We start from the raw sequence: 56,248 nt of genomic DNA, 5'->3' as shown, positions 1-56,248 counted from the left end.
CCCGCACCCCGATGCCGTACCGCGTGCCCGTCGCGTCCGTCTCCACCCAGCCCAGCTCGACAAGCGTGCGCAGCAACATGTAGAGACTGGACTTGGGATAGCCGACGGCCTCCTGGACCGCCGCGAGGGAGTGCATGCCGGGGCGTCCGGCGAAGTATTCGAGCAGTTCAACCGTCCGTACCGCGGACTTGACCTGTGCTCCGCCGCCCGTCTCGCCTGCCGACATCGCCCTTGACCCCTTCGTTCGACGGGAAATAGTCTCCAACAGCATATTCACCATCAGAGACAGCGTTCAGTATATCGAACGGTCCTGGTGGCTGACCCAGATACACGTGGAGGGACCCGCGGTGGCAGCAGCACCAGTCTGGAGTGTCGACCCCCGAACCGGGAAGCAGCGCGAACAGGTTGCGGTCGAGGCCACAGCCCAGGAGGTCGACGCCGCCGTCCGCGCCGCGCACGACGCGCGCGCGTCCCTCACCGACCGCACCGTCCGCGCGGCCTTCCTGCGCACCGCGGCCGACAGGCTCCAGGCCGCCAAGGACCAGCTCGTCGAGGCCGCCGACGCGGAGACCGCGCTCGGCCCGGTCCGGCTGACCGGCGAGCTCGCCCGCACCAGCTTCCAGCTGCGGGCCTTCGCCGACATCGTCGACGAGGGCGAGTTCCTCGGCGTGGTGATCAACCACCCCGACGACACCGCGACCCCGCCGATCCCGGACCTGCGCCGCTACAAGGTGCCCCTCGGCGTCGTCGCCGTCTACTCGGCCTCGAACTTCCCCTTCGCCTTCTCGGTCGCCGGCGGCGACACCGCGAGCGCGCTCGCGGCCGGCAACCCGGTCGTCGTCAAGGCCCACCCCGACCACCCGGCGCTGTCCGAGCTGGTCGCGGCGGTGCTGCGGCGCGCCGCCGACGAGCACGGCATCCCCGCGGGCGTGGTCGGCCTGGTGCACGGCTTCGACGCCGGCATCGAGCTGATCAAGCACCCGCTGGTCGCCGCGGCCGGCTTCACCGGTTCGGTACGGGGCGGGCGTGCCCTCTTCGACGCGGCCGCCGCACGGCCCACCCCGATCCCCTTCCACGGCGAGCTGGGCTCCCTGAACCCCGTGGTGATCACCGAGGAGGCGGCGGCCGAGCGGGCCGAGGCCATCGGCGCCGGGCTCGCGGGCTCCATGACCCTCGGGGTCGGCCAGTTCTGCGTGAAGCCGGGCCTGGTCCTGGTGCCGTCCGGCGCGGCCGGCGACGGCCTGGTGAAGTCCCTGACCGACGCGGTCAGCGACACCGACGCGGGTGTCCTCCTCGACCACCGCATGCGGGACAACTTCGTCGCCGGGGTCGCCGAGCGCGTCGGGCTGGAGGGCGTGGACTCCCCGGTCACCCCGGGCGCGGGCGGCGAGCACACGGTCAGCCCCGGCTTCCTCACGGTCGTGGCGGACAAGCTCGTCTCCGAGGGGGCGTACGACCTCCTCCTGGAGGAGTGCTTCGGTCCGGTGACCGTGGTGGTCCGCTACGAGGACGACACCCAGGCGCGCGCGGTGCTGTCGCGGCTGCCGGGCAACCTCACCGCGACCGTCCACCTGTCCGCCGGGGAGGCGGCGGGCGAGGGCCGCGGCGCGGAGATCCTGGCGGAGCTGACCCCGCTCGCCGGCCGGGTCCTGGTCAACGGCTGGCCGACGGGTGTGGCCGTGGCCGCGGCCCAGCACCACGGCGGCCCGTACCCGGCGACGACCTCCACGTCGACCTCCGTGGGCGGCACGGCGATCGAGCGCTGGCTGCGCCCCGTCGCCTACCAGAACGCCCCCGAGGCCCTGCTCCCCCCGGAGCTGAGGGACGACAACCCGCTGGGTCTGCCCCGCCGCATCGACAACCGTCTCGAACGCTAGGCACCCGAGAGCCGCACCCGGGGACCGCACGCGGAGAGGGAGCTGGAAAACTCTGAGGATGGACGTCGAACTTCCTCAGCTCCCCTTCCCTCTCCGCACCTACGGCCCCGACGGGCACTGGATCTACGAGGACGGCATTCTCTCCGGCTGGGCCGGGCCCCGGCAGGACCGGTTCGTGCCGCCCACCGGGGAGGCGCTCGACCCCGCCTCCGACGCGCCGAGGCTGCTCGGCGCGCCCGAGGGTGACTTCCAGCTGATAGCGCGCGTGACCGTCGGCTTCAACGCGTCCTTCGACGCGGGCGTGCTGTACGTCCACGTCGGCGAGCGGGCCTGGGCCAAGCTCTGCCTGGAGAACTCCCCGGACGTGCCGACGGTCTGCACGGTCGTCACCCGGGGTCACTCCGACGACTGCAACTCCTTCACCGTGGACGGCAGTTCGGTGTGGCTGCGGATCAGCCGCACCGGCCGGGCCTTCGCCTTCCACGCCTCCCGCGACGGCGAGCGCTGGACCTTCGTCCGCCTCTTCACCCTGGGCGACGAGAAGGAGACCGACGCGGCCCTCGTCGGCTTCATGACCCAGTCCCCGATGGGCGCCGGCTGTGTCGTGACCTACGACCACATCGAGTTCCGCCCGGCCTGGCCCGACGACCTGCGCGACGGGAGCTGAAGACCGGGTTAGGTGGAAATACCGAACCTCATACGGAGAACCGCGAAGGGCCGCCGGATACGGCGCCGACGTGCCGAGCGGGTTCGTAACGTACCGGCATGACACGTGAATCAGCCGTATCCGAAGCGGACGCGGGGAACTGGCGGGGGCAGCTGACCCAGGCCTTCGAGATCCTGCTCGGCCGTCCGCTGCCGGGCGATGAACCCGGCGCCGTCCATGCCGTCTACTTCGGCGGCAATCTGATCCACGAGACCGGCTTCGACCGGGACGCAGCCTGGGTGAGCCCCGCCGCTCTGAGCGGTGCCGAGCCGGTGCTGTGGGACATGGGCGAGCGGCCGCTGGAGTTCGACGCGAGCGGGTCGATCTTCGAGATCGTGACCTCGCACTCCGGTGTCTCCCCGGAATTCGCCGCCGATCTCGGAACGGCGTGCTTCGCGCGAGGGCTCCTCCGGGGCGGGGACCTCGCCCCGCTGCTGGTGCGGCACGGCATCGATCTCGCCGGGCCCGAATGGAGCGACGCCTGGTATCTCGCCTACCCCCGGATTCCCTCCGACGGCACGCTCTTCGACGCCATGCGGGTCGCGCTCGGTATCGGTGACGGGCCGGAGAGCCTGGTCGAGGCGGACGTGGAGGTCTCCGAGGAATGGGAAGAGGCGCTCTCCGCGCTGCCTTCTCCCGAACTCCGCGCGCATCTCGCTCTCTACTGCACCGACGGGGACGACGGGCTGATGTACCTGGGGGAGGACCGCTCGGGCGGCGGCCTCCTGGAGGAGGAGGGCTGCTCGCTGGTGGCCAACTGGGAGGAAGGCCAGTCCCAGGTGGAGTTCGCGGTCGTACGGCTCAGCGACCTCGTCGCCGGACCGGGAATGGAACCCGCTGCTTGAACGTTCACTCATCGAGCGGAGGGAACACTCCGTAGCCGTCCGACCTGGAGAGAGCCGTAGACATGCGCGTCGAGATCTGGAGCGACATCGCCTGCCCCTGGTGCTACGTGGGCAAGGCCCGCTTCGAGAAGGCGCTGGAGGCCTTCCCGCACCGGGACGGGGTCGAGGTGGTCCACCGGTCGTTCGAGCTGGACCCCGGCCGGGCCAAGGACGACGTCCAGCCCGTACTCGCCATGCTCAGCAAGAAGTACGGCATGAGCGAGGCCCAGGCCCAGGCCGGCGAGGAGAACCTCGGTGCCCAGGCCGCCGCCGAGGGCCTCGACTACCGCACCCGGGACCGCGACCACGGCAACACCTTCGACCTGCACCGCCTGCTGCACCTCGCCAAGGAGCACGGCCGCCAGGACGAGCTGGTCCAGCTCTTCTACCGGGCCAACTTCGCCGAGGAGCAGTCCCTGTTCACCGAGGGCGACGAGCGCCTCGTGGCACTCGCCGTGGAGGCCGGACTCGACGCCGACGAGGTCCGGCGGGTCCTCGCCGACCCCACCGCCTACGCCGACGACGTCCGCGCCGACGAGCGCGAGGCCGCCGAACTCGGCGCGAACGGCGTGCCGTTCTTCGTCCTGGACCGCAAGTACGGCGTCTCCGGCGCCCAGCCCGCCGAGGTCTTCACCCAGGCCCTCACCCATGCCTGGGGCAACCGCTCCCCGCTGAAGCTGATCGACCAGGGCGAGGCCGAGGCGTGCGGCCCCGACGGGTGCGCGGTGCCGCAGCAGCAGTGACGAACGCGCAGGTCGGCGCGGACGTATAAGCGTTCCTTGGCGAAACCACGTAGAAATTCGCAATGGACCGAGAGGTCTTCCGGCCGCACAGTGGAGCCATGGAGACCTTCGAGAGCGTCGTCCGTGCCGAGTTCGCGCCGAAGAACACCTTCCTCAACACCGCGAGCAGCGGCCTGCTGCCCGCCCGGGCCGTGACCGCCCTCCAGGAGGCCGTCCGGGTCCGCGCCGAGGGCGGGCCGCTGGCCCCTCTCTTCGAGGACGTGGAGACGTCCCGCGCCGCCTTCGCCAGGCTCGCCGGTGTGCCGGTCGGCCGGGTCGCGGCCGGTACCTCCGTCTCCACGTACTCGGGCCTGGTGGCCGCCTCGCTGTCCGCCGGGGCCCAAGTCCTCACCGCTGAGGGGGACTTCGCCTCCGTCGTGACCCCGTTCCACACCCGCGGCGACCTCAAGGTGCGGACCGTGCCGCTGGACCGGCTCGCCGACTCCGTCCGCCCGGACACCGCCCTCGTCGTGGTCAGCGCCGCCCAGTCCGCCGACGGCCGGATCGCCGACCTGCCCGCGCTGCGGGAGGCCGCGCGGGCCCACGGCGCCCGTACCTACGTCGACTTCTCGCAGGCCGCGGGCTGGCTCCCGGTGGACGCGGGGTCGTACGACTACACCGTCTCCACCACCTTCAAGTGGCTGCTCGGCCCGCACGGCACCGCCTTCCTCGTGGTGCCGGAGGACTTCGGCGACCTGACACCGGTGCTCGCCGGCTGGGTCGCCGGGGAGGTGCCGTGGGACAGCTGCTACGGCCCGGTCGCCGAACTGGCCCACTCCGCCCGGAGGTTCGACATCAGCCCGGCGCTGATCGCCTACACCGGGACACGTCATTGCCTCGAACTCCTGGAGGAGCTCGGTGTGGACGCGGTGCGCGCCCATGACCTCGCCCTCGCCGACCGCTTCCGCACCGGACTCGCCGCCCTCGGCCGGGAACCCCTGCCGGCCCCCGGCTCCCCGATCGTCTCCGTGCCCGGACTCGGCCACCGCCAGCCCGGGTTGAGCGCCGCCGGGATCGAGGTCTCCGACCGGGCGGGCAACCTCCGGGTCTCCTTCCACCTCTACAACACCGCCGCCGATGTCGACCGGCTGCTGGACGCCCTGACGCCCTGAACCGAACGCCTGTCTTCCAGAACCACTGGCGCCGGGCCGCCCGGGACGCTAGGAAGGGGCACCAAGGGGTGGTGGTGCCGTGGAGTCCACGGACGGGACGACGTCCGTACAGCAACCCGCAGACGCGGAGCTGCACCGGCGGCTGGTCTACGGGGACGAGTCCGCGCTGGCCGAGGCGTACGGGGCGTACGGCGGGATGGTGCGGGCCGTCGCCGTGCGCGTGACCCGCAGCGGGGCGGCCGCCGAGGACGTGGCGCAGGAGGTCTTCGCACAGCTGTGGAGCAGGCCGTACGCCTTCGACGCGGGCCGGGGCAGCCTGCGCACCTGGCTGTCGGTGCTCGCGCACCGGCGGGCCGTCGACTGGGTGCGCAGCGAGGCCCGGCACCGCAAGGACGCCCGCACCGACGACTCCGCGCTGCACGCCATCCCGGACGCCTCACCCGGCCCCGCCGAGGCGGTCGTCGACCGGGAGCGCCGGATCCTGCTGCACTCCGCCCTCGCCGAACTCCCGCAGCCGCAGCGGGAGGTGGTGCACCTCGCCTACTTCGCCGGCCGCACCTACCGGCAGGCCGCCGTCGAGCTCGGCATCCCCGAGGGCACCGCCAAGACCCGACTGCGCACCGCCTTACGGGCGTTGGCCGAGAGTTTGGCCGACCCGCCTGATCCGGCGCTGGAAAGAGGCGCATGATGGCGACAGGGGCATGATGGCGGCGGACACATGATGGCTCCACGAGCGTGACGCCGTCCGTGGCGGGACGACGACAGGGGAACACAGGGAAAGGGGGCATCCGGTGACTGAGCACGACGGCGTACGAGAACTGCTGGCCGCCTGGGCCTTCGGCGCCCTGGAACCGGCCGAGGAACGGCGGGTCCCACCGCACCTGGCCGAGTGCCCGAGCTGCGCGGCGGAGGCGGAGCGGCTGCGCGAGACCGTACGACTGCTGGACGGCCCGCCCCTGGAGGAGCCGCCCCGGGTCCCGTCGGCCACGGCCCTGCGCAACGGCGCCCCCGTGTCCCCCCTGGACTCCCTGCTCGCCCGGGCCCGCCGCGCCCGTCCCGCCCCGCCCCGGGTGGCCCGGCACGCCGCCCCCTACGCGGCCGCCGTCGCCGGGCTCCGGGCGCTGCTCGCCGAGGCGGAGGGCCGCTGGACCACACCGGTCGTGCACGACTGGGACGTGCACGCCACCGTCGCCCATCTGCTGGCCGCCGACGAGCACCTGGCCCTGCGGCTCGGCGTCGCCGCCCGGGTGCCGGGGGCGCGGATCGACGAGGAGACGGGCTGGGCGGCGGCCTGGGAGCGGCGCACCGCCGAGGTGATCGCCCACGAGTACGGCCGTACGCCCCGGGAGACCGTCGCCGACTGGTCGGCGCAGGCGGCCGCGCTGCTCGCCACCCCGCACGCCCGGGACCCCGAACTCGCCGCCGGGACCACCCTGTCGATGGGCATCAGGCTGCCCGTCGCCGAGCACTTCCTGGCCCGGGCCTTCGAGGCGTGGATCCACGCCGACGACCTCGGCCGCGCCCTGGGCCTGGCCGTCCCGCCGCCGCCCGGGGAGCATCTGTGGCAGCTGGTGCGGCTCGCGGTGCGGATTCTCGGCGTGACCCTCGGGGCCGACGCGCCGCCCGTGCTGTTCGCGGTCACCGGCGGCGACGAATGGGTGCTGGGTTCGCAGAGCGATCCGGTGGCCGCCGAACTCACCCTGGATCCCGTGGACTTCTGCCTGCTGGTCGGCGGACGGCACACGCCGGAGACCGTGCCCCGCAACGCCACGGGCGACGCGGCCGCCGTACGGAACGTACTGGAGCGGGCCGCGTCGCTGTCGTGGCTGTGAAGGAGGGCTACCGCACCGGGGTGAAGTCCCGTGCCCCGATGAACTCCGGACGCCGTACCGGCGCCGCGAACGGCTCCACCGCCTCGTTCTCCACGCTGTTGAACACGATGAAGACGTTGCTGCGCGGGAACGGCGTGATGTTGTCGCCGGAGCCGTGCATGCAGTTGCAGTCGAACCAGGTCGCCGAACCGGCCTTGCCGGTGAACAGCCTGATGCCGTGCTGCGAGGCCAGTTCCGTCAGCGCCTCGTCCGACGGGGTGCCCGCGTCCTGCATCTGGAGCGACTTCTTGTAGTTGTCCTTCGGGGTGGCCCCCGCGCACCCGAGGAAGGTGCGGTGCGACCCCGGCATGATCATGAGGCCGCCGTTGGTGTCGAAGTTCTCGGTCAGCGCGATCGAGACGGACACCGTGCGCATGTTCGGCAGACCGTCCTCGGCGTGCCAGGTCTCGAAGTCGGAGTGCCAGTAGAAGCCGCTGGCCCCGAAACCGGGCTTGACGTTGATCCGCGACTGGTGGACGTAGACGTCCGAGCCGAGGATCTGCCGGGCCCGCCCGACGACCCGCTCGTCGCGCACCAGCCTCGCGAACACCTCGCTGAGCTTGTGCACCTCGAAGACCGAGCGGATCTCCTTGGACTGCGGCTCGATGATCGAGCGGTCGTCCGCGCGGATCTCCGGAGCGCTGATCAGCCGCTCCAACTCGCGCTGATAGACGCCGACTTCGTCGGGGCCGATGATCTGGTCGACGGCCAGGAAGCCGTCGCGCTCGAACGACTCCAGCTCGCCCGTGGCGATCGGTCCCGGCGCGCCGGGCGCCGACCAGACGACCGGGTCCTTGCGGGGCGTCGACACCTCGGTGGCGCCGCGGCTGGGGTAGAGATCGGTGACGGTGGTGGTCATGCGGTCACACCTCCTCGGGTTCGGTGAGCAGCGGATACACGCCGTTCTCGTCGTGGTCCTCCCGGCCGGTCACGGGCGGGTTGAACACACAGATGCAGCGGAAGTCCTCCTTGATCCGCATCGTGTGCCGCTCGTGCCCGTCGAGGAGGTACATGGTGCCGGGCGTGATCGTGTACTTCTGCCCGGTCTCGTCGTCGGTGAGCTCGGCCTCGCCCTCGACGCACACGACGGCCTCGATGTGGTTCGCGTACCACATCGACGTCTCCGTGCCCGCGTACAGGATCGTCTCGTGCACGGAGAAGCCGACCCTCTCCTTGGCGAGCACGATGCGTTTGCTCTCCCACGTCCCGGACGCGGCCTTCACATGCCGGTCGGTGCCTTCGATCTCCTTGAACGAACGGACGATCACGGTGTTGCGATGCCTCCTAGGTGGTGTTTCAGACGGTTTCCCGGACGGCGCGGGCGAGGATGCTCAGTCCCTCGTCCAGCTCCTCCGGGGTGATCGTGAGCGCCGGAAGCAGCTTCACGACCTCGCTCTCGGGGCCCGACGTCTCGATGAGCAGCCCGAGTTCGAAGGCGCGGTGCGCCACCTTGCCGGCGCGCTCCTTGTCGTGGAACTCCATGCCCCACACCAGCCCGCGCCCGCGGTACTCCTTGATGTCGGCCAGGTTCTCCTCGGTGATGGAGATCAGGGCCTGCTCGACCTGCTCGCCGCGCTTGCGGGTCTGCTTCTCCATCGCGGAACCGTCCGCCCAGTACTGCTCCAGGGTGGCGGTGGCCGTGACGAAGGCCGGGTTGTTGCCGCGGAAGGTGCCGTTGTGCTCGCCCGGCTCCCAGATGTCCAGCTCGGGCTTGAACAGGCACAGGGACATCGGAAGGCCGTAGCCGCTGATGGACTTGGACACCGTGACGATGTCGGGGGTGATGCCCGCCTCCTCGAACGAGAAGAAGGCCCCCGTCCGCCCGCAGCCCATCTGGATGTCGTCGACGATGAGCAGCATGTCCTGCCGCTCGCACAGGTCGGAGAGCGCCTTGAGCCACTCGCGGCGGGCCACGTTGATGCCGCCCTCGCCCTGCACGGTCTCCACGATCACCGCGGCCGGCTTGTTGAGGCCCGAGCCCTGGTCCTCCAGGAGCCGCTCGAACCACAGGAAGTCCTCGACGGTGCCGTCGAAGTAGTTGTCGAACGGCATCGGGGTGCCGTGCACCAGCGGGACACCGGCGCCGGCCCGCTTGAACGCGTTGCCGGTGACGGCCAGCGAGCCCAGGGACATGCCGTGGAAGGCGTTGGTGAACGACACGATCGCCTCGCGCCCCTTCACCTTCCGCGCCAGCTTCAGCGCGGACTCCACGGCGTTGGTGCCCGTCGGACCCGGGAACATGACCTTGTACGGCAGATCGCGCGGGCGCAGCACCAGGTCCTGGAAGGTCTGGAGGAAGGCGCGCTTGGCGGTGGTCGACATGTCGAGCCCGTGCGTGACGCCGTCCCGCTCCAGGTAGTCGATCAGCGCCCGTTTCAGCACGGGGTTGTTGTGGCCGTAGTTCAGTGAACCGGCGCCGGCGAAGAAGTCCAGGTACGCGTGGCCGTCCTCGTCGTACATGCGGCTGCCCTGCGCGCGGTCGAAGACGGTGGGCCAGCCGCGGCAGTAGCTGCGCACCTCGGACTCCAAGGTCTCGAAGACGCTGAGGTCGGGCTGGGTGATGGTCACGACGAATCGCTCCTCGGATGCGTGGGGGGTCAGGCGGAGGGGGTGGGGGAGAGGGGACCGATGCGGTACAGGACTTCGGGGTCGTGCGGCCCGTCGGGGAACAGGCCGGTGTCGAACAGCACCTCGCGCCGTACGGCGGCGCCACGGCGCTCGGCGAACGCGGTGAACAGCCGCTCGGAGGCGGTGTTGCCCGGCGAGATCGTGGTCTCGACGGTGGTCAGTCCGCGCTCGGCGGTGAACCGGGCGGTCAGTCCGTCGAGGAGGGCGGCGGCGAGACCGCGGCCGCGGTACGCCGAGTCCACGGCGACCTGCCAGACGAGCAGGGTGTCCGGGCGGTCCGGGCGGACGTACCCGGTGAGGAACCCGACCGGCTCCCCGCTCTCGTCGCGTGCGACGGCCGAGGTGGCGGCGAAGTCACGGCACCACAGCAGATAGCTGTACGACGAGTTCAGGTCGAGAACCTCGGAGTCGCGCGCTATCCGCCACAGCGCGGCTCCGTCCGCCACCGTCGGTCGGTCGATTTGCAGGTCTGCTTGTACGGCAGTCATGCGAATTGAATTTACCGAGGGAAATTCAAAATTGCATTGCCGGTTGGGGTTCCGTGCGGGTGCTCCGTGTGTTATCACGCGGGCGCGGGCGAACGCGCGAGTGCTGACTGATCCATCCGTATTTGCCCCAGATATATGGGGCGAATCGATCAAGATGTGTAACGCGTCACAGCCGTGTGACCTCCACGAGAACCACCCGAATTACGTCGGTTCACGTTCGCGGAATCTTTGCGTTTAGGTCGAAGGAAAGCGGGCAGAAGAATACGGGAAGCTGTTCTTCGATAAATCCCGGAATTAACTCGGTAATTACGCCCCGGTAAACCCTCGGTCGGCCCTTATCGCCAGGCGTCCTCGACGGCCCGCAGCGCGCCCGCCACGTCCACCGGCAGACCCTTCTCGCCCAGCGCCGCTCCCAGGGCCGCCAGGCTCGCCCGTACGGCGTCCCGTGTCGCGTCCACCCCGTAGTGGTTGACGCGGATCATCTCCGAGGCCAGCGCGCCGCCGCCCGCGGCCAGCGGCAGCGCGGGGTCGGAGGCCAGGGACCGGGACACCAGTTCCGAGGCCAGGACCCCGGCCGGGGTGCGGAGAGTCGTGGCGACGGGGGCCGCCTCGCGGTCGGCGTGCACATAGGGCTCCAGGCCCCCGCCCAGCGCCCGCGCCCCCGCCCGGGTCGCCGCCGCGGCCGCCCGGTGCCGGGCCATCACCGCGTCGAGCCCGTCCGCCTCGATCCGCTCGACACACGCCTCCAGCGCCAGCATCTCCAGCTGCGCGGGCGCGTGCAGCAGGGTCTTGCGGCCGCCGTCGATCCAGCGGTCCTTCCAGTCGAGGAGCGAGAGGTACGACCGTCGCGGGGCCGCGGGGTTCGCCGCCATCCGGGCCCACGCCCGCTCGCTCACCGACACCGCCGACACGCCCGCCGGCCCGCCCATCGCCTTCTGCGCCCCGATCACGCACAGGTCCACACCCCACGCGTCCGGCAGCACCGGCTCGGCGCCCACGGAGGCGACCGCGTCGAGGTAGAAGAGGGCACCGTGCCGTCGTACGACCTCCCCGATCTCCGCGACCGGGTTGGTGTTGCCCGTCGCCGCCTCCGCGTGGACCAGCGAGACGAAGTCGATCGACGGGTGCTCCGCGAAGGCCGCCGCGATCTGCTCGGCCGTCACCGCCGTGTGGAAGGGCACCGCCAGGTCGATCACCGTCGCACCGCAGTCCCGCAGCCAGTTCCCGAAGGTCTGCCCGTACGGACCGGTGATGACGTTCAGCGCGGTCGTCCCCGGACCGGCGGTCCCCCGGATCGCCCCCTCCAGGGGCAGCAGCGCCTCACCCTGCATGATCACGACGTCCTGCCCGGTGTCCAGCAGACGGGCGACCCGGTCCTCGATCTCGGCGAAGCGGGCGGCGCTCAGCGGGGCCAGGTCCAGGAGCGGGTGTGTCACGGCGGTGCCTTTTTCTCGGATGGGGTAGAGGTGTCGAGAGTAACCGGCGCCCCACATCGACCGGCGACCACATCGCCCCCCACCGGAGGTCCCCGTGCACACCGTCCCCGGCCGCAGAGCCCACACCTCGGCCCGTGTCCTGGCCGCCATCACCGCGACGGCCGGACTGCTGCTCGTCGCCGCCTGCACCTCCAGCGACGACGGCGGCAGCGGTTCGAAGACCGCCGCGGGCGGGGTCGAACTGGTCAAGGGCGGCCGGCTCACCACCTGCACCCACCTGCCGTACCCGCCCTTCCAGTCGGAGATCGACGGCAAGGTCCAGGGCTTCGACGTCTCGCTGATCGACCTCGTCGCCAAGGACCTCGGCGTGAAGCAGGAGATCCTCGACACCCCCTTCGAGAACTTCAAGACCGGCGCCTTCCTCAACTCCGGCGAGTGCGACCTGGCCGCGGCCGGCATGACCATCACCGAGGAGCGCAAGAAGAACGTCGACTTCTCGGACCCGTACTTCGACGCCACCCAGGCCCTCCTGGTCGGCAAGGGCAGCGGCATCACCTCGCTCGCCGACGCCAAGGCCAAGAAGGTCAAGCTCGGCGCCCAGGCGCAGACCACCGGCGAGGACTACGCCAAGAGCCAGGGCTTCGACCCGGTCTCCTTCGAGTCCTCCGACGCCGTCCTCAACGGCCTGCGCTCCGGCCAGGTCAAGGCCGTCATCATCGACTACCCGGTCGTCCAGGGCTGGCTCAAGACCAAGGCCAACGCGGACGCCTTCCAGGTCGCCGGGCAGATCAACACCGGTGAGCAGTACGGCTTCACGGTGAAGAAGGGCAACACCAAGCTGCTCGCCGCCGTCAACAAGGCGATCTCGGACGCCCGGTCCGACGGCACGTACAAGAAGCTCTACGAGAAGTGGATCGGCCCGTACGACGAGTCGGCCGCGTCCGCATCGCCGTCCGCGTCATGACCACGACGGACGCACAACTCCAGCCCCGCAAGAAGGGACTGACCCGGCGTCAGAAGCGCGGTCTGTCCCGCGGCGCCCAGTACGTCGTCTTCGTCGCCGCCGTGATCGCCTTCGCGGTCTCGGCGGACTGGGGGCGGCTGAAGAACCAGTTCGCGCAGGCGGACATCGCCAAGCAGATGTTCCCGGACGTCATCACCCTGGCACTGAAGAACACCGTGCTCTACACGCTGTCCGGCTTCGTCGTCGGCCTCGTGCTCGGCATGGTCATCGCCCTGATGCGGCTGTCGTCGGTGGGCCCGTACCGCTGGTTCGCCGGCGTCTACATCGAGATCTTCCGCGGCCTGCCCGCCCTGCTGATCTTCATCTTCATCGGGGTCGCCGTGCCGTTGGCGTTCCCGGGCACCGAGATCATCGGCGGCACGTACGGCAAGGTCGCCCTCGCGCTGGGTCTGGTGGCCGCCGCCTACATGGCGGAGACGATCCGCGCGGGCATCCAAGCGGTGCCCAAGGGGCAGATGGAGGCGGCCCGTTCACTCGGGTTCTCGCCGGCCCGCGCGATGGTCTCGATCATCGTCCCGCAGGCGTTCCGGATCATCCTCCCGCCGCTCACCAACGAGTTGGTGCTCCTCTTCAAGGACTCCTCGCTGGTGCTGTTCCTCGGCGTCACCCTGGAGGAGCGCGAACTGTCCAAGTACGGCCGGGACCTGGCCAGTACGACCGCCAACTCCACGCCCATCCTCGTCGCCGGCCTGTGCTACCTGCTGGTGACGATCCCGCTCGGGTTCGTGGTCCGCCGTATGGAGGCGAAGGCCCAGGAGGCCGTGAAATGACCACTGAAGCGAGCCGGCCGGAGATCGAAGTACGCGGCCTGCACAAGTCGTTCGGCGACAACGAAGTGCTCAAGGGCATCGACCTGGAGATCGGCCAGGGCGAGGTCGTCTGCGTGATCGGCCCGTCGGGCTCGGGCAAGTCGACGCTGCTGCGGTGCGTGAACCTGCTCGAAGAGCCCACCGGGGGGCAGGTGTTCGTCGGCGGCACCGAACTCACCGACCCCGACGTCGACATCGACGCCGTGCGCCGCCGTATCGGCATGGTCTTCCAGCAGTTCAACCTCTTCCCGCACCTCACCGTGACGGAGAACCTCACGCTGCCCCAGCGCCGGGTCCTCAGGCGCGGCAAGGCGGAGGCGGCGAAGGTGGCCGCCGAGAACCTGGAGCGGGTGGGGCTCGCCGAGAAGGCGGACGCCTACCCCGCCTCCCTCTCCGGCGGGCAGCAGCAACGGGTCGCCATCGCCCGGTCGTTGTCCATGGGCCCCGAGGTGATGCTCTTCGACGAGCCGACCTCGGCGCTCGACCCGGAGCTGGTGGGGGACGTCCTCGCGGTCATGCGGATGCTGGCCAGGGAGGGCATGACGATGATGGTCGTCACCCATGAGATGACGTTCGCCCGCGAGGTCGCCGACCGGGTGGTCTTCATGGACGGCGGGGTGATCGTCGAGGACGGCACCCCGGCCCAGGTGATCGGGAACCCCGGCCATGAGCGCACCCGCCACTTCCTCTCCCGCCTCCTCGACCCGGCGATGGCCGACGTGGAGAACGCGGAGGACGACAACAGGAGCTGAAATCTTGCAGGACGACAACAGGAGCTGAAAGGGACGAACGTTCCCCTGTTGCGCACAGCCTGACAACCGCCATCATTCGGGCATGGCGACTCATGACGAAACGGGCGGCTTCGCGGCGGGCGGCACCCTGCCCCCGCTGCCGGAGAACTGGGAGCGCGGTCTCGCCGTGGCGGCGCACCCGGACGACATCGAGTACGGCACGGCCTCCGCGGTGGCCCGCTGGACGGCTCAGGGCAAGCGGATCACCTACCTGCTGGCCACCCGCGGCGAGGCCGGCATCGACGGGCTCCACCCCGACGAGGCAGCCCCGCTGCGGGAGGCCGAGGAGCGGGCCGGAGCGCGTGAAGTCGGCGTGGACACCGTCGAGTTCCTCGACCACCGGGACGGCACGATCGAGTACGGCCCCGCCCTGCGCCGCGACATCGTGCGCGCGATCCGACGGCACCGGCCCGAAGCCGTGCTGACCGGGGTGTACACCGTGCGGATGGTCGCCGGGATGGTCAACCAGGCCGACCACCGCGTGGTGGGCCTCGCCGCCCTCGACGCGGCCCGCGACGCCGGCAACCGGTGGATCTTCCCCGAACTCGCCGACGAGGGCCTCGAACCCTGGGGCGGCGTCCGCTTCGTGGCGGTCGCCGGCACCGACCGCCCCACCCACGGCGTCGACGTCACCGGCGAACCCCTGGAGCGCGGCATCGCCTCGCTGGCCGCCCACGCCGAGTACACCAAGGGCCTCGGCGCCGGTGCCTTCGAACCCCGCCCCTTCCTGACCTGGACGGCCGGGCAGGGCGGACCCGCCCTCGGCGTGGAGTCGGCGGTCCTCTTCGACGTCCACCAGCTCGCCTTCGAGGGCCCACCGCCCTGGGAACAGTGACGCCCGGCTGGCTAGGGTGCGGTCCATGAACGATCACGCGGTGCTGCATGTGACGGGCCGGATCCTGGCCGGTCCCGAGGATGTCCGGGACGAGCTGTGGGTGGTCGGCGGACGGATCACCTACGACCGTCCCGCCGCCGCCCGTGACATCCGCACGGTGTCGGGCTGGGCGCTGCCCGGCCTGGTCGACGCGCACTGCCATGTGGGCCTGGGCGCGCACGGACCGGTGGACCGGGACGTGGCGGAGAAGCAGGCGCTGGCCGACCGGGAGGCAGGCACCCTGCTGATCCGTGACGCTGGCTCGCCCTCCGACACCCGCTGGGTCGACGACCGCGAGGACCTGCCGAGGATCATCAGGGCGGGCCGCCACATCGCCCGCACCCGCCGCTACATCCGCGACTACGCCTGGGAGATCGAGCCCGAGGACCTCGTCGCGTACGTCGCCCAGGAGGCGCGGCGCGGCGACGGCTGGGTCAAGCTGGTGGGGGACTGGATCGACCGCGAGGTGGGCGATCTCGCCCCCAGCTGGCCGCGGGCCGCGGTCGAGGCGGCCATCGCGGAGGCCCACCGCCTCGGCGCCCGGGTCACCGCGCACTGCTTCGCCGAGAACTCCCTGAAGGACCTGGTCGAGGCGGGCATCGACTGCGTCGAACACGCCACCGGCCTCACGGACGACCTGATCCCGCTGTTCGCCGAGCGGGGCGTCGCGATCGTCCCGACCCTGGTCAACATCGCGACCTTCCCGAAGCTGGCCGAGGGCGGCGAGTCCAAGTTCCCCCGCTGGTCCGCACACATGCGCCGACTCCACGAGCGCCGCTACGACACCGTCCGGGGCGCCTACGACGCCGGCATCCCGGTCTACGTCGGCACGGACGCGGGCGGCACCCTCCCGCACGGCCTGGTGGCGGCGGAGGTCGCGGAGCTGGTGACGGCCGGCATCCCCCCGCTGGACGCCCTGTCGGCGACGGCCTGGGGCGCCCGCGCCTGGCTCGGCCGACCGGGCCTGGAGGAGGGCGCTCAGGCGGACCTGGTGGTGTACGAGCAGGACCCGCGCGACGACGTACGCGTGCTGGCGGCGCCGGTCCGGATCGTGCTCGACGGCAGGGTCGTGCAGTAGGCGCAGCGGACTTCACGGCAGGGTTGTGCGACAGGCGCACTCAACTCGACGACAGGGTTGTGCGGCAGGCGCACTCAACTCGACGACAGGGTTGTGCGGCTGGCGCATCGAAAGCGTGCGCGGATGCGCCCCGATCGTGTGAACTCCGGTCGGATCACTGTCGAACGACCGCCGGTGCGACATCCTTTCGAGGTCCCAAGCGAGTCTCTCTGGGGGTCCCACCACCTTGAACACCAACTTCCGCATGCCCGCACGCCGTTTCGCCACCGTGGCGGCGGCCACCGCCCTGGCCGCCGGTCCCGCGGCGCTCGCCGGCGCGGGCACCGCGCACGCCACCGGCGACCAGGGGCACGCGAGCGCCGTCGTCCTGCGCACCGGGCTCGACGTCTCCCTGCTCAACAAGACCGTGAACGTCCCGCTCGCGGTCGCCCTCAACGAGGTCCAGGCGCCGCAGAGCGCCCAACAGACCGCGCTGACCGCCAAGTTGGACGGCGTGGACGGTGGCCAGCCGTTCACCGTGCTCGCCGCCGAGGTGGCCGATGCGAAGGCCACGGTCACCGACGGGAAGGCCGAGGCCTCCACCAACCTCGCGCACGCCAAGCTCCACGTCCCCGGCCTCCCGCTGCTGTCCCTGGTCGAGATCGAGGGCGTCACCTCCAAGGCGACCTGCGAGGCCGGAAAGACCCCGACCGCCTCCTCGAACCTGGTCGGCGCCGTGACCGTGCTCGGCAAGAAGGTCACGGTCACCGCAGGCGGCCCGACGGACGTCAAGGTGCCCGGCGTCGGCGAGGTCCGCCTCGACCTGTCGAAGAGCGCGACCACCTCCCGCACCGCGGCCGCCACCGCGCTCGAACTGAAGGTCTCCGTCAACCCGTTGAAGCTCAACGTCGCCGAGGTCGAGGGCACCCTGACCCTCGCCAAGGCCACCTGCGAGGCCCCGGCGGCCCCGGCGAAGCTCAGCGAGAAGCCCGCCGGTGACGTCGAGCCGCAGGGCGGCCCGGTCAAGGAGGCGGGTCTCGCCGAGACCGGCGGCAGCTCCCTGACGCCGTACCTCGCGGGCGGCGCGGTCGCGCTGCTCGTGGCCGGAGGGGGAGCGGTGCTCGTGGCCCGGCGCCGGGGCTGACCAGCGCGGACACCGGGCGCCGCCGCGACGCGTGACGAGCCGTGACCGTCCGCGCCGGCGCCCGGTTCACCCGAAGGGCGTGGGGTCGGGTACGGGAGGTCCCCACGCCCTTCGCACCGCTGACCGGTCTGGTGGCCGTGGTGTTCACGGCCATCGGCTTCCTGCTGTCATCATCGCGAGCGTCCTGCCGGCCCGCCGGCCCGCCACTGAGTGAGAGCGTTTCCAGCCCCTCAACCACCCAGCTTTGTCAGAAGTGTTGACCCGGCTCTGAAAGCGTTTTAGCTTCCTCTTCGCTCCGACCCACCGGGAAGAGGGAGAGTCTTGGCCGTCGTTCGACGAAAACGCTTCCAGAACCGGGCGCTCCTGCTGCTGATGCTGCCCGGCCTCGCCTACTTCCTGCTCTTCCACTACGGCGCGCTGGTCGGCAACGTCATCGCGTTCAAGGAGTACGTCCCCTTCGACGGCATCTGGGGCAGCCCGTGGGTCGGACTCGGCAACTTCCGGCGGATGTTCGAGGACACGGCGTTCTGGGACGCGGTGATCAACACGCTCTGGATCTCCGTCCTCCAGATCGTCTTCTACTTCCCCGTCCCGCTCGGCCTCGCCCTGCTGCTGCACAGCCTCACCCGGAGCAGCGTGCGGCGGTTCGTGCAGTCGGTCGCGTATCTCCCGCACTTCATCTCCTGGGTGATCGTCGTCGCCCTCTTCCAGCAACTGCTCGGCGACACCGGACTGCTCAACTCCGGCCTCGACGGCATGGGGTTGCACACCGTCGACATCATCGGCAACCCCGACGCGTTCAAGCCGCTCGTCGTCGCGCAGGTGATCTGGAAGGACGCCGGCTGGGGCACGATCATCTTCCTCGCCGCCCTCGCCCAGGTCGACGAGCAGCAGTACGAGGCCGCCGCGATCGACGGCGCGGGCCCCTGGCGGCGGTTCTGGCATGTCACCCTGCCCGCCATCCGCCCGGTGATCGTGCTGCTGCTGATCATGCGGCTCGGCGACATCCTCTCCGTCGGCTTCGAGCAGATGCTGCTCCAGCGGGACGCGGTCGGACCCGAGGCCTCCGAGATCATCGACACCTTCGTCTACTACCAGGGCATCGTCGGCGGCGACTACGGATTCGCCGCCGCGGCGGGCCTTTTCAAGGGCGTCGTCGGCGCGCTCCTCGTCTACGCCGCCAACAAGGTCGCCCACCGCCTCGGCGAACAGGGGGTCTACAAGTGAGCGCGTCGGCAAGACCGGCCTGGATGGAGAAGCCCAGGCCCCTCACCCGGGCCGCGAAGGCGGTGGCCCTCGTCGCCGTCGTCCTGCTGGTCTGCGTGCCGTTCCTCGTCATCGTGTCGACCTCGCTCGCCTCCACCAGGGAGGTCGTCGACAACGGCGGCTGGGTGCTGTGGCCGACCGACCCCAGCCTGAAGGCCTACCGCGACATCCTGGACGGCGGCATCGTCACCCACGCCCTCGGCGTCAGCGCCGGAGTCACCGTCGTGGGAACCCTGCTCAGCCTCCTGTGCACGGTCACCCTCGCCTACGCCCTCGCCCGCCCCGGCGTGTTCGGCGGGCGCCCGGTGCTGCTCCTGGTCCTGTTCACCTTCCTCTTCCCGCCCGGCATGATCCCCAGCTTCCTGCTCGTCAAGGAGCTGGGCCTGCTGGACAGTTACGCCTCACTGGTCCTGCCCGTCCTGGTGAACGTCTTCAACCTGGTCGTCCTGCGCGGCTTCTTCCAGGGCATCCCCGAGGAGCTGTACGAGGCCGCGCGCCTCGACGGAGCCGGTGACTGGCGGGTGCTCGTCTCCGTCGTACTGCCGCTGTCCAAGGCCGCGTTGGCGGTGGTGGGCCTCTTCTACGCGGTGGCCTACTGGAACTCCTGGTTCTACGCCTCCCTCTACCTGGAGAGCGACCACTGGCCCCTCCAACAGGTGCTGCGCACCTACGTGGTGGCCGGTTCGGGACTCACCGACTCCACCACCGGCGAGGCCACGATCACCGCGCCGCAGACCGTACAGATGGCGGTCCTGGTGATCGCCACCGTGCCGATCCTGCTCGTCTACCCCTTCCTCCAGAAGTACTTCACCAAGGGCGTGCTCACCGGCGCCATCAAGAGCTGACCAAGCCGACACGAGGTGATACACCCATGCCCAGCCTGTCCCGACGCACCCTGCTGCTGTCCGCCGCGGCGGTCTCCGTCCCCGGCGCGCTGACCGCCTGCTCCACCGGCTCCGGCGACAGCGACGTCTCCAACGCGGGGAAGAAACTGGCCCCTTGGCCCGCCTACCGGGCCGCGAGCGGACCGAAGCCCGACCTCGCCGCCACCCAGGCGGGCGTCCAGGCCGGATACACCGCCTACCCGGCCGACCTGGTGAAGTCCGTCTCCCGCACACCCGGCGACGGTACGACCGTCAAGGTCATGTCGGTGTCCTTCGGCACCCCGCCCAAGCCGGCCTCGGCGAACCGGTTCTGGGCGGCCGTCGAGAAGGCGCTCGGGGTGAGGATCGAGTACACGATCATCTCGCAGGCCGACTACCAGAAGAAGATGGCCACCGTCATGGCGGGCGACCCCGACACCCTGCCCGACATCATCAACATGTTCTCCGGCTTCACCCTGCCCCGCGAGGCCGAGTTCGTGCAGCGCCGGGCCGAGGACCTCACGCCGTACCTCTCCGGCACGGCCGTCACCGACTACCCCAACCTCGCGGGCATCCCCACCCACGCCTGGCAGGACATGGGCCGCATCGGCGGCCGTATCTTCGGCATCCCGCTGGAGCGCCCGCTGCCCGGCTCCACGCTCTGGCTCAACCAGGGCATGTTCACCGACGCGGGCATGAAGGAGGGCTGGACCTCCGCCGACTTCGCCGCCGCGGCCCGGCAGGCCACCGGCGGCCGCACCTACGCGCTCGGCGCCGCCAACGGCTCCCTGTTCTGCAACGCCGTGCACGCCGCCGCCCACAACGCGCCCAACGAGTGGGCCGTCACCGACGACGGCACCTTCCGGCACTGCGCCGCCGACGAACGCTACAAGGCGGCCATCGCCTACCAGGCCCAGCTCCGCAAGAACGGCTCCTACTACCCGGACTCCACGTCCGTCTCCCAGATCGACCTGACCACCCTCTTCTACAACGGCACCGTCGGCTCCATGCAGGACGGCTTCGGCGCCTACCTCCCCAAGTACCTGGAGTCACCGGACGGGCTGACCCCGGCCGCCGCCCTCCCGTACAGCGTCGACGGCACCCCCGGCGGAGTCGCCGCCGCCCGCCGCTCCTTCGGCTACACCGTGCTCAAGAAGGCGAAGAAGGAACGCGTCCAACTGCTGCTGCGCGTCCTCGACTACCTCGCCGCCCCCTTCGGCAGCCAGGAGTGGGAACTCGTCCACTACGGCGTCGAGGGCACCCACTTCACCCGCGGCAAGGACGGCTCGCCCGAACCCACCAGGCTGGGCGAGGTCGAGAACAACACCAACCTGCCGCTGAAGTACCTCGCCGAAGGCCCCCAGGTGCTGTTCGTGCCGGGTATGCCCGACGCCGTACGGGCCCTGCACGCCTGGCAGCGGAAGGTCGTGCCGCACGCCGTCCGCAACGCCTCCAACGGCCTCCAGTCCCGCACCAAGAACGCCCAGGGAACCACGCTCAAGGCGATGCTCGACGACGCCGTCACCGGGATCGTCGCCGGGCGGCTGCCGCTGTCGGACTGGGACGCGGTGGTCAAGAAGTGGCGGGCGCAGGGCGGCGACAGAATGGCCGGGGAGTTCGCGAAGGACTACGCGGCCAACACATGAGGCGCCGCCGGTGGAACAGGAGACGCGGGGGATGGGGAACGGGATGACGGGCAAGGGACGGGTCACGATCCGCGAGGTCGCTGAGCGGGCCGGGGTGTCGATGGCGACGGCCTCACGGGCGCTCAGCGGCAACCATCCGGTGCCGGCCGCCACCCGGGCCCGGGTCCTGCGGGCCGCCCGCGACCTCGACTACGTCGCCAACGCGCACGCCCGCGCGCTCGTCGGCGGCGGCCGCAAGATGGCCGCCGTCGTGGTCCGCCAGGTCACCAGCCCCTTCTACGCCCAGGTCGCCGAGGGGGTCGAGGCCGAGGCCGCCGACCGCGGCTGGCTGTGCGTGGTCGGGGCGACCGGCGGCGACCCGCAGCGCGAGATGGAGTTCGTGCAGCTGATGCGGGAGGAGGGGGCGCGGCTGGTGATCCTCGGCGGGGGTGTCGTCGAGGACGACGCGTACCGCTCCCGCGTGGCCCACTACGCGCAGGCCCTCGACGCCACCGGGGCGCGGCTCGTGCTGTGCGGGCGCCCCGCCCCGGACCCCGAGATCCCGGCGCTGGTCGTCGAGTTCGACAACGAGGCGGGGGCCCGGGCGATCACCGGGCACCTGCTGTCGGCGGGGCACCGGCGGATCGTCTTCCTCGGGGGGCTGCCCGGGAACACGGCGCTGGACGCCCGGGTGGCCGGGTACCGGGGCGCGCTCGCCGAGCACGGCCTGCCGGCCGCCGCCGCGCGGGTCGTCGACTGCGGTCTCGGCCGCGCGGCGGGCCTGCGGGCCATGACCGAACTCCTCAAGGAGACCCGGGAGTTCACGGCCGTCGTCGCCGGCGACGACATGGTCGCGGCGGGCGCCCTGCGCGCCGTCGCCGACGCCGGGCTCAGCGTGCCCGGCGACCTCTCGGTCGTCGGCTACAACGACATCCCGCTCGCCGAGGACTTCAACCCCCCGCTCACGACCGTCCGCACCCCCGCCGAGGAACTCGGCCGCGCCGCCGTCCGCATCGCCCTGCGCGACCCCGAGCACGCCGCCGCAACCCACCATCTGCTGGGCACGCACATCGTCGTACGCCGAAGCGTCGCCCCGCCACCGACTGACGGAGGACTCACCCCCGTATGACCGCGCCGCACGTGTCGCTCCCCGACGACCCGACGCACCTCCCCGTACTCCCGCCCGCCGACCCCGCCCTGTCCCCCCTCACCGGCTGGACCCGCGCCCACTGGGAGTCCCTCGCCGACCGGCTCCTCGACGGGCTGCTGCCCTACGCCACCCCGGACTTCGCCCAGTACCGGCTGCCCGGGACGCCCAGCCACTCCGGGGCGTGGTCCGACGGGCTGGAGGGGTTCGCGCGGTCCTTTCTGCTGGCCGCCTTCCGGATCGCGGGGTCGGGGGGCCGGGTCGGCCCGGCGCTGATCGAGCGGTACGCCGCCGGGCTCGCTGCCGGGACCGATCCGCACCACCCCGAGCACTGGCCGCCCATCACCGACCGCGCCCAGCCGATGGTGGAGGCGGCCTCCGTCGCCATCGCGCTGCACGAGTCCCGGCCGTGGCTGTGGGATCGACTGGATGAGAGGACGCGTGGCCGAGTGGTCGAGTGGCTCGGCCACTTCGTCGGGGCGACCGCCAACGACTCCAACTGGCGGCTGTTCCAGGTGATCACGGAGGAGTTCCTCGCCTCCGTCGGCGCCCCGCACAGCCGCGCGGAGATCGACGCCGGACTCGCCCGGCTCGACGACTGGTACCGGGGCGGCGGCTGGTACACCGACGGCGACGGGAGGAAGTTCGACTACTACAACGCCTGGGCGCTGCACCTCTACCCGGCGCTGTGGGCCCGGATCGCCGGACCACGCGCCGACCCGGACACCGTGACGAGGCACCGCGCCCGGCTGAGGGAGTTCCTGGGCGTCCACCAGCTCTTCTTCGGCTCCGACGGCGCCCCCGTCCACCAGGGCCGCTCCCTCACCTACCGGTTCGCGGCAGCCGCCCCGCTCTGGGCCGGCGCCCTCGCCGACGCCACCCCGCTGCCGCCCGGCCGCACCCGACGCCTCGCCTCCGGCACTCTCAAGCACTTCGCCGAGCACGGCGCCCCCGACGAGCGCGGACTGCTCACCCCCGGCTGGTACCGGCCGTTCCCGGGAGTGCTCCAGAGCTACTCCGGACCGGCCTCCCCCTACTGGGCGAGCAAGGCCTTCCTCGGCCTGCTGCTCCCGGCGGACCACCCGGTGTGGACGGCCCCCGAGGAACCCGGACCCGTCGACACCGGCGACACCGTCCTCGCCCTCCCCGCGCCCGGCTGGCTCATCCACTCGACCACGTCCGACGGCATCGTCCGTCTCGTCAACCACGGCACCGACCGCCTCCCGCCGCCGCCCGCCACCGACGCCGACAGCCCGCACTACGCCAAGCTCGCCTACTCCAGCGCGACCGCCCCCGAGACCCCCCTCGGCCCCGAGACTCCCCTCGGCCCCGACAACCACCTCGCCCTCCTCGCCCCCGACGGCACCCCGTCCCCGCGCGGCCGCGTCCACCCGCTGCGCTGCGAGGGCCGTACGGCGGCGTCCTGGTACGAGGCGCACGGCCACCGCGTCGAGACCGTGAGCGTGGTCCACGGGCCCTGGGAGATCCGCGTGCACCGCATCGACCCGGCCGCCGGCTCCCCGGTGCGGGAAGGAGGCTGGGCCCTCGCCGACGACACCGCGCCGCCGGTCGTCGAGTCCGGTCCCGGCTGGGCGCTGGCCCGCCGCGCCGACGGGCTGACCAGTGCCGTCGTAGGGCTGCACGGGTGGGGCGAGGGCGCCGGGGCGGTCGTGGCGGCGGAGGACACCAACGCGTACGGGCGGTACTCCGCGACCCCCGTCCTCGAAGGCACCGGGCCGCTGCTGGTCACCCTCGTGACGCTCGGCACCGGGGAGTTCGGCGGAGCAAGTGCGCGGGTCGACGGCGAGGGGGGTGTGGAGGTGCGGTTCCCGGACGGGGTGCGGGAGCGGGTGTAGGCCGGGTCACTTGTCGGCGGCGCCGAAGACGTGCAGCTCATAGGTGCCGGCGGGGGAGTAGGAGCCCTTGCGGAGGTAGGTGCCCGTGCCGCCCGAGCGCAGCAGCGGGCTGGTGACGGGGACCTTCACCTTCTCCTCGGCGAACGCCTTGTCCACCCGCGGTTTCATGCCGGTCAGCCAGGTGGCCGCGGCCTTCGGGGCGGAGCCCGGGTAGTCGAGGCCCGCGCAGGCCCGCAGGAACTCCTCGTAGCGGGGGGCGTTCGCGGTCGCCTGGCAGCTGAACGACCTGAGGTCGCCGGAGAGGGTCGTGATCAGTCCCACGCTCAGTTCGCTGCCCTTCGTCGGGTGTCCCTCGCCTCCCACGACCCAGGCCGGGTCGCTGGAGGTGAGCTTCTTCCGCTTCCCGAGCGTGAGGTGCCAGTCGGCCGCGAGCCGGTCGAGGAAGCCCTGCCCGGTGTAGCCCCGCGCGATCACCGTGGTCTTCGTGCCCAGGGGGATCTTCTGCGGGGGCGCGGCGGACGTCGGCCAGTCGTCGAGGCTCGTCGGGCGGGGCGGTGGACTGGTGGCAGTGGCGGCCCTCGGAGAGGCGTCCGCGGTGCGGGTCGTGCCCGGTGACGCGGACGAACCGGCGCCCGCGTCGGCGTGCCCGGCCGAGCAGCCGGTCAGGGCGAGCGCGGCGACGGCCAGTACGGCGGCGGCGTACCGGGGGCGGTGGGTCGGGAGGTGCATGGTGAGGCTCCGCGGGAGGGGGAGAGGGGCACCGCGTCGTAGGCCACGTCCAGATCACCGGTCGCGCCGGCGAACGACGTGTTGTCCGCCTGCATGTAGGCACCCTCCCAGAGCCTGAGGGTGCCCAGCGAGAGCCAGGTGTCGTCGCCGCCGCTCCACGTCTGCTGGGTGATCGGGCACGAGTGGAGCTCGGCGACCCCTTCCTGGCTGTTGCCGACGTGCACGTTGTACCGGACCTCGCCCTGCGCTCCGTGGTTCGGCAGATGGCCCGTGCAGTCGCCCCCTTGGCAGCCGACCGCCGACGCGGACTGCTGGGGCACCGCGCACACACAGGCGCCCGTCAGGGCGAGGAGGAGGGGGAGGGATCTGAGGAACCGCGTGGATCTGAGCATGGCCACCCTTTGCACCGAGGAATCAGGGCATTCCCACACAGCGGTGGCGGACCCCCAGACCTCCGGAAGCCATGCGTGATCCGCCCCCGCACATGATCACGTGACCCGGAAAGACTCGCTCCCGGCACCCCGCACGGACAACCAAGGTTGCCCCAAGCGACCATCAAGGTCGACTTCGCTCGTGGAAAGCCCGGGTCATCAGTCCTTTGCCAACAGCAGTGCCTGGTCCAGTGCCTGGAGGAAACGGTTCACCGTCGCCCGGTCCCGCACCGCGAGCCGCAGCCACTGATCATCGAGCCCCGGGAACGTGTCCCCGCGCCGCACCGCGAAACCGAGGTCGCGCAGATGCCGTCGTACGGCGACCGCGTTCGGCAGCCGTACGAGGACGAAGGGGCCCTCGGCCGGCTCGGCCACCCGGAGCCCGTCCGGGGCGAACTCCCGCAGCCCGGCGACGAGATGGGCCCGGTCGGTGGCGATCCGGTGGGCCGCGTGGGCGGCCTCCGCCAGGGCCCGCGGCTCCATGCAGGCACGGGCCGCGGCGAGCGCCGGCGTGGACACCGGCCACAGCGGCTGGGCCCGCTCCAGCCCGGCGATCGTCTCCGGCGCCGCGAGGACATAGCCGATCCGGAGCCCGGCCAGCCCCCAGGTCTTGGTCAGGCTGCGCAGAACTACCAGTCCCGGCACGTCCGTTCGCCCCGCCAGGGCCTCCCGCTCACCGGGCACCGCGTCCAGGAACGCCTCGTCCACCACCAACGTCCGCCCGGGCCGGGCCAGTTCGGTGATCGTGGCGGCAGGGTGCAGCACCGAGGTGGGATTGGTCGGATTGCCGATCACCACCAGGTCTGCGCCCTCGGGAACGTCCGCGGGATCGAGCCGGAAGCCGTCCTCCGCCCGCAGCAGCACCCGGTCCACCGCGTGCCCCGCGTCCCGCAGCGCCGCCTCCGGCTCGGTGAACTGCGGGTGCACCACCACCGCGTGACGGACCGTCAGGGCGCGGGCGAGCAGCACGAAGGCCTCGGCCGCCCCCGCGGTCAGCAGCACCCGCTCCACGGGCAGCTCGTGCCGGGCCGCCACCGCCGCCCGCGCCGAACGCCCGTCGGGATAGGCGGCGAGCCCGGTCAGCGAGGCGGCGATCCGCTCCCGCAGCCACGGCGGAGGCGTGTCCGCGCGGACGTTCACCGCGAGGTCGACCAGCGCCGAACCGTCGTCGCGGACCTCGGCGTCCCCGTGGTGCCGCAGATCGTGGGCCCCGTCAGTGCGCATGGGCGTGTCCGCCGTGGTGGTGGCCGTGGTGGTGACGGCCGTCGTCGTCCGGATGGAAGTGCGGCTGTTGCGGCAGCCCCACCTTGTCCTCGAACCCGGGCAGCGCGACGCGGTACACGCACGAGTCGCAGTTCATCCGCAGATCGCCCCGGACCGCCTCGTCGTACCGCTCCCTCACCAGGTCGAACAGCTCCGGCGCCGCACCGACGACCTCCGCCGCGCGCACCTCGGCCTCCGGGTGCGCGGCCGCCCAGCCCTCCGCCTGGTGCCGCACCCGCTCCGGCAGGATCCCGGTGAACAGGAAGTAGGGGAGCACCACGATCCGCCGCGCCCCCAGCGCCACGCACCGGTCCAGGCCGCTCGGCACGTCCGGCGCCGCCAGCGACACGAACGCCGTCTCCACGCCCGCGTACCCGCGCCCCTCCCACAGCAGCCGGGCCGCCTTGTACACCTCGGCGTTGGCGTCGGGATCGGTCGAACCCCGCCCCACCAGCAGCACGGTCACCGCCGCCCGGTCCATCGGGGTACGGCCCCCCACGGCACCCAGCGCCTCGTCGAGCCGCCGCTCCAGCACGTTCAGCAGCGCCGGGTGCGGGCCCAGCGGACGCCCGTAGGTGTACGAGATCCCCGGGTGCCGCTCCTTCTCCCGGGCCAGCGCCGCCGGGATGTCCCCCTTGGCGTGCCCGGCCGACACCAGCATCAGCGGTACGGCGGCGAACCGGCGCACCCCGCGCCCCACCAGCTCGGTCACCGCGTCGCCCAGCGGTGGCGAGGACAGCTCGATGAAGCCGCCCGCGACGGGCAGACCGGGATGGCGGGCCCCCAGCTCCCGGACGAAGCCGCGGAACGCCTCGGCTCCGGCCTCGTCCCGGGTGCCGTGACCGGCGATGAGCAGGGCGGGCGGCGGGGTGGTCACGGTTTCTCCTCGGGATCGGCAACGGGGTGGAACGGCCGGGCGCCGGGCCCGGCGGGGACGGTCGGACGGACCACACGGGGCACCCAGTTCACCGCACGTCCTCCTGCCAGCGATAGCCGCGTGGCGTCACCATGCGCCCCGCGATGTTCCGGGTCGCCGTGTTGCCCACGGTCACCACCGTCATCATGTCGACCGTCGCCGGGTCGAGAGCGGCCAGTGTCGTCAGCCGACCGGACTCGTCCGGCCGCGACGCGTTCCGTACGACCCCGACCGGCGTCGTCGGCTCCCGGTGCCCGGCGAGGATCGACAGCGCCTCGGGCAGCTGCCGGTCCCGGCCCCGGGAACGGGGGTTGTAGAAGGTGACCACGAGGTCCGCCTCGGCCGCCGCCCGCACCCGCCGCTCGATGACCTCCCACGGGGTGTGCAGGTCGGAGAGGCTGATGGACACGTGGTCGTGGCCCAGCGGGGCACCCAGGATCGCGGCCGCCGCGAGCGCCGCGGTCACCCCCGGGACACCGACCACGTCGATGTCGTCGGAGGCCTCGGCGAGCGCGGGGGAGGCCATCGCGTACACCCCGGCGTCCCCGCTGCCGATGAGCGCGACCGCGTGCCCCTTGCGGGCCTCCTCGACAGCCGTGCGCGCCCGCTCCTCCTCGGCCCCGAGCCCCGACTCCAGGACCCGGGTGCCGGGCCGCAGCAGATCGCGGATCTGGTCGACGTACTGGTCGAGCCCGACCAGCACCGAGGCCCGCAGCAGCTCCGCCTTCGCGCGGGGCGTCAACAGGTCCCGGGCGCCCGGGCCGAGTCCGACGACCGCGAGCCGGCCGCGCGCGGGACGCCGTACGACAGCACAGGTCGCCATGGCGGGCCGGGCCGCCGACTTCCGCTTGGGCACGAGGAGTTCACCGCCCCCGGCCAGCGCGGCGGGGTCGGCGACCGAGGGGGTGCCCACCGCGGCGAGGGGCGCGGCGGACGGGTTGGGCACCTCGACGGCGGCCAACTCCCCGGCGGGGTAGGTGATCAGGGCAACGCCCAGCCGCTCGGCGGCCGCCACGATGCCCGGCTCCTCTGACTTGGCGTCCACGGTGGCGAGTTCGGCGACACTGCGCACCGACAGCCCGGCCTCGCGCAACGCGCCCTCGATCAGCTCCAGCACCTCTTCGGCCGACGCACCCCTGGAGGTGCCCACCCCGACCACGAGGGTGGGCGGACGCAGGACCACCTCCCGCTCGGAGGGCTCGACGAGCCGGTCCGTGACCCGGATGCCGTACGCGCCCTCGCCGGTGACCGGCAGCGGAGGCAGCGGCCAGCCCGACTCGTCGCGCAGGGCCACGGGTTCACCGTCCAGGAGCGCCCGCGACACGGCGGCCACCGCGCCCTCCACCGGCAGCCCGAGGGTGTCGAGCCCCGGCACCCCCACCGCGTCGGTCGCCGTCGTCACCACCGGCTCGGCACCCAGCAACTCCCCGACCTCGCGGGCGAGTTCATTGGCCCCGCCGCCGTGCCCGCCGACCAGCGACACGGCGAACCGCCCGCCCTCGTCGACACAGACCACCCCCGGGTCGGACGCCTTGTCGCCGAGCAGCGGAGCGAGCAGCCGTACGACCGCGCCCGTAGCCAGGAAGCACACGAGCTGCTCGCACTCCGCGAACGCCCGCCGCACGGCGTCCGCCACGGGACCGTCGTACACCCGCGTGCGCTCCGGCCACGCCGAGGCCAGCCGGTCGCGCGCCGCCGCCCCCGCCGCGGTGGCGGAAATGAGGCCGATCACTGGGCAACTCCTTCATGGGAGACGGGGGTTCGGGCGTGGAGGCGCGGAGGTCCGACGACGAGCCGGATCATGTGCCCGCCCCTTGCGTGCCCTGAGCGCCCCGCGCGCGCAGTGCCCGCCGGGCCTCCGGGTCCGCCTTGCGGTACCCGTGGAAGTGACCTGGGTGGTACAGGTGCGAGCGGGTGCCCTCGGCGGACAGCGCCGGGCCGACCAGGAACAGCGTGTGCTTCCACAGCTTGTGCTCCTTGACGGTCTCCTCCAGCGTGCCGATCGTGCACCGCACCATCAGCTCCTCCGGCCAGGTCGCCTGGTAGGCGACGACGACCGGGGTGGAGGTCGGATAGCCGCCCTCCAGCAGCTCCCGCACCAGCTGTCCGCTGCGCGCCGCCGACAGGAAGACCGCCATGGTGGTGCCGTGCCTGGCGAACTCCCGGACCTCCTCGCCGGGCGGCATCGGCGTCTTGCCGCCACCGAGCCGGGTCAGCACCACGGACTGCGCGACCTCGGGAACGGTCAGCTCACGCTGCGCCAGCGCGGCCACGGCCGAGAAGGCGGAGACCCCGGGCACCACCTCGGTCTCCACGCCGATCCGCGCACACCGGTCCAGCTGCTCCTGGGTGCCGCCCCACAGGGCAGGGTCGCCGGAGTGGATACGGGCGACCCGCAGACCCCGCTCGTGGGCCCGCTCGTACACGGCTACGACGTCCTCCAGCGACATGGTCGCCGAGTCGAGGATCTCCGCGCCCGCACGCGCGTGCTGGAGGACCTCCGCCTGCACCAGGCTCGCGGCCCAGATCACGACGTCGGCCTCGGCGATGGCCCGCGCGGCCCGGAACGTCAGCAGATCGGCGGCGCCGGGACCGGCACCGACGAAGGTCACCTTGCCGGTGGGGGCATCGGCCATGGGGATCGGTCCTCCTACGGGTACGGACGGCGTCGGTGCGGCTGGATGGGGGCAGGTGTGCCGAGCAGCCGGATGTGCGTGAAGGCCCCTTGATCGGATACCAAGGGCCTATGGCGGTCTTCGTAGCGCTCGGCGCGTTCCTGATGACGCTGGCCGGCGGCTGGACGGCACAGCGGGTCACCGACCGCCGTCACCTGGTCCTGGGCCTGGCCGGCGGCCTGATGCTCGGTGTGGTCGGCCTCGACCTGCTGCCGGAGGCGCTGCACGCGGCTGGCGACGAGGTCTTCGGCGTCCCCGCGGCCCTGCTCCTGTTCGTGGCCGGCTTCCTGCTGGCCCATCTGGTGGAACGCCTGCTGGCCGCCCGCCAGGCCGCGCACGGCGGCGAGGAGCACGACGGCCGGGTCCCCGAGGTGGGCCTGACCGCGGCCGGCGCGATGGTCGGCCACAGCGCGATGGACGGCGTGGCGATCGGCGCGGCCTTCCAGGTGGGCGGCGGCATGGGCACCGCGGTCGCGCTGGCCGTGGTCGCCCACGACTTCGCGGACGGCTTCAACACCTACACGATCACCAGCCTGTACGGGAACGCCCGCCGCAAAGCGCTGACCATGCTGTTCGCGGACGCGGTGGCCCCGGTCCTGGGCGCCGCCTCCACGACCTTCGTGACCATCCCGGAGCCCCTGCTCGGCGGCTATCTCGGCCTCTTCGGCGGCGCGCTCCTCTACCTCGCGGCGGCCGAGATCCTCCCCGAGGCCCACCACGAACACCCCGCCCGCTCGACCCTGCTGTGCACGGTCGCCGGGGTGGGCTTCATCTGGCTGGTGGTGGGCCTGGCGGGCTGACCCGGCCGTGGCTCTGAAGGGCCTCACAGCTTCCCGCCCCGGGTGCCGTCGCGCCGGGCGGGCGCGATGAGGGTCGAGAGATACGGCAGCGGGGTCCCGTCGAGCTCGGCGGCCGACCGGATGGACTCGCCGTCGAGACCGAGCGCCGATCCCCATACGGCGTCCTCGATCCGCCCGGTCTCCCTGAGCGCCTCGGCCACCTCGGCGGCCTGCCGACCGAACTTGTAGGCGACGACGGTGCCGGGCCCGCTGAGGGCGTCCTTGAGGACGGCGGCCCCGGCGGTGACGGGGACGAGGGTGAGCGGCTCGGTGCCCTCCGTCAGGACGGCCCCCGACCGCGCCGCGAGGTCCTGCATGGCGGTGATGCCGGGCACGGTCTCCACGACGGTGCCGGGCAGCAACTCGCCGATGGTCTGGGCGAGGTAGGTGAAGGTGGAGTACACGTTGGGGTCGCCGATGGTGGCGAACGCGACGGAGCCGTGGGCGCGCAGCAGCTGGGCGACCCGCTCACCGGCGGCGTCCCAGGCGGCCTCGCGCCGCGCGTGGTCGCTCCGTTCGTTGAGCGCGAAGACGACCCGGACGACCTTGTCCCCGGACACGTAGTGCAGAACGGTCGCCTCGGCCCGCCCCCGCTCCAGGGTGTCCATCACCGGTACGACGACGACCTCGGCGGCGCGCAGGGCGTTGACGCCCTTGACGGTCACCAGTTCCGGATCGCCGGGCCCGACCCCGACCCCGGTCAGCCTGCTGCTCATGACGTCCGGCACCTCTCCACGAACCTACGGGCGACACCGGGCGCGGCGGCCCAGTGCGTATGCAGATAGCTGGCGTGCACCCCGCCCTGCACGAACCCTTCGAGCCGCCGCCGGGGCACCCGGACCCCCCACGCGGCCGTGTCCCCGGCCCCCGGCTCGACGACGGTCCGATGGAACTCGTGCCCCCGCATCCTCGTCCCGGCGACGGCGAGCACACTGTCACTGACGGCGACGGCGTCCCGGTACCCGAGCGTCAGCCGCTCACCCATCCGACCGGACGCGTCCAGCACCCCGCACATGGGCTGCCCGTCGAGGTCCCGGCACAGATAGAGCAGCCCGGCACACTCGGCGGCGACGGGAGCGCCGGTCTCCGCGAGAGCCGCGACCGCCTTGCGCAGCGGTTCGTTGGCGGACAGCTCGGCGGCGTAGACCTCGGGGAAACCGCCCCCGATGACCAACCCGGCCGTCCCGTGGGGCAGTTGCTCGTCCCGCAGCGGATCGAAGGCGACGACCTCGGCGCCGGCCGCGGTGAGCAGTTCGGTGTGCTCGGCGTAGGAGAAGGTGAAGGCGGGCCCACCGGCGACGGCGACGACCGGCGAGGGCGAGGAAGTCACCGCCTCACCCGCGTCCCAGGCCCCGCAGTCCAACTCCCCGGCCCCCCGCGCCAGCCGCATCAGTGCCTCGAGATCACACCCGTCCCGCACCTGCTCCGCCATCGCCGCGACCGCGTCCACCGCGGCGGCCCGCCGCTCGGCGACCGGCACCAACCCCAGATGCCGCGACGGCGTGTCCACCTGAGCCACCCGCCGCAACACCCCGAGCACCGGCACCCCGACCGACTCCAGCGCCTCCCGCAGCATGTCCTCGTGCCGGTCGGAGGCGACCTTGTTGAGGATCACCCCGCCGACCCGGACCTCCGGATCCCAGGACGCGAACCCGTGCACCAGCGCCGCCACGGACCGCGACTGCGACGAGGCGTCGACGACCAGCACCACCGGCGCCCGCAACAGCTTGGCGACATGGGCGGTGGACGCCAGTTCGCCCTCCCCGGCGGCCCCGTCGAACATCCCCATCACCCCCTCGACGACGGCGATGTCACACCCCCGCGCACCGTGCAGGAACAGCGGAGCCACCAACTCCGGCCCACACATGTACGCGTCGAGATTCCGCCCCACCCGCCCGCTCGCGAGCGAGTGGTACCCGGGATCGATGTAGTCGGGCCCCACCTTGTGCGGGGACACGGCGAGCCCCCGCGAGGCGAACGCGGCCATCAACCCCGTGGCGACGGTGGTCTTCCCGCTGCCGGAGGCCGGCGCGGCGACGACCAGCCGAGGGACGGAAGTACTCACCACTCGATGCCCCTCTGCCCCTTCTGCCCGGCGTCCATGGGGTGCTTGACCTTGGACATGTCGGTGACGAGATCGGCGAAGTCGACGAGCTTCTCCGGCGCGTTACGGCCCGTGATCACCACATGCTGGTTCCCGGGCCGGTGCCGCAGCACATCGAGCACCTCGTCGGTGTCCACCCACCCCCAGTGCAGCGGATAGGCGAACTCGTCGAGCACGTACAGCCGGTAGGTCTCCGCGGCGAGGTCCCGCTTGACCTGCTCCCAGCCCTCCCGGGCCTTCTCCTCGTTGTCGAGCTGCTGGTCCCGCTGGACCCAGGACCACCCCTCGCCCATCTTGTGCCAGGCGACGGAGCCGCCCTCCCCGGACGCCCCCAGCACCCGCAGCGCGTTCTCCTCGCCGACCTTCCACTTCGCCGACTTGACGAACTGGAACACCCCGACGGGCCACCCCTGGTTCCAGGCCCGCAGCGCGAGCCCGAAGGCGGCGGTCGACTTGCCCTTCCCGATCCCCGTGTGCACCATCACCAGCGCCCGGTTACGACGCTGACGGGTCGTCAGCCCGTCGTCCGGCACCACACTCGGCTGTCCCTGCGGCATTACGCGGCCCTCCTCTGTACGTCCTTCACCAATCCGGCGATCGAGTCGGCCCGCAACTCGTCCAACGTCACCGCCGTACCGCCCAGTTCACCCGCGAGCTGCCCGGCGAGCCCCAGCCGCACGGGCCCGGACTCGCAGTCGACGACGACGGAGGCGACCCCGTCGGCGGCGAACAGCCGAGCCGCCCGCCCGGCCAGCGCGACCGGCTCGGGTCCGCCGGTGGCCCGGCCGTCCGTCACCAGGACGACCAGCGCCCGCCGCGCGGGATCCCGCAACCGCTCCACCCGCAGCACCTCGTGCGCCCGCAGCAGCCCGGCCGCCAGCGGAGTCCGGCCCCCGGTCGGCAGGGTCTCCAGCCGGGCGGCCGCCGCGTCCACCGACGAGGTCGGAGGCAGCGCCACCTCCCCGGCCGAGCCCCGGAACGTCACGAGCCCCACCTTGTCCCGCCGCTGATACGCGTCGAGAAGCAGCGACAGCACCGCACCCTTCACGGCACTCATCCGCCGCCGCGCCGCCATCGACCCCGAGGCGTCCACGACGAACAGCACGAGGTTCCCCTCGCGCCCCTCCCGCGTCGCCTGCCGCAGATCGTCCCGCCGCACGACGAGCCCGCGCCCCGACCGCCCCCGGGCCCGCTGATGCGGCGCCGCGGCCTGCACGGTGGCCGCCAGATGCAGCTTGGTGAGCGCCCCGCGGGGCCGCCGGGCACCGGTCGTGCGACCGTGCTCGGTCCGCGCCCGGGACCGCCGCCCGGCGGCCCCGTCCCCGAGCCCCGGCACACTGAGCACCTTGGTACGGAAGGGCTCGGAAGCCCGTACGGCGGACTGCTCGCCCGCGCCGGCGCCGGAGCCCTGCGGCTCACCACTGTCCCCGTACTCCTGCTCGGGCCGCGCACCGGACCCCCCGTCGGCCTCGGGCCCGTCGGACGCCGGCGGTTGCCCGCCACCCCCGCCCGGCCCGTCCGGATCGGGCTCGTCGTCGTTCCCGGAGCCGCCCTCCGAGTCCTCCGCGTCCCCGGGGTCCTCGGAGCCGAACTCCTCCAGCGTCTCGTCGAGCTTGTCCTCGTCGAGTCCCGGCGCGTCGAAGGGATTACGGCGCCTGCGGTGCGGCAGCGCGAGCAGCGCGGCCTGGCGCACGTCCTCCGCGAGCACATCGGTCCGCCCGGCCCAGGCCGCCAGCGCGGTCGCGGTCCTGGCCATGACGATGTCGGCCCGCATCCCGTCCACCTCGAAGGCCGCGCAGGTCGCCGCGATCTGCCGCAGCGCCCCGTCGCCCAGCCGCACCGACGGCAGCAACTCCCGCGCCGCGACGATCCGTTGCCGTACCGCCGACTCCTCGTCCGCCCAACGCGCCGCGAAACCCGCCGGATCGTCGTCGTACGCGAGCCTGCGCCGCACGACCTCCACCCGCTGGTCGGGCTCCCGGGAGGCCGCGACCTCGACGGTCAGCCCGAACCGGTCGAGCAACTGCGGCCGCAGCTCGCCCTCTTCGGGGTTCATGGTGCCGACGAGCAGGAACTTCGAGGCGTGCCGCACCGAGACGCCCTCGCGCTCCACGTACGACGCCCCCATCGCGGCCGCGTCGAGCAGCAGGTCGACCAGGTGGTCGTGGAGGAGGTTGACCTCGTCGACGTAGAGGATGCCGCGGTGCGCGTCCGCGAGGAGCCCGGGCTCGAAGGCCTTCACGCCCTCGGAGAGCGCCCGTTCGATGTCCAGGGCGCCCACCAGCCGGTCCTCGGAGGCGCCCACCGGCAGCTCGACCATCCGCGACGGACGGGACTCGAAGGCCCCGGGCGGGTTGTGCGGACCGTCCGGGCAGGCCGGGTCGGGCGCGGCCGGATCGCAGGAGAACCGGCAGCCGGCGACGACGTCCACGGTCGGCAGCAGCGCCGAGAGCGCGCGCACCGCCGTCGACTTGGCCGTGCCCTTCTCACCGCGCACCAGCACACCGCCGACCGCCGGCGACACGGCGTTCAGCAGCAGCGCGAGCCGCAGGTCGTCCTGGCCGACGACGGCCGTGAACGGAAACGGGGTACTCACTTCTCGTCACCTTCCAAGTCGCCCTCGAGCTCCAGGTACGTGGCCCGCAGCCGCTCCAGCGTCTCCGCGTCCGGCTCGGCCCACAGCCCACGGTCGGCGGCTTCCAGGAGCCGTTCCGTGATGCCCCGCAGCGCCCAGGGGTTGGACTTCTTCATGAAGTCCCGGTTCTCCGCGTCGAAGACGTACTCCGCGCTGAGCTTCTCGTACATCCAGTCGTCGACCACCCCGGCCGTGGCGTCGTAGCCGAAGAGGTAGTCGACGGTGGCCGCCATCTCGAAGGCGCCCTTGTAGCCGTGCCGCCGCATGGCCGCCATCCAGCGCGGGTTGACCACCCGGGCCCGGAAGACCCGGTGGGTCTCCTCGCCCAGCGTCCGCGTCCGCACCTGGTCGGGCGTGGCCGAATCACCCACGTACGCCTCGGGGTTGGTGCCCGTCAGGTGCCGCACCATGGCGACCATGCCGCCGTGGTACTGGAAGTAGTCGTCGGCGTCGACCAGGTCGTGCTCGCGGGTGTCGACGTTCTTCGCCGCGACATTGATCCGCCGGAACGCCGTCTCCATGTCCCCGCGCGCCGCCCGCCCGTCCAGCCCGCGCCCGTAGGCGTAGCCGCCCCACACCGCGTACACCTCGGCGAGGTCGGCGTCCGAACGCCAGTTGCGGGCGTCGATCAGGGGCAGCAGACCGGCCCCGTACGCGCCCGGCTTGGAGCCGAAGATCCGGGCCGTCGCGCGCCGCCGGTCGCCGTGCTCGGCGGTGTCCTCGTCGGCGTGCGCCTTGACGAAGTTGCGGTCGGTGGGCTCGTCCAGCCCGGCCACCTCGCGCACGGCGTCGTCGATGAGCCCGACCACGTGCGGGAACGCGTCCCGGAAGAAGCCGGAGATCCGGACCGTGACGTCGACACGCGGCCGCCCCAGTTCCGCCAGGCCGATCACCTCGAACCCGGTCACCCGCCGCGAGGCCTCGTCCCACATCGGACGGCACCCCAGCAGCGCCAGGATCTCGGCGATGTCGTCGCCCTGGGTGCGCATCGCGGACGTGCCCCAGACCGTCAGGCCGACGGACTTCGGGTACTCGCCGGTGTCCTGGAGATACCGCTGCACCAGCGAGTCGGCGAGCGCCTGCCCGACCTCCCAACTCAGCCGGGACGGAATGGCCTTGGGGTCGACGGAGTAGAAGTTCCGGCCGGTCGGCAGGACGTTGACGAGCCCCCGGGTCGGGGAGCCGGACGGACCGGCGGGGACGTAACCGCCGTCCAGCGCCTTGAGGATGTGGTCGATCTCGTCGCCGGTCCGCTCCAGACGGGGCACGACCTCGGTACAGGCGAACTCCAACACGGCTGCACCGTCCGGGAGTTCGAAACCGAGCACCTCCCTCAGAACGGCCGGCACCACCGAGACGTCCCAGTCCCGCGCCTCCATGCCCTCCGCGACCCGCCGGCACAGCTGCTCCAGCAGGTCGACCGCGTCGGCGGCCGACCGGGAGGGCCCCTCGACCAGCGCGGTCAGCTCCGCGGGCACCTTCACCGGCGCCCCCGGCTCGGCCAGCAACTCCTTCTCGTCCAGCCCGAAACGGGCGGCGAAGGAGGCCCGCAGCCCGGGCAGCGCGTTCGCCCGGCCGCCCCACACCTGAGAGGCCCGCAGCACGGCGAGCACGAGGTTGACCCGGGCCTCGTCGACCGGCCCGCCGCCGAGGACGTGCAGCCCGTCCCGGATCTGGACGTCCTTGATCTCGCACAGATAGCCGTCGATGTGCATCACGAACTCGTCGAACGCCGCGTCGTCCGGCTGCTCGTCGACATGCAGGTCGTGGTGCAGCTCGGCCGCCTTCACCAGCGTCCAGATCTGCGCCCGCACCGCCGGGGCCTTCACCGGGTCCAGATCGGAGACGAGCGCGTACTCGTCCAGCAGCTGCTCCAGCTTGGCCAGATCGCCGTAGGTGTCGGCCCGCGCCATCGGCGGCACCAGATGGTCCACCACGGTGGCGTGTCCGCGCCGCTTGGCCTGGGTGCCCTCGCCGGGGTCGTTGACGATGAACGGATAGATCAGCGGAAGCTCACCGAGCACCGCGTCCGGCGCGCAACTCCCGCTGAGACCGAGCCCCTTGCCCGGCAGCCACTCCATCGTGCCGTGCTTGCCCATGTGGACGATCGCGTCGGCGCCGAAGGAGTGGTCCAGCCAGCGGTACGCGGCCATGTAGTGGTGCGACGGCGGCATGTCCGGGTCGTGGTAGATCGCGATCGGGTTCTCCCCGAAGCCGCGCGGCGGCTGGATCATCACGACGACGTTCCCGAACCGGAGCGAGGCCAGCACGATGTCGTCCCCGTCGACGTACAGCGACCCCGGCGGCTCACCCCACGCGTCCACCATCGCCTGCCGGAGCGCGGGGTCCAGCTCGTCGAACCACGCCCGGTAGTCGGCGAGCGGCACCCGCGCGGGCGCCGACGCCAGCTGGTCCTCGGTCAGCCACTCCACGTCATGGCCACCGGCCGCGATGAGCCGGTGGATCAACTCGTCGCCGTCGGAGGGGTATTCGGTGAGCGAGTAGCCCGCCCGGGAGAGCGCGTCCAGCACCCGGACCGCCGAAGCGGGCGTGTCCAGACCCACCGCGTTGCCGACCCGCGAGTGCTTGGTCGGATACGCCGTGAAGACCAGCGCGAGCTTCTTCTCCGCGTTCGGCTGGTGCCTCAACCGCGCGTGCCGTACGGCGATCCCGGCGACCCGCGCGGCCCGCTCCGGGTCGGCCACGTACACCGGCACGTCGTCCGGGCCCTGTTCCTTGAACGAGAACGGCACGGTGATCAGCCGCCCGTCGAACTCCGGGATCGCGACCTGCATCGCCGCGTCCATGGGGGAGAGGGCGGCATCGGACGCGCTCCAGGCCGCCCTGGACGTCGTCAGGCAAAGCCCTTGCAGGACGGGCACGTCGAGGTCGGCCAGCGCCCCCACGTCCCAGGCCTCCTCGTCACCGCCGGCCGAGGCCTGCGAGGCGTGCGCGCCACCGGCGGCCAGCACGGTGGCGACCAGGCAGTCCGCCCCGGCCAGCAGCTCGAAGAGCCCGGCGTCGGCCCCGCGCAGCGAACCGCAGTACACGGGAAGGGCGTTGGCGCCCCGCGCCTCGATCGCCTCGCACAGGGTGTCCACGAAGGCGGTGTTGCCGCTGAGTTCATGGGCCCGGTAGAAGAGCACACCGACGGTCGGGCGGCCCGCTTCGGACGCGTACGAGCCATGGACGCCGTACTCCGGCATCTTCCGCGGCTCCACGAACCCCTCGCCCGTCAGCAGCACGGTGTCGGACAGGAACCGCGCCAGCTCCGTGAGGTTCGCGGGCCCGCCCTCGACGAGGTACTTCAGCGCCTCCGCCACGACACCGGCGGGCACCGACGACTCGGCCATCAACTCGGCGTCCGGCACGGCCTCGCCGCCGAGCAGCACGGTCGGGATGCCGGAGGCCTTCAGCGCGGCGAGCCCGTCCTCCCAGGCCCGCTTGCCGCCGAGCAGCCGTACGACGGCGATGTCGGCGCCCTCGACCAGCGCCGGCAGCTCCGCGGAGACGTCGACGCGGGTCGGGTTTCCGATCCGGTACGAGGCCTCGGACGCGGCCCGGGCCGCCAGCAGATCGGTGTCGGCGGTCGACAACAACAACACTGTGCTCATGCGGGCGCTCCCGGTGGGATGAAGGGCAGTCCTCGCGGCGCGCCCGACTCGATGAGCCGCCACAGCGCGTCCGTGTCCGCGTGCTGTTCGATCAAGTCGCCGAGCCGGTCGAGCTGTTCCTCGCGCAGCGCGGCGAACGAGGTGTCGGGGGCCGGCACGAACCGGCGTCCCGCGGCGGCCGCCACCTCGCGCAGGAAGGCCCGCCGGAACCCGTCCGACTCCAGCGAACCGTGCCAGTGCGTGCCCCAGGTCTGGCCCACCCGGCACCCGTCCAGGAAGGCCTCGCCCCCGCCGACGGAGGCGACCCCGTGATGGATCTCGTACCCCTCGACATGCTCCCCGAGGGCCTTGCCGACGGGCCGCGTCAGGGTCTTCTCCCGCGCGAACCGCACCCGCACGGGCAGCACCCCGAGGCCGTCGACCGCCCCGGCGCGCGACTCGACGTCGTCCTCGATGCGCTCGCCGAGGATCTGGAACCCGCCGCAGATCCCGAGGACGGGCCGCCCCTCGGCGACCCGGCGCTTCAGGGCGGCCGCGAGCCCCCGCTCACGCAGCCACTCAAGTGCCCTGACGGTGCCGCGAGTTCCGGGAACGACGACGAGGTCGGCGTCGGCCAGCTCCTCGGCCCGGTCCACGAACCGCACCACGACACCGGGTTCGGCGGCGAGGGCGTCGACATCGGTGAAGTTGGACATGAGCGGGATCGCGCAGACGGCCACGCGCAGCACGTCCTCCCCGACGGGCGGCGCCGTGTTCGACTCCCGGACCGTGCCCCGCAGGGAGACCCGCAGCCCGTCCTCCTCGTCGATCCCGAGTCCGTGCCGGAAGGGCAGAACGCCGTAGGTGTGCCGCCCGGTGAGCCCGTGGAGCATGTCGAGGCCGGGCTCCAGCAGGGACACGTCCCCGCGGAACTTGTTGACGAGGAACCCGGCGACCAGCGCCTGGTCCTCGGGGCTGAGCAGCGCGACGGTCCCGAAGAAGGAGGCGAACACGCCCCCGCGGTCGATGTCACCGACGACCAGCACGGGCAGCCCGGCGTTCCTGGCTATGCCCATGTTGACGATGTCGGTCCGCCGCAGGTTGATCTCGGCGGGACTGCCGGCCCCCTCACAGATCACCGCGTCATACGTGCCCCGCAGTTCGGCCAGACAGTCGAGCACGGTCCCGAGCAGTTTCTGCTGCCGCCCTCCGTGGTACCCGCGGGCGCTCAGCTCCCCGATGGGCTTGCCGAGCAGCACGACCTGACTGCTCTGCTCGCCACCGGGCTTGAGCAGCACGGGATTCATCAGCGCGGTCGGCTCGACCCGGCAGGCCTGCGCCTGCATGGCCTGGGCCCGCCCGATCTCCGCGCCCTCGCGCGTCACGAACGAGTTGAGCGACATGTTCTGCGCCTTGAACGGCGCGACCGCGACCCCCTGCCGCACCAGCCACCGGCAGATCCCGGCGGTGACGACACTCTTGCCCGCGTCGGAGGTGGTACCCGCGACGAGAAGCCCCCCGCTCATGCCGTACGTCCCTTCCCGGCCAGCCGCGCGGCGACCGCGCCGGCACCGAGCGCCAGCAGCCCGACGCGCCGCGAGAGCCGTGCGGCGCGCTCGATGTCGTACGAGGCGACGGCGCGCCCCTGTCCGTTCAGCACCGGCCGGTGCTCGACCCGCCCCGCGTACGAGAGCGTCCCGCCCAGCCGCACCCCGAGCGCCCCCGCGAACGAGGCCTCCACCGGACCGGCGTTGGGGCTCGGATGCTTCCGCGCGTCCTCGCGCCAGGCCCGCACGGCACCCCGCGGACTCTCCCCGGCCACGGCCGCGAGTACGGCGGTCAGCCGCGCCCCCGGCCACCCGGCGAGGTCGTCGAGCCGGGCGGAGGCCCACCCGAACCGCCGGTAGCGGGGCGACTTGTGTCCCACCATGGCGTCCAGCGTGTTCACGGCCCGGAACCCGAGCAGCCCCGGCACCCCGCCGACGGCCCCCCACACGAGGGCCCCCACGACGGCGTCGGAGGTGTTCTCGGCGACCGACTCCACGACGGCCCGGGCGATCCCGTCCGCGTCGAGGGCCTGCGGATCGCGCCCGCACAGATGCGGCAGCCGTTCCCTGGCGGCCTCGACGTCCCCGGCCTCCAGCGCCCGCCCGATGGTCCGGGCCTCCCGGACGAGCGAAGTGCCGCCCACGACGGCCCAGGTGGCGGCGGCGGTCAGCGCCACGGAAGCGGTACGGGACGGACGTACGACTCGCTGCGCCAGGGCCCCGAGCGCCACCGCGCTCCCGGCACACACGGCGGTGTGCAGGACGCCGGAACCCCGGTGGTCCCGCCACAGCACCCGCTCCACGGCTCCGGCGGCCCGTCCGAACGCGGCGACCGGATGCCCCCGGCGAGGATCGCCGAGCAGCAGGTCACCGAGGAGGCCGGCGGCGGCGCCGTACGCGAAGACGCGATCGGCACGCACCGGTTCAGCCGATCGCGGGGTCGGGCAGGAGCCTGGTGCTGCGGGTCGATCGGCAGGCGAGCATCGCGTTGTGTCCTCACTCAGGGTGTCCGCGCCCTGGTTCGACGAGACCGGCGGCGAGAGTTCCTGGCTCCCGGGGATTGCTACCCCGGTGACAGTGGCGGGACCGCGCCGGATTCGCACCGGCTTCCTCTTCTGCCGCCGTACATGGCCCCGGAAGTCCACCACGCACCCGTAGGGCAGTCAACTTGCTGTTGACCTGCGGCGGGGGAGTGTGCAGAACCCCACACCGGCGCGGGCGGACGGACGGCCGGGCGGGTACGGAACACGCTGTCCCGTACCCGCCCGGCCGTCGGTCGGTCGATGCCGTCAGGCCACGATCAGATAGATCCCGTACGCCACCGCCGCCGCGCACGCCGCGAAGCAGGCGTAGGCGCCGGTGACCGCGAGAGCGGCCGAGCCGCCCTGGGCCGTGGCCCGCTCCTGGCGGGACAGGCCCATGATGCCGAGGGTGAACAGGGCCACGAGGGCCACGGTGACGACGAGACTGACGCCGAAGACGGAGCCGAGTGCTTCCCAGTCGATCTGCATGGTGGGTTTCCTCTGTAACCGGGGCTCAGACGGCGGCCGGCGGGGCGGCCGGTTCCGTGGTGGCGGGCGGGGCCGGGATGGTGGCCGTGAGGTCCTCGGTCACCTGGCCCGCGGGCGGCGGGGCCACGGCGGCGATCGCCGTGGTCACCACACCGGCCGGCTCCTCGCTCTCGTTGACGTTGGACGCGTCCACGACCTCGCGCCGCGAGATCTTCCAGATCGCCGCGCTGGAGGCGACGAGGAAGAGCGCCACGACCGCCGTGCCCCAGTCGCCGAGGTCGGTGACCGATTCGGCCAGCGCGCCGACCAGGGCCGCCGCCGGGAGCGTCAGGCCCCAGGCGACGAACATCCGGGTGGCCGTGGACCAGCGGACGACCCCGCCCTTGCGGCCGAGGCCCGCGCCCATCACCGCGCCGGACACGGAGTGCGTGGTGGAGAGGGAGAAGCCGAGGTGGGAGGAGGCGAGGATGACGGTGGCCGCGCTGGTCTGGGCGGCGAAGCCCTGCTGCGGCTGGAGGTCGGTCAGGCCCTTGCCCATGGTGCGGATGATCCGCCAGCCGCCGAGGTAGGTGCCCAGCGCGATGGCGAGACCCGCGGAGAGGATGACCCAGGTGGGCGGGTCGGAGTCGGGGGCGACGACACCGCCGGCGACCAGGGCGAGGGTGATGATGCCCATCGTCTTCTGCGCGTCGTTGGTGCCGTGCGCCAGCGAGACCAGCCCGGCCGAGGCGATCTGGCCGGTGCGGTAGCCCTTCGCGGCGGCCTTTCCGTCGGCCTTCTTGCCCAGGGAGTAGGAGAGCCGGGTGGCCAGCATGGCGGCGACGCCCGCGACGATCGGGGCGGCGATCGCCGGGATCAGGACCTTGGTGACCAGCGCGTCACCGTGGACCGCGCCCATACCCGCCGAGGCGATGGTGGCGCCGATCAGACCGCCCATCAGGGCGTGCGAGGAACTGGAGGGCAGGCCCACCAGCCACGTCAGCAGATTCCAGAGGATCGCGCCCACCAGGGCGGCGAAGATGACTTCGGGACGGATGCCGGTCTCGTCGACGAGACCCTTGGAGATCGTGTTGGCGACCTCCACGGAGAGGAAGGCGCCCACAAGGTTCAGCACGGCGGACATGGCCACCGCGACCTTGGGCTTGAGTGCACCGGTCGAGATGGTGGTGGCCATCGCGTTGGCGGTGTCGTGGAAACCGTTCGTGAAATCGAACGCGAGGGCGGTGATCACCACAATCGCGAGGATCAGCGAGAAGTTTTCCATTTACCCAGGCAATCTTTTGAGGTCATCAGCCGGACGACCGTAAGTAACCTGGGTAAACGGAAGATGAACTGAGAGGGTCTACGTGATGTCCATGGTGGGCTAGGTCCCTCTGGCGAACCTCTTCAGCTGACTCGCGGACCCGTTGAAGAGATTCTGATCACCCGGCAGGCTCCCGCCGTTGTCGTACTGCCAGATCGTCCAGTACGACCATCCGCCGGGCAGCGCCCCCGCGTCCGCGGAGTTGTAGCGGGCCACCCAGAGCGCGTGGTCGGCGGCGAAGGCACCGCTGCCGCCCGTGCAGGTGTTCCACCAGTGGGCGGTCGTGTAGATCACCGGACGCCGCCCGGTGAGCCGCTTCACCTCACCGCTGAACGACTTGATCCAGCCGACCATCTTCGCCTTGCTCATGCTGTAGCACTTGTGCTTCTTGTCGTACGGGTTGTACTCGATGTCGAGCGCGGGCGGCAGCGTCCAGCCGTCCGCCGACCAGGCACCGCCGTTGCGCACGAAGTACGCGGCCTGCGCCTTGCCCGACGACTTGTCCGGCAGCGCGAAGTGGTACGCCCCGCGGATGATCCCCGCGTCACGCGCCCCGTTGTACTGCTGCCCGAAGTGCGGATTGCGGTAGTCGGTCGACTCGGTCGCCTTGACGTAGACGAACTCGGCGCCCTTCGCCCTGGCCTTCCGCCAGTCGACGTTCTTCTGATGGGAAGAGACGTCGTGCCCCTTGGGCAGGCTCGCCGCCGAGACCGGCGTCTCGGCGAGCGCGACACCTCCCACGGCGAGCGTGACCATGGACAGGGCCAGGGTGCGGGTTCGGTGACGGGCCATGTGTCCCCCCGGAATGGCGTCGCGCACAACAAAGCCCAGAGATTACTGGAAGATCATCGAATTGCGGGCGATCTCCGGCCAAGCAGCACAAGAGGGGCGCACACCAGCAAACACGCCCTTCCAAAACCCCGGCTTGCGCCATAAAGTGCCCCGCCCCACACCGGCGCGGCACTCCGGCTGACAGGATCAGCGCATGGCTGAGGAACAGCAGGACTCACGGGACGCGTTCGCATCATGGGGCAGAGGCGTACGCCCCGAGGAGGCCGAGGCCTGGTCCGAACTGGTCGACACGGCCCGCCGCACCGTCACCGACGGCCTGGTCGTCGGAACCTCCGGCAACGTCTCGGTCCGAGTCGGCGACACCGTCCTGGTCACCCCCTCCGGCGTCCCCTACGACCGCCTCACCCCGGACGACGTGACCGGCGTCGACCTCGACGGCCGCCAGCTCCTCGGCACCCTGGTCCCGACGAGCGAACTCCCCATGCACCTCGCGATCTACCACCACACCGACGCCCGCGCGGTCGTCCACACCCACGCCGTCCACGCCACGGCCGTCTCCACCCTCGTCCCCGAACTCCCCGCCATCCACTACATGTCCGGCGCCCTCGGCGGAGCGGTCCGAGTAGCCCCCTACGCCACCTACGGCACCCCCGAGTTGGCCGAGAACATGCTCCAAGCCCTCACCGACCGCTCAGCCTGCCTCCTCCAGAACCACGGCACCATCACCCACGGCCACACCCTCTCCCAGGCCTACGACCGCACAGCCCAACTGGAATGGATGTGCCACCTCTGGCTGACAGCCCGCTCACTCCCGAACCTGACCCCACACCTCCTGACGGAGGAACAGGTGGCGGAGGCGGGGGAGCGGTTGCGGGGGTATGGGCAGCGGTGAGCGCCTGAGGGGGTGCCGGGTTCGGTTGTGGGGCGTGTGCGGGTGCGTCGTGGCTGGTCGCGCAGTTCCCCGCGCCCCTGGGGGGTTGCACCTGACGTGCGCCACGATGGGCCGTTGGCCGCGTACGGCGCGCAGGGGACGGGGTGGGGGGTGTCCGCCCGCAGCGGCCGGCGTCCATAACCGAGCACCTCCTACAAGGGACCGAGCCGCCGGACCGAGGACGGATACCCCCCACCCCGGCCCCGACCCCACCACCGGACGCAACGCGCTACAGCAGGCCCCACCGGGGCCGAGCGGGCCGCCGCAGGCCTCAGGGGCGCGGGGAACTGCGCAAAACGCCCGCCCCCACCGCACCCGCACCCACCCACCAAACGCCCCCGCCCACTGGCCCCACCCCACCCCCACCGCGACACTGAACAACGTGCGCAGTCTCAAAGCGACGGCCACAGCCGTCACCGCAACCCTCGCCGCCGCCGCAGCAGCCGCAGCCGCAGCCGGCATCGTCGCCGGCAGAATCGCCAGCAACGCCGCCCTGAAGGCACCCCCCGGCACCCCCTTCCCCGGCGACCCCGACCTCACCGTGCACGCCACCACCCCCGGCCGCATCACCCTCACAAGAGACCTCGCCGCCCTACGCCCCGGCACCTACGGCCTCACCGGCGACGACACCCACGCCCGAGTAGGCCCGGTACTCCCCACGGAACCCCACTCCGCCGACACCGTCGTCCGCCGCCTGGACCACGTCACCGGCACCCTGCACCCCGGCGACAAGGTCCGGCTCACCCCGAACGTCCACGTCGGAGACCCGAGCTCCGCCCTCGGCCTCGACCACACCGACATCGACATCGTGGGCGAACTCGGCCCCCTCCCCGCATGGTTCGTCCCCGGCGTCCGCGACACCTGGGTGATCACGGTCCACGGCCTGGGCGCCACCCGCGAACACGCCCTGAACGTGATGGAGTTCCTGCACCACCACCGCTTCCCGGTCCTCACCCCGACGTACCGAGGCGACGAGGGCGCCCCCCGCTCCCCGGACGGCCTGCACCACTTCGGCGAGACCGAGTGGCGGGACCTGGACGCCGCGATGCGCCACGCGGTCCAGCAGGGCGCCCGCCAACTCGTCCTGCTGGGCTGGTCCACAGGCGCCACCATGGCCCTGCGCGCAACCGCCCGCTCCCCCCTCCGCGACCGGGTCAAGGGACTGGTCCTGGACTCCCCGGTCCTCAGCTGGGAACGCACCCTGCGAGCCCTCGCCGCGGCCCGCCACACCCCCGGCCCCCTCCTCCCCCTCGCGGTCCGAGCGGCCCAGGGCCGCACCGGCCTCCCCAGCGACAACTTCGGCCTGTACGCAGACCGAACACCGCCGTACACCGAAACAACCCCCGACCACCCCACCACCCCCCACCCCACCACCAACCACCCCGCACCGACACCACCGACCCCACCCACACCCCCGCCGTCACCCCACCCCCCACCACCCCCCACCCTGATCTTCCACGGCCCCGACGACCTCGTAGCCCCCTGGACCCTCTCCCGCCACCTCGCCGCGGCCCACCCCGACCGAATCACCCTCCACCCGGTCCACCAGGCCCCCCACGCCGCGATGTGGAACGCCGACCCCCGCGCCTACGAAGAGACACTGCGCCGCTTCCTCACCCCCCTGATGTGACCACCCGGCACCCTGTTCCCCGCCCCGTTCCCCACCTCGCTCCCACCCCGGCCCCGAACCTTCCGTTTAAGCCCGTACTACTGGCCTGATCTCGGCGTATGCCCCTCCGCACGGCCCCGGCACCGGCCATCCCCCGCGCCCGCCGTGACATTCCGTTTGGGTTTTCGGACCGTCAACCGGAAGACTGCACCCGTGACGTCCCGTATCCCGCGCGACTCCAGGCTTCGACTCGTCCGCCCGCGACCCCTGGCCGCCGCCCCCTCAGCTGTGAACCAACGGCGCCCACGCCGCCCCGCACCCCGCCCCCCGGAGGGCACCCCGGCCCCCGCGGAACTGGCCAGAATGGCGCGCTCCGGACTCGCCGACGCGGCCCGTGTCGCGCACTGGGCCGACGACGCCCTGCGCCCCGGCAGGGACGGCACGGGCTCCGACGGCAAGGGCACGCTCTCCGACGAGACCGCCCGGCGCGCCGCCGAGGATCTCGGCCTGAGCGCCGCTCAGATCCGCGCCGACTGGGACACCGCCCGCCTCGCCGGTCTCGTCGAGGTGCACGGCGACAGCGCCCGCCCGGGCTGGCGGCTGCGCGCCTGGGACCGCGACGACAGCGCGGTGCTGCGCGGCTGGGTCGCGCTCTTCGACGCCTGGTCGCTGGCCTCCCCGGAGCCCACCGACCGCGAGCCCGCCGCCGTCGCCGAGGTCGTCTCGGCCATGCCGCAGGTGCTCTCCTTCCTCCAGCTGTCGGCCGGACCGGTCCCCGTCGAGCAGCTCCTGGACCTCCTGGAGCAGCGCGTCACCGAACTGCGCACCGAGCGCTGCGAGATCCCCTACGGCCCCCAGCCGGAGCCCGTGGAGGAGCCCGCGGCGGCGGACGCCCCCCTCGCCCCCCTCCTCGACTGGTCCCTGCACGCCCTCGCCTCCGTCGGTGCCCTGACCTACGGCGACGGCCAGGCCACCCTCACCCCGCTCGGCAGCTGGGCGGTGTGGGTCAAGCTGGAGCAGATCTGCGTCGCCGCGCAGAGCCCGGCCGGCAACATCGAGGTCGCCGCCGACGAGATGCTCCGCGGCTGCGCCCAGCTCCGCCCCAACGCGGCCCGCGCCGAGTACAGAGCCTGGCTCGCCGCCCGCCCCGTCGGCAGCGCCGTCACCGAACTGCTCGGCGCCGCCCGCGGCGACGACGCCCTGCTGCGCGGCCTCGCCTTCGAAGCCCTGCGGGTCGTCGGCGCCCCCGCCGAGCCCGACGTCCGCTCCGTGGCCGACGACTCCACCCTGCGCCCGTACGCCCTGCTGTGGCTGGCCGAGCACGACGGGATCGACCCCGAGGACGCCCACGAGGTCCTCACCCGGGAGGAGGCCACCTGGCTGTGGGTCGACACCGCGGCCGCCGTCGCCGACCACGGCGAGGCCCCGATGCTGGTCCGCCACCTGGAGTCCGCGCTCCAGCCGACCGTCCCCGCGCTCCTCGCCGAGGTCCGGGCCGTCGGCCACCCGCGCACCGTGCAGGTCCTGGTCGCCCTCGCCGCCGCGCACCCCGACCCGGCCCTCGCCAAGGCCGTCCGCCGGGCCGCCTTCCAGGTGCACACCGGAGGGTGAGTCAGGCGGGTATCTCCGGGGCGTAGGTACCGAAGCTCCAGATGTTGCCCTCGGTGTCCCGGGCCATGTAGTCCCGGGAGCCGTAGTCCTGGTCGGTCGGGGGCATCAGGATCTCCGCGCCGTGCTCCACGGCGCGGCGGTGGTGTGCGTCGACGTCGTCCACGACGACGTACACCCCGACCGGGCCCGCGTCCCGCATCAGCTTGTCGTAGGCGCTGCCGGTGCCCTTCGAGCCGAGCATCACCGCGCCGCTGCCCTGCGTCAGCTCGGCGTGTGCCACCAGGCCGTCCTCGCCCTCGTACACCGCGAGCTCGGTGAAGCCGAAGGCCTCGGTCAGTTGCTTGATCGCCGCCTTGGCGTCGGTGTACAGCAGCGTCGGGTAGATACTCGGACGCCCACCGCCTGTCCCCGTCATACCGATCACTCCCTCGTGGCCGAAAAGCCGGAAATCGATCCGTGCACCAGTCTCGCAGCGACCACTGACAACGGCCCGGCCACCGGACCCGCGCACAAAACCCCGGCCTGTCACCGGAACGTGTTGCACCGCCCCATGTCCCCGCTCCGGTACCCCTCCCGGAACCACTGCTGCCGCTGCTCGGCCGACCCGTGCGTCCACGACTCCGGGGTCACCCGGCCCTGGTACCGCGCCTGGATCCGGTCGTCGCCGACGGCCGCCGCCGCGTCCAGGCCCTCGGCGATGTCGGCCTCGGTGAGGCTGGTGATCAGCGGCCGCCCGGTCGACTCGTCCTTGGTGGTGGTCGCGTGACGCGCCCACACCCCGGCGTAGCAGTCCGCCTGGAGCTCCACCTTCACCGCGTTGCTGTCCGCGCCCGTGCGCCCGTCCTGGGACCGGCTCAGCGTGCCCATCAGGTCCTGCACGTGGTGGCCGTACTCGTGCGCCACCACGTACGCCTGCGCGAACGGCCCGCCACTGGCGCCGAACTTGGAGCGCAGTTCGTCGAAGAACCCGAGGTCCAGATAGACCTTCCGGTCGCCCGGGCAGTAGAACGGCCCGACCGCCGAGGTCGCCGAGCCGCACGCGGTGCCGACCCGCTGACTGAAGAAGACCGTCGGCGATCTCGTGTACGAACCGCCGCGCCGCGCGAACTCCTGGTCCCAGAAGTCCTGCACGCTGTTGACCACCGCGACCATTCGGCAGTCGTCGCGGGTGTTCGCGTCCTGGCCGGTCCGGCAGCTCCGCTGCACCTGCGCCAGGCCGGACGCCGTGGCCGCGGGTTGTCCGCCGCCGTCGCTGAGACCGAGCTGGTCCGGCCCGACGCCGAGGAGGAGACCGAGGACCAGCGCGATCAGGCCGGCGAGGCCACCGCCGACGGTCGCCTTGCCGCCGGGAATGCGGCTGCCCCGCACGTCCTGCACCTCGGATGTGTCGAGCCTCGCGTCGTCGTCGAACTGCATGCGGCCATCGTCGCCCGGCACACCGGCCCGGGCGCGGACGCTGACCCGAACGAGGGAGACCAACCGAACACCCGAACCAAGAAAAAGTGCTTGCACGCCCCCGTTAGACTTGGCCCATGGCCATTCTCCTCGCGCATTAGACGGCGGGAACGTCCTCAGCCGCCCATCCCGCCACCAACCCGCCCTGGAGTCTGTCCGTGATCTCCGCCTCCGGTATCGAGCTGCGCGCCGGCGCCCGAGTCCTCATCGAGTCCGCCACCTTCCGAGTCGCCAAGGGCGACCGCATCGGCCTGGTCGGACGCAACGGCGCGGGGAAGACCACGCTGACCAAGTGCCTCGCCGGCGAGGGCATCCCCGCCGCGGGCCAGATCACCCGCTCCGGCGAGGTCGGCTACCTCCCCCAGGACCCCCGCACCGGCGACCTCGACGTGCTCGCCCGCGACCGCATCCTCTCCGCGCGCGGCCTCGACGTCCTGCTGAAGAAGATGCGGGACAACGAACAGCGGATCGCGAACGGCCAGGGCGCCACCCGCGAGAAGGCCCTGCGCCAGTACGAGCGCCAGGAGACGGAGTTCCTCACCAAGGGCGGGTACGCCGCCGAGGCCGACGCCGCCACCATCGCCGCCGCGCTGAACCTCCCCGACCGGGTGCTGGGCCAGCCCCTGCACACCCTCTCCGGCGGTCAGCGCCGCCGTATCGAACTGGCCCGGATCCTCTTCTCCGACGCCGACACCCTGCTCCTCGACGAGCCGACCAACCACCTCGACGCCGACTCGATCGTCTGGCTGCGGGACTACCTCAAGACCTACCGCGGCGGCTTCATCGTGATCTCCCACGACGCCGACCTGGTCGAGACGGTCGTCAACAAGGTGTTCTACCTGGACGCCAACCGCGCCCAGATCGACGTCTACAACATGGGCTGGAAGCTCTACCAGCAGCAGCGCGAGGCCGACGAGAAGCGCAGGAAGCGCGAGCGGCAGAACGCCGAGAAGAAGGCCGCCGCGCTGCACTCGCAGGCCGACAAGATGCGCGCCAAGGCCACCAAGACGGTCGCCGCGCAGAACATGGCCAAGCGCGCCGACAAGCTCCTCTCCGGCCTGGAGGCGGTGCGCAAGCAGGACAAGGTCGCCAAGCTGCGCTTCCCCGAGCCCGCGCCCTGCGGGAAGACCCCGCTGATGGCGGAGGGCCTGTCGAAGTCGTACGGCTCGCTGGAGATCTTCACCGACGTCGACCTGGCCATCGACAAGGGCTCCCGCGTGGTCATCCTGGGCCTCAACGGCGCGGGCAAGACGACCCTGCTGCGTCTGCTGGCCGGCACCGAGCAGCCCGACACCGGTGCGGTCGTGCCCGGTCACGGCCTCAAGCTCGGCTACTACGCCCAGGAGCACGAGACCCTGGACCCCGAGCGCACCGTGCTGGAGAACATGCGCTCGGCGGCCCCCGACCTCGACCTCGTCGAGGTGCGCAAGACGCTCGGCTCGTTCCTGTTCTCCGGCGACGACGTCGACAAGCCGGCCGGGGTCCTCTCCGGCGGCGAGAAGACCCGGCTGGCACTGGCCACCCTGGTCGTCTCCTCGGCCAACGTCCTGCTGCTCGACGAGCCCACCAACAACCTCGACCTGGCCAGCCGCGCGGAGATCCTCGGCGCGCTGAGCACCTACAAGGGCGCGGTGATCCTGGTGACCCACGACGAGGGCGCGGTCGAGGCGCTCCAGCCGGAGCGGATCATCCTGCTGCCGGACGGCATCGAGGACCTGTGGGGCGCCGACTACGCGGATCTCGTCGCCCTGGCCTGAGCGTCAGCGGCGCGTGATCGAAAGCGTGATCCACGGCGTATGGATCATTCGGCCGATCCGTGATCCATCATCTGTGTGAGATCTCCTCGTACCGAAGTGTGTCCTACATCCATTTCGCGGCCGAGCCCTTTATCGACGGGGGCTCGGCCGTCGCGCGTCTCTGACCTGGCACTTCACAAAAGAACCCGTTCGGCGGTACGAACGTGCCCGGATGGAATCACAGATTCCGTATGTGGGGACTCGCTCCTGTCGTCAAAACCATGTCTTACGGACCTTGCCGAATGGGTGGCCATGAACGCCTGGAGGGGTGATCATGAGGAGACCAGAGCGCACTTCCCATGAGGAGGCACGGGTGGCCGAGACTCTGAAGAAGGGCAGCCGGGTAACCGGCGCCGCGCGCGACAAGCTCGCGGCAGACCTGAAGAAGAAGTACGACTCCGGTGCGAGCATTCGGGCACTGGCCGAGGAAACCGGCCGCTCGTATGGCTTCGTACACCGGATGCTCAGCGAATCGGGCGTCACGCTGCGTGGGCGTGGCGGAGCGACGCGGGGCAAGAAGGCCGCATCGTCCTGAACCGGGCGGCCCATCGGCTTCGATGGTGGCCACCCGGTCGGTCGACCGATCGACCGGGTGGTTACTGTGCAGTCACTTAGCTTCGCTCTGCTGACCGCACCCATCGGAGGCGCCCCATGGCTACGTCCAGCCAGGATGGCCAGGAACTAGTTCCCCTGCTCGACAAGGACGGCGTACGGCTCACCGTCGAGGACACCCTCGCCACGGTGACGCTGACCAACCCGGCCAAGCGCAATGCGCAGAGCCCCGCTCTGTGGCGCGCGCTCGGCGAGGCGGGTCGGCTGCTGCCGGGCTCCGTCCGGGTCGTGGTGCTGCGTGGCGAAGGCAAGTCCTTCTCCGCCGGGCTCGACCGGCAGATGTTCACGCCCGAGGGGATCGAGGGCGAGCCGTCGTTCATCGACCTCGCCCGCAGTGGTGACGCCGAACTCGACGCCGCCATCGCCGAGTTCCAGGAGGGCTTCACCTGGTGGCGGCGGAGTGACGTCGTGTCCATCGCCGCCGTACAGGGCCATGCCATCGGAGCGGGCTTCCAGCTGGCCCTCGCCTGTGATCTGCGCGTCGTCGCCGACGACGTGCAGTTCGCCATGCGCGAGACCAGCCTGGGCCTGGTCCCCGACCTCACCGGCACCCACCCCCTGGTGGGCCTCGTCGGCTACGCCCGGGCGCTGGAGATCTGCACCACCGGGCGCTTCGTCACGGCCGAGGAGGCCGTGCGCACCGGCCTCGCCAACATCGCCGTACCCCTCGACCAGCTCGACGGCGCCATAAAGGACCTGACGGACGCACTCCTGTCGGCTCCCCGCGACGCGGTCATCGAGACCAAGGCGCTGCTGCGCGGCGCCCAGGACCGCACCTACGACGAGCAGCGCGGCGCCGAGCGGGCGGCCCAGACCCGACGACTGCGGGACCTGGCCGGTCTCGGCGAGTAGCGAGCAGACCGCAGTCGGACCCCGGCGGCCTACGAGCAGACCGCGGTCAGACCGCAGCGGCCTGGACGGTGGCGGTCACCAGCACCGCCACCGTCGGCCGGTCCGCCAGCGCCTCTCCCACCGAGGCCCGCACCTCCCGGGCCACGTCCAGGGCCCGCCGGTCCGTGCCCACCGCCAGCTCGACGCGGACATGGCGGCGCGGCAGCGAGCCCTCCCCGGTCTCCTGCTCCCCGATGTGCACAGGGCGCCCCAGCAGCCCGGTCAGACCGCGCACGCCGGGCACCGCCAGAGCGGCCTCGGCCGCGAGGGTCTCGTCACCGGGGCCCGCCTCCTGGGGACGCGGCGGTTCGGGACGTCGTACGGGCGAATGTCCGGTGTCCTCGTCCAGCAGCCCGGTCACCCTCAGGTCGACCTCGCCGAGATCGAGGCCCAGCAGGTCCGTGGCCGTTCCGGCGAGCGCCGTCCGCAGCCGTTCCGCCGTCACCGGCAGCGGCTCGGCGGGCGTGGCCTCGAAGTCGGCCGCCAGCCGCAGCGGGCCGGGCGGCAGCGCGCTCGGCGGCGCCGGTACGGCGGACTCCCGCGCGCCGTCCGGATCGGCCAGCCCGATGCGCAGCGCGCCCAGCCGTACGTCCGGCAGCGCGGCCACGGCGGACCGCAGCACCGCCTGAGCCGCCTCCTCCGCGATCCACGCGCCGTCGCGCGGCCCGCCCAGGGGCAGCAGCCTGCCCAGCCCCAGCTGATGCCGCACCGTCCGCGTCCACTGCTCCGCCGTCATTGCTCCAGCCTGCCGCATCTCCGGCGCACGATCGCGCAACCGCACTTACGGTGGACCAAGGACGACGACCGAAAGGGACGTACGGCGATGACCGATATGACGCAGAGCCCCGACGTGGAGACGCCCGCACAGCTCCGCAAGGCCACCAAACGCGGCGGTGGGGACCCGGCGACCCGCGGGCGGACCACCATCGCCGACGGTGTCGTGGAGAAGATCGCCGGACTCGCCGCCCGGGACGTCCTCGGTGTGCACGCCATGGGCAGCGGACTGAGCCGTACTTTCGGGGCCGTGCGCGACCGGGTGCCCGGCGGTTCGAAGTCCGTGACCCGCGGGGTCAAGGCCGAGGTCGGCGAGGTGCAGACCGCGCTCGACCTGGAGATCGTCGTCGACTACGGCGTCTCGATCGCCGACGTGGCCAAGGCCGTCCGGGAGAACGTCGTGGCCGCCGTGGAGCGCATGACCGGCCTTGAGGTCGTCGAGGTCAACATCGCGGTCAGCGACGTGAAGCTGCCCGACGAGGAGGACGAGGAGCCGGAACCCCGCATCCAGTGACCGGGCCGTACCCCGAGGGACCTTGAGGAGCGCACGATGAGCATGGCCGTGGTCGGCATGATCGCCGGCATGGCACTGGGCTTCGCCGGGTATTTCGGCGGGTTCGGTGCCTTCCTGCTGGTGGCGGCGCTGGGCGCCATCGGTTTCGTCGTCGGCCGGTTCCTGGAGGGGGACCTGGAGGTCGGCGACTTCTTCCGCACCCGTGACGACCGGCGCGACCGGCGGCGATGACCTCCGTGAGCAGCGCGGCCGGCGAGGCGGACGAACTCCGCGGACCCCTGACCGCGACCGTCGTCCCGCCCGGCGAGCGCGGCGCGACCCGTATCGCCGACCGGGTGGTCGCGAAGGTCGCCGGACAGGCGGCCCGCGAGGCGCTCGGCACCCTTCCCGCCGAGGCCGCGCCCCCGTACGCCACCGTCGTCGTCCACCACGAGGTCGCCCGGATCCGGATGCACCTCGAACTCGACTACCCCTGCGACATCGGTGCGCGTTGCCGCGAGGTGCGTCAGCAAGTGGTCGAGCGGGTAGTCGCGTTGGTGGGCATGGAGGTGTCGGAGGTCGCCGTGCAGGTCGAGCGGCTGCACCCGGCACAGGCGCACGGCGCGGCACAGGGGAGGACGCGATGAGCGAGTCCCAGGGCTCCGAGGGCACCACACAACGACTGCCGGTCATCGAACGGACGGCGGACCAGGACCAGTTGGACCGGTCCGCGTCGGCGGCCGCGTACGGACCACCCCCCGCGCTCACCGGCGAGGGCGGCGGCGAGCACCGCTTCTGGTCGGCGCGCAAGGTTCCGGCGGGGATCACCGCCGTCCTGCTCCTGCTCGTGGCGGGGATCTTCCTCTACGACATCGCAGCCGTCCGGGCTCACAGGCCGGCCATGCACTGGCGCCGCGAACTGGCCCGCCAGCTCGCCCAGCGCCCCCTCGACGACACCTGGGTCCTGGTCGGCGCGGGCGTCGCCGCCGCTCTGGGCCTGTGGCTGATCCTGCTGGCCGTCACACCGGGCCTGCGCACCGTGCTCCCGATGCGCCGCACCCACCCCGACGTCCGCGCCGGGCTGCACCGGGACGCGGCCGCGACGGTGCTGCGCGACCGGGCCATGGAAGTCGCCGGGGTCCAGTCGGTCCGGGTACGGGCGAGCCGGGCCAAGGCCGACGTCCGCGCGATCTCCCACTTCCGCGAACTGGACGACGTACGCGCCGACTTGGACGTGACCCTCACCGAGGCGATCAGGGGACTTGGCCTGGCCCGGCCCCCGGCCCTCTCGGTGCACGTGGCGCGGACCACCCGGAAGAAGGGCTGAGGCCGATGCTCAGGGCCGTGAACCGCGTACTGATCGGCCTGGTGGGCCTGTTGCTCCTCGTGGCGGGCGGCTCGGTGTTCGCCGTCGGCCTCGGCGCCACCCCGCCCTCCTGGTGGATCCACGACGGCAAGGACGACGTCCTGCTGAGCGACACCGAGCGCACCCGCTGGG

General features: G+C 72.2%; 55 protein-coding genes and 1 riboswitch (2 of these 56 only partly in view). Of the genes, 30 read left to right on the top strand and 25 right to left on the bottom strand.

Annotated features, from left to right (window positions below):
* A protein-coding gene (locus G3I78_RS20230) for an IclR family transcriptional regulator (protein WP_164426520.1) crosses the window boundary here: on the bottom strand, positions 1-226 show its 5' portion. The gene continues 548 nt to the left of window position 1, outside the view; the window shows 226 of its 774 coding nt (coding positions 1-226); it begins with the start codon at positions 224-226; the stop codon falls past the left edge of the window.
* A gap of 121 nt (positions 227-347) precedes the next feature.
* Between G3I78_RS20230 and G3I78_RS20225 the strand changes: the two genes are divergently transcribed.
* From G3I78_RS20225 to G3I78_RS20195, 7 genes are all read left to right on the top strand, one after another.
* Entirely contained in the window at positions 348-1,877 is a 1,530-nt protein-coding gene (locus G3I78_RS20225) for an aldehyde dehydrogenase (NADP(+)) (protein ID WP_164426518.1), read from the top strand.
* A 58-nt stretch (positions 1,878-1,935) separates the two neighbouring features.
* Positions 1,936-2,544, top strand: coding sequence for a DUF1349 domain-containing protein (locus tag G3I78_RS20220; RefSeq protein ID WP_164426516.1), 609 nt, complete (start codon positions 1,936-1,938; stop codon positions 2,542-2,544).
* A gap of 98 nt (positions 2,545-2,642) precedes the next feature.
* A complete protein-coding gene (locus tag G3I78_RS20215; protein ID WP_164426514.1) occupies positions 2,643-3,428 on the top strand; it encodes a hypothetical protein in 786 nt (261 codons plus the stop codon).
* A gap of 62 nt (positions 3,429-3,490) precedes the next feature.
* Complete coding sequence (locus tag G3I78_RS20210; RefSeq protein WP_164426512.1) at positions 3,491-4,210, top strand: DsbA family oxidoreductase; 720 nt, start codon at positions 3,491-3,493, stop codon at positions 4,208-4,210.
* A 98-nt stretch (positions 4,211-4,308) separates the two neighbouring features.
* Positions 4,309-5,361: an aminotransferase class V-fold PLP-dependent enzyme gene (locus G3I78_RS20205; RefSeq protein WP_164426510.1), complete on the top strand. Its 1,053-nt coding sequence runs from the start codon at positions 4,309-4,311 to the stop codon at positions 5,359-5,361.
* Between the two features lie 79 nt (positions 5,362-5,440).
* Positions 5,441-6,049 carry a sigma-70 family RNA polymerase sigma factor gene (locus G3I78_RS20200; RefSeq protein WP_164426508.1) on the top strand — a complete coding sequence of 203 codons (609 nt, stop codon included), beginning with the start codon at positions 5,441-5,443 and terminating at the stop codon, positions 6,047-6,049.
* Between the two features lie 103 nt (positions 6,050-6,152).
* The gene (locus tag G3I78_RS20195; protein ID WP_164426506.1) at positions 6,153-7,193 is read left to right on the top strand and encodes a maleylpyruvate isomerase family mycothiol-dependent enzyme; all 1,041 of its coding nucleotides are present in this window, start codon (positions 6,153-6,155) and stop codon (positions 7,191-7,193) included.
* A 7-nt stretch (positions 7,194-7,200) separates the two neighbouring features.
* Here G3I78_RS20195 and thpD read toward each other — a convergent pair whose 3' ends face one another.
* The 5 genes from thpD to G3I78_RS20170 all read right to left on the bottom strand — a co-directional run bounded on the left by thpD (position 7,201) and on the right by G3I78_RS20170 (position 11,784).
* Entirely contained in the window at positions 7,201-8,091 is an 891-nt protein-coding gene (gene thpD / locus G3I78_RS20190) for an ectoine hydroxylase (protein WP_164426504.1), read from the bottom strand.
* Positions 8,092-8,095: 4 nt separating this feature from the next.
* Positions 8,096-8,500, bottom strand: coding sequence for an ectoine synthase (locus tag G3I78_RS20185; RefSeq protein WP_020140787.1), 405 nt, complete (start codon positions 8,498-8,500; stop codon positions 8,096-8,098).
* Between the two features lie 28 nt (positions 8,501-8,528).
* The gene (gene ectB, locus G3I78_RS20180) at positions 8,529-9,800 is read right to left on the bottom strand and encodes a diaminobutyrate--2-oxoglutarate transaminase (protein WP_164426502.1); all 1,272 of its coding nucleotides are present in this window, start codon (positions 9,798-9,800) and stop codon (positions 8,529-8,531) included.
* Positions 9,801-9,829: 29 nt separating this feature from the next.
* Entirely contained in the window at positions 9,830-10,348 is a 519-nt protein-coding gene (gene ectA / locus G3I78_RS20175) for a diaminobutyrate acetyltransferase (RefSeq protein WP_164426500.1), read from the bottom strand.
* Between the two features lie 335 nt (positions 10,349-10,683).
* Positions 10,684-11,784, bottom strand: a complete 1,101-nt coding sequence (locus G3I78_RS20170) for an aminotransferase class V-fold PLP-dependent enzyme (protein WP_164426498.1) — start codon at positions 11,782-11,784, stop codon at positions 10,684-10,686.
* A 94-nt stretch (positions 11,785-11,878) separates the two neighbouring features.
* On the opposite strand from G3I78_RS20170, the gene G3I78_RS20165 reads away from it, so the two are divergent.
* The 11 genes from G3I78_RS20165 to G3I78_RS20115 all read left to right on the top strand — a co-directional run bounded on the left by G3I78_RS20165 (position 11,879) and on the right by G3I78_RS20115 (position 24,240).
* Positions 11,879-12,748, top strand: coding sequence for a transporter substrate-binding domain-containing protein (locus G3I78_RS20165; protein WP_164426497.1), 870 nt, complete (start codon positions 11,879-11,881; stop codon positions 12,746-12,748).
* Complete coding sequence (locus G3I78_RS20160) at positions 12,745-13,578, top strand: amino acid ABC transporter permease (RefSeq protein ID WP_164426496.1); 834 nt, start codon at positions 12,745-12,747, stop codon at positions 13,576-13,578. Before G3I78_RS20165 ends, G3I78_RS20160 begins: the two co-directional genes overlap by 4 nt.
* Entirely contained in the window at positions 13,575-14,369 is a 795-nt protein-coding gene (locus G3I78_RS20155) for an amino acid ABC transporter ATP-binding protein (protein ID WP_164426495.1), read from the top strand. Before G3I78_RS20160 ends, G3I78_RS20155 begins: the two co-directional genes overlap by 4 nt.
* Positions 14,370-14,451: 82 nt before the next feature.
* Positions 14,452-15,243, top strand: a complete 792-nt coding sequence (locus G3I78_RS20150) for a PIG-L deacetylase family protein (protein ID WP_164426494.1) — start codon at positions 14,452-14,454, stop codon at positions 15,241-15,243.
* A 25-nt stretch (positions 15,244-15,268) separates the two neighbouring features.
* Positions 15,269-16,360, top strand: a complete 1,092-nt coding sequence (locus tag G3I78_RS20145) for an amidohydrolase family protein (protein WP_164426493.1) — start codon at positions 15,269-15,271, stop codon at positions 16,358-16,360.
* Between the two features lie 244 nt (positions 16,361-16,604).
* Positions 16,605-17,483 (top strand): SCO1860 family LAETG-anchored protein, encoded by an 879-nt coding sequence (locus G3I78_RS20140; RefSeq protein WP_203615228.1) that lies wholly within the window; start codon positions 16,605-16,607, stop codon positions 17,481-17,483.
* 372 nt (positions 17,484-17,855) lie between these two features.
* Positions 17,856-18,710: an ABC transporter permease subunit gene (locus tag G3I78_RS20135; RefSeq protein ID WP_164427227.1), complete on the top strand. Its 855-nt coding sequence runs from the start codon at positions 17,856-17,858 to the stop codon at positions 18,708-18,710.
* The gene (locus tag G3I78_RS20130) at positions 18,707-19,594 is read left to right on the top strand and encodes a carbohydrate ABC transporter permease (protein WP_164426490.1); all 888 of its coding nucleotides are present in this window, start codon (positions 18,707-18,709) and stop codon (positions 19,592-19,594) included. The genes G3I78_RS20135 and G3I78_RS20130 overlap by 4 nt, the downstream gene beginning before the upstream one ends.
* 26 nt (positions 19,595-19,620) lie before the next feature.
* Positions 19,621-21,258 (top strand): extracellular solute-binding protein, encoded by a 1,638-nt coding sequence (locus G3I78_RS20125; protein ID WP_164426487.1) that lies wholly within the window; start codon positions 19,621-19,623, stop codon positions 21,256-21,258.
* A 43-nt stretch (positions 21,259-21,301) separates the two neighbouring features.
* A complete protein-coding gene (locus tag G3I78_RS20120; RefSeq protein ID WP_164426485.1) occupies positions 21,302-22,366 on the top strand; it encodes a LacI family DNA-binding transcriptional regulator in 1,065 nt (354 codons plus the stop codon).
* Positions 22,363-24,240: a DUF2264 domain-containing protein gene (locus G3I78_RS20115; protein ID WP_164426483.1), complete on the top strand. Its 1,878-nt coding sequence runs from the start codon at positions 22,363-22,365 to the stop codon at positions 24,238-24,240. Before G3I78_RS20120 ends, G3I78_RS20115 begins: the two co-directional genes overlap by 4 nt.
* 6 nt (positions 24,241-24,246) lie before the next feature.
* Here G3I78_RS20115 and G3I78_RS20110 read toward each other — a convergent pair whose 3' ends face one another.
* From G3I78_RS20110 to cobM, 6 genes are all read right to left on the bottom strand, one after another.
* On the bottom strand, positions 24,247-24,969 hold the full coding sequence (locus G3I78_RS20110; RefSeq protein WP_164426481.1) for a hypothetical protein: 723 nt from the start codon (positions 24,967-24,969) through the stop codon (positions 24,247-24,249).
* Positions 24,903-25,361 carry a hypothetical protein gene (locus tag G3I78_RS20105; RefSeq protein WP_164426479.1) on the bottom strand — a complete coding sequence of 153 codons (459 nt, stop codon included), beginning with the start codon at positions 25,359-25,361 and terminating at the stop codon, positions 24,903-24,905. The genes G3I78_RS20110 and G3I78_RS20105 overlap by 67 nt, the downstream gene beginning before the upstream one ends.
* Positions 25,362-25,559: 198 nt before the next feature.
* Entirely contained in the window at positions 25,560-26,624 is a 1,065-nt protein-coding gene (gene cobC / locus G3I78_RS20100) for an Rv2231c family pyridoxal phosphate-dependent protein CobC (protein ID WP_164426477.1), read from the bottom strand.
* Positions 26,614-27,540 (bottom strand): sirohydrochlorin chelatase, encoded by a 927-nt coding sequence (locus tag G3I78_RS20095; protein ID WP_164426475.1) that lies wholly within the window; start codon positions 27,538-27,540, stop codon positions 26,614-26,616. Before G3I78_RS20095 ends, cobC begins: the two co-directional genes overlap by 11 nt.
* Before the next feature lie 88 nt (positions 27,541-27,628).
* The gene (cobJ, locus tag G3I78_RS20090; protein WP_164426473.1) at positions 27,629-29,311 is read right to left on the bottom strand and encodes a precorrin-3B C(17)-methyltransferase; all 1,683 of its coding nucleotides are present in this window, start codon (positions 29,309-29,311) and stop codon (positions 27,629-27,631) included.
* Between the two features lie 67 nt (positions 29,312-29,378).
* Positions 29,379-30,215, bottom strand: a complete 837-nt coding sequence (cobM, locus tag G3I78_RS20085) for a precorrin-4 C(11)-methyltransferase (protein WP_164426471.1) — start codon at positions 30,213-30,215, stop codon at positions 29,379-29,381.
* A gap of 110 nt (positions 30,216-30,325) precedes the next feature.
* On the opposite strand from cobM, the gene G3I78_RS20080 reads away from it, so the two are divergent.
* Positions 30,326-31,054: a ZIP family metal transporter gene (locus G3I78_RS20080; protein ID WP_164426469.1), complete on the top strand. Its 729-nt coding sequence runs from the start codon at positions 30,326-30,328 to the stop codon at positions 31,052-31,054.
* Positions 31,055-31,077: 23 nt separating this feature from the next.
* Here G3I78_RS20080 and cobI read toward each other — a convergent pair whose 3' ends face one another.
* The 10 genes from cobI to G3I78_RS20030 all read right to left on the bottom strand — a co-directional run bounded on the left by cobI (position 31,078) and on the right by G3I78_RS20030 (position 44,578).
* Positions 31,078-31,809 carry a precorrin-2 C(20)-methyltransferase gene (gene cobI / locus G3I78_RS20075; RefSeq protein WP_164426467.1) on the bottom strand — a complete coding sequence of 244 codons (732 nt, stop codon included), beginning with the start codon at positions 31,807-31,809 and terminating at the stop codon, positions 31,078-31,080.
* Complete coding sequence (locus tag G3I78_RS20070; protein WP_164426464.1) at positions 31,806-33,158, bottom strand: cobyrinate a,c-diamide synthase; 1,353 nt, start codon at positions 33,156-33,158, stop codon at positions 31,806-31,808. The genes cobI and G3I78_RS20070 overlap by 4 nt, the downstream gene beginning before the upstream one ends.
* Positions 33,155-33,754: a cob(I)yrinic acid a,c-diamide adenosyltransferase gene (cobO, locus tag G3I78_RS20065; protein ID WP_164426462.1), complete on the bottom strand. Its 600-nt coding sequence runs from the start codon at positions 33,752-33,754 to the stop codon at positions 33,155-33,157. The genes G3I78_RS20070 and cobO overlap by 4 nt, the downstream gene beginning before the upstream one ends.
* A complete protein-coding gene (locus tag G3I78_RS20060; RefSeq protein WP_164426460.1) occupies positions 33,754-35,793 on the bottom strand; it encodes a putative cobaltochelatase in 2,040 nt (679 codons plus the stop codon). Before G3I78_RS20060 ends, cobO begins: the two co-directional genes overlap by 1 nt.
* Positions 35,790-39,446: a cobaltochelatase subunit CobN gene (gene cobN / locus G3I78_RS20055; RefSeq protein WP_164426458.1), complete on the bottom strand. Its 3,657-nt coding sequence runs from the start codon at positions 39,444-39,446 to the stop codon at positions 35,790-35,792. Before cobN ends, G3I78_RS20060 begins: the two co-directional genes overlap by 4 nt.
* Positions 39,443-40,951, bottom strand: coding sequence for a cobyric acid synthase (locus G3I78_RS20050; protein WP_164426456.1), 1,509 nt, complete (start codon positions 40,949-40,951; stop codon positions 39,443-39,445). The genes cobN and G3I78_RS20050 overlap by 4 nt, the downstream gene beginning before the upstream one ends.
* Complete coding sequence (locus G3I78_RS20045; protein ID WP_164426454.1) at positions 40,948-41,892, bottom strand: cobalamin biosynthesis protein; 945 nt, start codon at positions 41,890-41,892, stop codon at positions 40,948-40,950. Before G3I78_RS20045 ends, G3I78_RS20050 begins: the two co-directional genes overlap by 4 nt.
* A gap of 97 nt (positions 41,893-41,989) precedes the next feature.
* Positions 41,990-42,133, bottom strand: a riboswitch (cobalamin riboswitch).
* Between the two features lie 128 nt (positions 42,134-42,261).
* Positions 42,262-42,483, bottom strand: a complete 222-nt coding sequence (locus G3I78_RS20040; protein ID WP_164426452.1) for a hypothetical protein — start codon at positions 42,481-42,483, stop codon at positions 42,262-42,264.
* A gap of 25 nt (positions 42,484-42,508) precedes the next feature.
* Entirely contained in the window at positions 42,509-43,747 is a 1,239-nt protein-coding gene (locus tag G3I78_RS20035; protein WP_164426450.1) for an inorganic phosphate transporter, read from the bottom strand.
* A 99-nt stretch (positions 43,748-43,846) separates the two neighbouring features.
* Complete coding sequence (locus tag G3I78_RS20030) at positions 43,847-44,578, bottom strand: lysozyme (RefSeq protein WP_164426448.1); 732 nt, start codon at positions 44,576-44,578, stop codon at positions 43,847-43,849.
* Positions 44,579-44,771: 193 nt separating this feature from the next.
* Here G3I78_RS20030 and G3I78_RS20025 point away from each other — a divergent pair, with 193 nt between their 5' ends.
* The 3 genes from G3I78_RS20025 (at position 44,772) to G3I78_RS20015 (ending at position 48,729) form a co-directional block, all read left to right on the top strand.
* The gene (locus tag G3I78_RS20025; RefSeq protein WP_164426446.1) at positions 44,772-45,470 is read left to right on the top strand and encodes a class II aldolase/adducin family protein; all 699 of its coding nucleotides are present in this window, start codon (positions 44,772-44,774) and stop codon (positions 45,468-45,470) included.
* Between the two features lie 421 nt (positions 45,471-45,891).
* The gene (locus G3I78_RS20020) at positions 45,892-47,139 is read left to right on the top strand and encodes an alpha/beta hydrolase (RefSeq protein ID WP_164426444.1); all 1,248 of its coding nucleotides are present in this window, start codon (positions 45,892-45,894) and stop codon (positions 47,137-47,139) included.
* Positions 47,140-47,331: 192 nt separating this feature from the next.
* Positions 47,332-48,729: a hypothetical protein gene (locus tag G3I78_RS20015; protein ID WP_343243808.1), complete on the top strand. Its 1,398-nt coding sequence runs from the start codon at positions 47,332-47,334 to the stop codon at positions 48,727-48,729.
* A gap of 1 nt (position 48,730) precedes the next feature.
* Here the strand turns inward: G3I78_RS20015 and G3I78_RS20010 are convergent, their stop codons facing one another.
* Together G3I78_RS20010 and G3I78_RS20005 are read right to left on the bottom strand one after the other, a co-directional pair.
* Positions 48,731-49,144 carry a VOC family protein gene (locus tag G3I78_RS20010; protein ID WP_164426440.1) on the bottom strand — a complete coding sequence of 138 codons (414 nt, stop codon included), beginning with the start codon at positions 49,142-49,144 and terminating at the stop codon, positions 48,731-48,733.
* Between the two features lie 110 nt (positions 49,145-49,254).
* A complete protein-coding gene (locus G3I78_RS20005; protein WP_164426438.1) occupies positions 49,255-50,145 on the bottom strand; it encodes a neutral zinc metallopeptidase in 891 nt (296 codons plus the stop codon).
* Between the two features lie 197 nt (positions 50,146-50,342).
* Here G3I78_RS20005 and G3I78_RS20000 point away from each other — a divergent pair, with 197 nt between their 5' ends.
* From G3I78_RS20000 to G3I78_RS19990, 3 genes are all read left to right on the top strand, one after another.
* Positions 50,343-51,941 (top strand): ABC-F family ATP-binding cassette domain-containing protein, encoded by a 1,599-nt coding sequence (locus tag G3I78_RS20000; RefSeq protein ID WP_164426436.1) that lies wholly within the window; start codon positions 50,343-50,345, stop codon positions 51,939-51,941.
* A 352-nt stretch (positions 51,942-52,293) separates the two neighbouring features.
* Entirely contained in the window at positions 52,294-52,515 is a 222-nt protein-coding gene (locus G3I78_RS19995) for a helix-turn-helix domain-containing protein (protein ID WP_004002281.1), read from the top strand.
* 116 nt (positions 52,516-52,631) lie between these two features.
* Positions 52,632-53,444, top strand: a complete 813-nt coding sequence (locus G3I78_RS19990) for an enoyl-CoA hydratase/isomerase family protein (protein ID WP_164426434.1) — start codon at positions 52,632-52,634, stop codon at positions 53,442-53,444.
* A 46-nt stretch (positions 53,445-53,490) separates the two neighbouring features.
* Here the strand turns inward: G3I78_RS19990 and G3I78_RS19985 are convergent, their stop codons facing one another.
* Positions 53,491-54,219 carry a nucleopolyhedrovirus P10 family protein gene (locus G3I78_RS19985; protein WP_164426431.1) on the bottom strand — a complete coding sequence of 243 codons (729 nt, stop codon included), beginning with the start codon at positions 54,217-54,219 and terminating at the stop codon, positions 53,491-53,493.
* Positions 54,220-54,306: 87 nt separating this feature from the next.
* Between G3I78_RS19985 and G3I78_RS19980 the strand changes: the two genes are divergently transcribed.
* The 5 genes in view from G3I78_RS19980 to amaP are tightly spaced (at most 36 nt apart) and all read left to right on the top strand, a layout consistent with a single transcriptional unit that may run on beyond the window.
* Positions 54,307-54,771 (top strand): Asp23/Gls24 family envelope stress response protein, encoded by a 465-nt coding sequence (locus tag G3I78_RS19980; RefSeq protein ID WP_164426429.1) that lies wholly within the window; start codon positions 54,307-54,309, stop codon positions 54,769-54,771.
* A gap of 36 nt (positions 54,772-54,807) precedes the next feature.
* Entirely contained in the window at positions 54,808-55,002 is a 195-nt protein-coding gene (locus tag G3I78_RS19975) for a hypothetical protein (RefSeq protein ID WP_164426427.1), read from the top strand.
* Complete coding sequence (locus G3I78_RS19970) at positions 54,999-55,397, top strand: Asp23/Gls24 family envelope stress response protein (protein WP_164426425.1); 399 nt, start codon at positions 54,999-55,001, stop codon at positions 55,395-55,397. The genes G3I78_RS19975 and G3I78_RS19970 overlap by 4 nt, the downstream gene beginning before the upstream one ends.
* Positions 55,394-56,077, top strand: a complete 684-nt coding sequence (locus G3I78_RS19965; protein ID WP_164426423.1) for a DUF6286 domain-containing protein — start codon at positions 55,394-55,396, stop codon at positions 56,075-56,077. Before G3I78_RS19970 ends, G3I78_RS19965 begins: the two co-directional genes overlap by 4 nt.
* 5 nt (positions 56,078-56,082) lie before the next feature.
* Positions 56,083-56,248 carry the start of an alkaline shock response membrane anchor protein AmaP gene (gene amaP / locus G3I78_RS19960; protein WP_164426421.1) on the top strand. It continues 413 nt past the right edge of the window, so the window shows 166 of its 579 coding nt (coding positions 1-166); it begins with the start codon at positions 56,083-56,085; the stop codon falls past the right edge of the window.

Source organism: Streptomyces sp. SID13726, from assembly GCF_010548375.1.
Lineage (GTDB): Bacteria > Actinomycetota > Actinomycetes > Streptomycetales > Streptomycetaceae > Streptomyces.
The sequence above is the reverse complement of the archived record's forward strand: the minus strand, read 5'-3'. Positions and strand labels throughout refer to the sequence as shown.

What these genes read in the sequence shown, in the direction of transcription:
- G3I78_RS20220 (WP_164426516.1), top strand. Translation starts at nt 1,936, where the DNA reads ATGGACGTCGAACTTCCTCAGCTCCCCTTCCCTCTCCGCACCTACGGC.
- G3I78_RS20215 (WP_164426514.1), top strand. Translation starts at nt 2,643, where the DNA reads ATGACACGTGAATCAGCCGTATCCGAAGCGGACGCGGGGAACTGGCGG.
- G3I78_RS20210 (WP_164426512.1), top strand. Translation starts at nt 3,491, where the DNA reads ATGCGCGTCGAGATCTGGAGCGACATCGCCTGCCCCTGGTGCTACGTG.
- G3I78_RS20205 (WP_164426510.1), top strand. Translation starts at nt 4,309, where the DNA reads ATGGAGACCTTCGAGAGCGTCGTCCGTGCCGAGTTCGCGCCGAAGAAC.
- thpD (WP_164426504.1), bottom strand. Translation starts at nt 8,091, where the DNA reads ATGACCACCACCGTCACCGATCTCTACCCCAGCCGCGGCGCCACCGAG.
- ectA (WP_164426500.1), bottom strand. Translation starts at nt 10,348, where the DNA reads ATGACTGCCGTACAAGCAGACCTGCAAATCGACCGACCGACGGTGGCG.
- G3I78_RS20160 (WP_164426496.1), top strand. Translation starts at nt 12,745, where the DNA reads ATGACCACGACGGACGCACAACTCCAGCCCCGCAAGAAGGGACTGACC.
- G3I78_RS20155 (WP_164426495.1), top strand. Translation starts at nt 13,575, where the DNA reads ATGACCACTGAAGCGAGCCGGCCGGAGATCGAAGTACGCGGCCTGCAC.
- G3I78_RS20150 (WP_164426494.1), top strand. Translation starts at nt 14,452, where the DNA reads ATGGCGACTCATGACGAAACGGGCGGCTTCGCGGCGGGCGGCACCCTG.
- G3I78_RS20145 (WP_164426493.1), top strand. Translation starts at nt 15,269, where the DNA reads ATGAACGATCACGCGGTGCTGCATGTGACGGGCCGGATCCTGGCCGGT.
- G3I78_RS20140 (WP_203615228.1), top strand. Translation starts at nt 16,605, where the DNA reads ATGCCCGCACGCCGTTTCGCCACCGTGGCGGCGGCCACCGCCCTGGCC.
- G3I78_RS20135 (WP_164427227.1), top strand. Translation starts at nt 17,856, where the DNA reads ATGCTGCCCGGCCTCGCCTACTTCCTGCTCTTCCACTACGGCGCGCTG.
- G3I78_RS20125 (WP_164426487.1), top strand. Translation starts at nt 19,621, where the DNA reads ATGCCCAGCCTGTCCCGACGCACCCTGCTGCTGTCCGCCGCGGCGGTC.
- G3I78_RS20120 (WP_164426485.1), top strand. Translation starts at nt 21,302, where the DNA reads ATGACGGGCAAGGGACGGGTCACGATCCGCGAGGTCGCTGAGCGGGCC.
- G3I78_RS20115 (WP_164426483.1), top strand. Translation starts at nt 22,363, where the DNA reads ATGACCGCGCCGCACGTGTCGCTCCCCGACGACCCGACGCACCTCCCC.
- G3I78_RS20110 (WP_164426481.1), bottom strand. Translation starts at nt 24,969, where the DNA reads ATGCACCTCCCGACCCACCGCCCCCGGTACGCCGCCGCCGTACTGGCC.
- G3I78_RS20105 (WP_164426479.1), bottom strand. Translation starts at nt 25,361, where the DNA reads ATGCTCAGATCCACGCGGTTCCTCAGATCCCTCCCCCTCCTCCTCGCC.
- cobC (WP_164426477.1), bottom strand. Translation starts at nt 26,624, where the DNA reads ATGCGCACTGACGGGGCCCACGATCTGCGGCACCACGGGGACGCCGAG.
- cobM (WP_164426471.1), bottom strand. Translation starts at nt 30,215, where the DNA reads ATGGCCGATGCCCCCACCGGCAAGGTGACCTTCGTCGGTGCCGGTCCC.
- G3I78_RS20080 (WP_164426469.1), top strand. Translation starts at nt 30,326, where the DNA reads ATGGCGGTCTTCGTAGCGCTCGGCGCGTTCCTGATGACGCTGGCCGGC.
- cobI (WP_164426467.1), bottom strand. Translation starts at nt 31,809, where the DNA reads ATGAGCAGCAGGCTGACCGGGGTCGGGGTCGGGCCCGGCGATCCGGAA.
- cobO (WP_164426462.1), bottom strand. Translation starts at nt 33,754, where the DNA reads ATGCCGCAGGGACAGCCGAGTGTGGTGCCGGACGACGGGCTGACGACC.
- cobN (WP_164426458.1), bottom strand. Translation starts at nt 39,446, where the DNA reads ATGAGCACAGTGTTGTTGTTGTCGACCGCCGACACCGATCTGCTGGCG.
- G3I78_RS20050 (WP_164426456.1), bottom strand. Translation starts at nt 40,951, where the DNA reads ATGAGCGGGGGGCTTCTCGTCGCGGGTACCACCTCCGACGCGGGCAAG.
- G3I78_RS20040 (WP_164426452.1), bottom strand. Translation starts at nt 42,483, where the DNA reads ATGCAGATCGACTGGGAAGCACTCGGCTCCGTCTTCGGCGTCAGTCTC.
- G3I78_RS20035 (WP_164426450.1), bottom strand. Translation starts at nt 43,747, where the DNA reads ATGGAAAACTTCTCGCTGATCCTCGCGATTGTGGTGATCACCGCCCTC.
- G3I78_RS20030 (WP_164426448.1), bottom strand. Translation starts at nt 44,578, where the DNA reads ATGGCCCGTCACCGAACCCGCACCCTGGCCCTGTCCATGGTCACGCTC.
- G3I78_RS20025 (WP_164426446.1), top strand. Translation starts at nt 44,772, where the DNA reads ATGGCTGAGGAACAGCAGGACTCACGGGACGCGTTCGCATCATGGGGC.
- G3I78_RS20010 (WP_164426440.1), bottom strand. Translation starts at nt 49,144, where the DNA reads ATGACGGGGACAGGCGGTGGGCGTCCGAGTATCTACCCGACGCTGCTG.
- G3I78_RS20005 (WP_164426438.1), bottom strand. Translation starts at nt 50,145, where the DNA reads ATGCAGTTCGACGACGACGCGAGGCTCGACACATCCGAGGTGCAGGAC.
- G3I78_RS19990 (WP_164426434.1), top strand. Translation starts at nt 52,632, where the DNA reads ATGGCTACGTCCAGCCAGGATGGCCAGGAACTAGTTCCCCTGCTCGAC.
- G3I78_RS19985 (WP_164426431.1), bottom strand. Translation starts at nt 54,219, where the DNA reads ATGACGGCGGAGCAGTGGACGCGGACGGTGCGGCATCAGCTGGGGCTG.
- G3I78_RS19980 (WP_164426429.1), top strand. Translation starts at nt 54,307, where the DNA reads ATGACCGATATGACGCAGAGCCCCGACGTGGAGACGCCCGCACAGCTC.
- G3I78_RS19975 (WP_164426427.1), top strand. Translation starts at nt 54,808, where the DNA reads ATGAGCATGGCCGTGGTCGGCATGATCGCCGGCATGGCACTGGGCTTC.
- G3I78_RS19970 (WP_164426425.1), top strand. Translation starts at nt 54,999, where the DNA reads ATGACCTCCGTGAGCAGCGCGGCCGGCGAGGCGGACGAACTCCGCGGA.
- G3I78_RS19965 (WP_164426423.1), top strand. Translation starts at nt 55,394, where the DNA reads ATGAGCGAGTCCCAGGGCTCCGAGGGCACCACACAACGACTGCCGGTC.